This window comes from uncultured Algibacter sp., assembly GCF_947495675.1.
In the GTDB taxonomy this organism is placed as follows: Bacteria; Bacteroidota; Bacteroidia; order Flavobacteriales; family Flavobacteriaceae; genus Algibacter_B.
Map to the genome: position 1 here is coordinate 57,672 of NZ_CANLZX010000012.1, position 57,671 is coordinate 115,342.

The window sequence follows — 57,671 nt, forward strand, 5'->3', positions numbered from 1 at the left end:
ATCAAGATATAGGGAATTGGGACGTGAGTAGTGTTACTGATATGACTAATATGTTTAAAGAAGCAACTGCATTATCAACTGAAAACTATGATAAATTATTAATAGGGTGGGCAACTCAAACGCTTCAACCAAATGTGAATTTTCATGCAGGTAAATCAAAATATTGTGAAGGAGCAACAGCAAGACAAAGCATTATAGATACTTATGGCTGGACTATTAATGATGATGGTGTATCATCAGGTTCGTGTGTTCCTACAGGACCGCTTACAAATGCAAATATTCATGAAGCAGTTAATTCTTGGGTTAATCCAGCTACTAGAGCAGATGCAGAAGCGACATATGGTGGTCATATTAGTGATTGGGATGTGAGTAGAATAACAAATATGAATTCTTTATTTGCAGGCGAGTTATCAGAAGAAAAATCACCTTTCAATGAAGATATTGGTAGTTGGGATGTGAGTAATGTCACTAATATGGAAAAGATGTTTTTCTATTCAAAGTTTAATCAAAATATTGGAAGTTGGGATGTGAGTAATGTCACTAATATGAAAAGCATGTTTGAATTCACAAATTTCAATCGAGATATAGGAAATTGGGATGTGGCTAGTGTTACTGATATGAGTAATATGTTTTATGGGTCATTTTTTAACCAAATTATTGGAAGTTGGAATGTGAGTAATGTGAGTAATATGCAAGGTATGTTTGCAAGGTCAATTTACAATCGAGGAGGTATAGGGAATTGGGATGTGAGTAATGTGACTAATATGCAATATATGTTTTGGACAAGCTCCTTTAATCAAAATATTGGAAGTTGGGATGTGAGTAATGTGACTAATATGGAAGGTATGTTTTCAAAGTCATCTTTCAATCAAGATATAGGGAATTGGGATGTGAGTAATGTGACTAATATGCAAGTTATGTTTGGGAATACAATTTGTTGTGGAGACAATCCATTCAACCAAGATATAAGTAGTTGGGATGTGAGTAGTGTGACTACTATGCAAAGTATGTTTAAAAGGTCATCTTTCAATCAAGATATAGGGAATTGGGATGTGAGTAGTGTGACTACTATGCAAAGTATGTTTGAAAGGTCATCTTTCAATCAAGATATAGGGAATTGGGACGTGAGTAGTGTTACTACTATGCAATATATGTTTTTACTTCATGATACTGGATTATCAACTGAAAACTATGATAAATTATTAATTGGGTGGGCAACTCAAACGCTTCAACCAAATGTGAATTTTCAGGCTGGTAAATCAGAATATTGTGAAGGACAAACAGCAAGACAAAGCATTATAGATACTTATGGCTGGAGTATTTTTGATTACGGTAAATCAGGGTTATGTGAGACAGCTAGTAATGAAGATTTTTTATCAGATAGTTTTACATTATACCCAAACCCCACAACATCAAACATCCAATTAAATAGCCTTTTTGATGCTAGTTATACTATATATTCTATACTGGGGCAAACGATGTCTAAAGGCAATTTAATAATTGGAGATAATAGTATAGACTTAAGCAATTATAGTAATGATGTTTACATACTCAAAATTAATACTGATAGCGGTACAACTACTAAACTAATTATAAAAGAGTAGACTATAAGTTTATTGTTAACTCTGCTCTAAAGCGAGGGAAACGAATGTATGTGTAGCATATTTATCTTTTTAAATATGTTATTCATGCAGGTAGGAAAGAATAGCTCTTTATATATTTTATTTGAGAAAAATGTAATGAGCTATTTAAAGCGTTGGAGAGCGTCTATTTTATCATAACATTTAATGACTTTTATAAATAACTCTATTTTTTGTTAATGCGTCTTAAGAATAGATTTAAAACCTTTTTTCAGATATTAATCTAATTTAAAATTTATAAAGAAAAAAACTGATATAAGTAAAAATATAAAGATTTTATTGGCAAAACTCTCTGAAACCCTTTAAATTAATCTGTTATAAATATAATCTACAAAAAAACCCGATACTTTCGTATCGGGTTTTATTTTGCTCCTTCTCTAGGGCTCGAACCTAGGACCCTCTGATTAACAGTCAGATGCTCTAACCAACTGAGCTAAGAAGGAGTGTGCTTTTTTACTTAGCGAGTGCAAATATATATTGTTTTTTAATTTCTACAAATATTTTTCGAATAAATTTTACCCAAAAATAGCTTTATAAATATCATTACCGTTTGCAAACAAAACTAAGGCTATTAAAATAAAGAAACCAACCATTTGCGCATACTCCATAAATTTGTCTCCAGGCTTTCTACCAGAAATCATTTCATATAGTAAAAACATTACGTGTCCACCATCTAAAGCAGGTATTGGAAGTAAGTTTAAAACCCCTAACATAATAGATAAAAAGGCTGTTATACTCCAAAAAACTTGCCAGCTCCAAAAACTTGGAAAGATATCATATATGGCTTTAAAACCTCCTACTCCTTTATACGCTCCTGTACTTGGTGTAAATATAGCACCTAATTGATCCCAATAAGAAACAATTTTATCTTTTGCTTTACCTAATCCTACAGGAAAAGATTCGAAAAAACCGTAATCTCTAACATCATACTCATAATATCCTAAAGCTTCTAATGTTTTTGGTGATGACTGAGAAGCAACAACTAACCCCAATAAAGCATCGTCGCTTATTTTAAGTGGTAATTTAATTTCTTCTGTTTTTCTTTTAACGGTTGCAGAAACTGTTTGACCTTTAAATTTTTCTAAAGCTGTTTTAACCTCATCAACATATTTAGTAGGATAATCATTTAGACCAACAATTATATCCCCTTTTTTTAAACCACTTGCCTTATTATAAGATGTATCTGGAACTTGAACTACAACAAATGGTTGCCTTAAGCTTATAAATCCTTTTTCTTTAGAATCTAATAACTGCGCCAAAAAATCTTCTGGCATAGTTACTGTAGATTGATTACCATTACGATCTATTAGAATTTCTTTTCCAAATAATACTTTTTCTGAAATTTCAGAAAATGTTTCGATTTTATCGCCATCAACTGCTAATATTTTATCTCCTGTTAAAAGGCCCGCTTTATTTGCAGCCGTACTTTCAATAACTAACCCATCCTTAATATTTTCATTTGGCAAAAATGTATCACCATAAAAATAACTCATCCCTATGTAAATGAAAATAGCCAATAAAAAATTAACTGTAACACCACCTAACATAATAATTAAACGTTGCCATGCAGGTTTCGATCTAAATTCCCATGGCTGTGGTTCTTGTGCCATTTGTTCGGTATCCATGCTTTCATCAATCATTCCGGCAATTTTAACATATCCACCAAGCGGTAACCACCCAATACCATAAACGGTTTCACCTATTTTCTTTTTAAATAATGAAAACTTAACATCAAAAAACAAGTAAAACTTTTCTACTCTAGTTTTAAAAGCCTTTGCAGGAATAAAATGCCCTAATTCGTGCAAAATAATTAGCAACGACAGACTTAGTAAAAACTGAGATATCTTTATTATAAACTCCATATATAGCGTAACAATTTTTTATAATCGCACAAAAGTAAGCTTTTAAACCAAGTTTAAAAAGTCATTCGTCTAATGGCACTTGATTTAACAATAATTTATGTTTAGTTTAAATGAATTGAAACTGAAAATCATTGTATTTTTGTTTAAGTTTTAATGAAAAGCGCTTTAAATGTTATCATTTTTTAAGGATTATAAATTATTTGCCATAGTATTTGGTATTATATCCATCATTATCATTGCCATTATATATAATACGTTAAACGTTTATAAACCTTTACCTATTTACCAACCTACAATGGTAAGTACAGAGCTTGTTGATAGTACAATACAACATCAAAAAAAATATCATAAAATAGCAGATTTTTCTCTTATTAATCAAAATGGAAAAACGATTACACAAAACGATTATAAAGATAAAATATATGTTGCCGATTTCTTTTTTACAACATGTAGAACCATATGCCCGATAATGACAACCAATATGGTTGAAATTCAAAAAAAAATAATTAATGATAATGATGTTATGTTATTATCTCACTCTGTAACTCCTGATATTGATAGCGTTGCTCAATTAAAACGTTATGCTATAAAAAAAGGTGTTAATGATAAAAAATGGAACCTTGTTACAGGTAATAAAAAGGAAATTTACAAACTAGCACGTAAAAGTTATTTGGCTGTAAAAGACAATGGTGATGGAGGCCCTTTTGATATGGTTCATACCGAAAACTTTATGTTAATTGATAAAAAACGTCAAATTCGTGGATTCTACGACGGCACTAACTCAGAGGATATTAGTCGTCTAATCAAAGATATCTATATTTTAAAAGAAGAATATAGAGATTAATTTTAATCAAAAAAAAAGCCCTTTAAAAAAAGAGCTTTTTATAATTTGTAGGTTTAATTTATTTGTAACGTCTTTTTGAATTCCAAACTAATGAGCTTGCATTGCTAAAGGTTTTTGTTACTGTTCCAACTTTACTTTCTACTGCTACTTTTCGATTACTTGTAATTGTTTTCATAATATATTTATTTTCGGGTGCAAAACTATGTTGCTTATAATCAATGAAAAACAACAGATTTGGCATGTTTATATGCTAAATTAACCCTGTAATTGTAAAATGTATCATTATTCTGTTAATTAAAATGCTTTGTTTATAGATTAGGTGCGTTAGGGATTGCAGAGTAAAGCCCACAGCGAGGTACGAGCGAGGACTTGTAACGAAAAGCCCGACCCTTGTGGTAACGTCAAAAAATATTTAATATTAAAACTGTTAAACTTTTTCGGTATTAAACTTTTACACTATTTTTGCTTCTTTAAAATCAATCTAAATAAGCTTGCAAGACACTTTAGCACAATTAAAACGCGGGGAACGAGGCATTATCACAGATGTTTCGTCTATTCACATACCATTAAAACTATTAGAAATGGGATGTTTACCTGGGAATTTTGTAGAATTAGTTCAGGTTGCACCGTTTCAAGACCCTATGTATTTAAATATAAATGGGTCGCATTTGGCAATTAGAAAAGAAACGGCTTCTTATATTTTAATTGAAAAAATGGCGAATGAGTAAACAGATAAATGTAGCGCTAATTGGAAATCCTAATACCGGTAAAACTTCTGTTTTTAATGCCTTAACTGGCCTAAACCAGAAGGTTGGAAATTACCCTGGGATTACCGTTGAAAAAAAACAAGGTATTTGCAAACTGCCTCGTGGTGTAAAAGCCCATATTATTGATTTGCCAGGAACATACAGTTTAAATGCATCTTCGCTTGATGAAAACGTTGTTATTGAGCTTTTACTTAACAAAAACGATAAAGATTTTCCGGACATTGCTGTAGTTGTTACAGATGTTGAAAATTTAAAACGTAACCTTTTACTTTTTACTCAAATTAAAGACTTAGAGATACCTACTATTTTGGTTATAAATATGGCCGACCGTATGAGCTATAAAGGTATTACTCTAGATATTGAATATTTAGAAGAAAAACTAAATACTAAAATTGCACTTATTAGTACTCGAAAGAAAGAAGGTATTGATAAATTAAAACTTCTAATTTCTAATTACAAAGACGTTTCTATTGAACCTTGTATAGACACCACTCAAATTGATGTTGATTATTTTGGGAATTTGAAAAAGGCGTTTCCAAATCAGTTATTATACAAACTTTGGTTAGTTATTACTCAAGATGTAAATTTTGGTAAAACCGATAGAAATGAAATTGATGCTGTTGCCAATTTTAAAACTAAAAGTAAAGCAGATTTAAAACGTTTACAACAAAAAGAAACTATAAAACGCTACCAATTTATAAATAACGCTCTTGATAAAGGGCAAACCATAGATCTTAGTCAGGCTAAAGATTTACGTATAAAATTTGATAGGATTTTAACGCATAAAGTATGGGGCTATGTTATTTTTGGATTTATATTACTTACCATATTTCAAGCTATTTATGATTGGTCAAGTATTCCAATGGATTTTATTGATAGTGCATTTGCCTCTCTTAGTGAGTGGACTAAAACACAGTTGCCTCAAGGTGCTTTTACAAGTTTATTGGCAGAAGGCATAATACCAGGACTTGGAGGTATTGTTATATTTATACCTCAAATTGCTTTTCTATTTCTATTTATAGCGGTGCTTGAAGAAAGTGGCTATATGAGTCGCGTAGTTTTTTTAATGGATCGCATAATGCGACGATTTGGATTAAGCGGAAAAAGTGTTGTACCGCTTATTTCTGGTACTGCTTGTGCTATTCCTGCAATTATGGCAACCAGAAATATTGAAAGTTGGAAAGAACGACTAATTACTATTTTAGTTACCCCTTTTACAACATGCTCTGCACGATTACCTGTATACCTAATTATTATTGCTTTAGTTATTCCAGAAGGTAGAATTTTAGGCTTAAGCTACCAAGCTCTTACATTAATGTTACTATATCTTATTGGGTTTGGTACCGCAATTATATCTGCTTACATTTTAAACAAGATTTTAAAAATAAAAAGCAAAACGTATTTTGTAATTGAAATGCCAAATTATAAATTACCTCTTTTAAAAAATGTCGTTTTAACTGTTATTGAAAAAACAAAAGCATTTATTTTTGGTGCTGGTAAAATTATTTTAGCCATCTCTATTGTACTTTGGTTTTTGGCTTCATACGGCCCAGGAGAAGCATTTAATGACGCCGAGAATATTGTGAAAAAAGAATTTGCTTCTGAAAATTTGTCTTCTGAAGATTTACAACAAAAAATTGCTTCACATAAGCTAGAACATTCCTTTATTGGAATTGCTGGCCATGCCATTGAACCTGCTATTAGACCATTAGGCTACGATTGGAAAATTGGTATTGCCATTGTAAGCTCATTTGCCGCCAGAGAAGTATTTGTTGGCACACTAGCAACCATTTATAGCGTAGGTAGCGATGAAGAAGAAACTATAAAAAATAGAATGGCAGGAGAAGTAAATCCCGTTCTAGGAGGTCCTCTATTTACATTTGCTTCTGGTATTTCTCTTTTACTATTTTACGCTTTTGCTATGCAATGTATGAGTACTTTAGCTATTGTTAAAAAGGAAACCAATAGCTGGAAATGGCCAATCTTACAGCTTGTTATAATGAGTGCCTTTGCGTATATTGTAGCATTAATTGCTTTTCAATTTTTGAAATGATTTTAAATTAATTTCGACATATTAATCATGAACGATATCATTCAAAACATATTAGTTTTTACCTCCATGGTTTTAGCCATGTCGTTTTTAATTAAAAAATTCTTCTGGAAAAAATCAAAACCTAAAAAGGCTTGTGGTGGTAATGATGGATGCGGATGCTCTTAAGATTCTGTAGCCAATAATAGATAATAATTGTTTGTTTCTGTTTTAAAATTTGCATCCGGATACGGTAAAACATTTAATACAGATACTGTAAATTTTCCTGAAGCATACAAGTTCCTTTTTTGAAATATTGACTTAGAGTTTACAGTAATTTGTTTGCTTTTAATTTTTTCACCATCCTCATATAAATCTACCAAAACAACAACTTCTCCTTCCCTAATACATGTAACTCCATTAGGACAACGAGACTCTTGCAAAACTTCAATAAATTCAATTTTAAAAGTCCCAATTAATAAAGCTTCTCCCAAGTAAACTTTATGGGTTATTGTAGGTTTTTCAACCTTTCTAGATTTTATTGAATCTAGAGAAAAAGAAAAACTAGATATTAAAATAGTTATAATTAATACATATGTTTTCATATTAGTGTTTCAATGTATAATACTTAAATCATGCCAAAATGGTTAATTTTTTCATTTAACAATAAAATAATTAAAGTATACTAAACATATTTACTTTATTAATTTTTTTAGTTACATTTGAAAAATATTTAAGCTTACTTAAATTTATTTTAAAGCACAACAAATGTCAATAGCAATTGAGAATTTTGTAAAAGCCATTTACAAAAACGGAAAACGCGATAATAACGACACCAAACCTGGTAATATCGCCAAAGAATTAGGCATATCTAACGCTGCGGCTACAGATATGGCTAAAAAACTAGCCATTAAAGACCTTATTAATTACGAAAAATACCAAGAGCTAAAACTAACAGTCAAGGGTAATAAAATGGCATTAAATGTTATTCGTAAACATCGTTTATGGGAAGCATTACTCTTTAAGTTATTTGATATGTCTTTACACGATATTCACAGAGAAGCCGAATTATTAGAGCATCAAACCTCAGATTTACTAGCCAATAAAATAAGTGAGTATTTAGGGAACCCTAAGTTCGACCCTCATGGCGATCCTATTCCTAACGCAGATGGAGAAATCACAACTACAGATACTTCTATTTCATTATCAAATAGTGAAGAAGGAAAAAACTATATCATTTCTAGATTAATGAGTGACGATAAAGAGTTTTTTGATTTCTGTGCACAACATGGTTTAAAATACGGCAATACTGTTTTGGTGTCAAAACAGTTTAGTAAAAATAAAATGACTCAGATTTTAATAAACAACAATACCATACTTCTTAATGAAGATTTCACCTCAATCATATATGTTAACGAACAAGACTAAAATCATACTTACCATTTTATGTGCAACTAATTTATTATTGTTTTCGCAAGAAAACGATAAAAAAACAGAAGCATTAATAACCGATAGACCAGATGCTACCGAAGCATCATCAACAGTAGGCAAAGGTGTTTTACAATTTGAAACAGGAGGTTTGTACGAATCCTTTGAAGACAAAAACATAAAATCTGAAAACTACACTTACAACACCACGCTAGTACGATATGGTATATTAGATAATGTAGAGTTACGATTGGGCTGGGATTTTGTTGAAGGGACAACGAAAGTAAATAGTAAAAAAGTTAACAATGTTACTAGTGGGTTATCGCCATTATTGTTAGGGCTTAAAATTGACATTGCTAAAGAAGATGGAGCGATGCCAGAAATTGCATTAATAGGGCATGTATTTCCTGTTTTTAGTGCTGCAAAAGATTACAGACCGGAATATACAGGCGTAGATTTTAGACTGGCCATGTCACATACTTTAAGCGAAAAATCTAGTTTAGGGTATAATATTGGCGCCCAATGGGGAAATGACACAGCCGAAGCTGCTGCCATTTACACCATAGCGTACGGCTATAGCATAAGCGATAAACTTGGAGCTTACGCCGAGTTGTATGGCGATTTACCAGAAGACAGTACGGCAAATCACTATTGGGACGCAGGCTTAACTTATTTAGTCTCTAATGATTTACAATTAGATGCATACTTTGGAACTAGTATTACAGAAGGCCAAGACCTTTTATTAGCATTAGGATTAAGCTATAGAATAAAAAATATTTAAAAGATGAAAAAAATACTTATACTTCTTGTAACCATAGTAATATTTGGTTGTAAAAATGAAAAACAAAAAAACGGTAAATTAAATGTTGTAACCACAACTTCTATGATAACCGATTTAGTGAAAAATATTGGAGGCCAACATATCAATCTACAGGGCTTAATGGGCAGCGGTGTCGATCCGCATTTATATAAAGCCAGCGAGGGTGATGTCACCAAATTATCAAGTGCAGATATCATTTTTTATAACGGCTTACACCTAGAAGGTAAATTGGTAGAAGTGTTTGAGAAAATGAAAAACAAGAAAACCATTGCCATTGGCGATGCCTTAGATAAAAACACACTTATAGGTTCAGAATATTTTGCATCAAATTACGATCCACATATTTGGTTTAATATTAACTACTGGATACAAGCTACACAATTTGTAACTAAAAAACTTTCAGAAGCAATTCCAGAACAAGCAGCTGCCTTTAAATCCAATGAAACTGTTTATATAAAACAATTAGAAGATTTAAAAACAAAAATAAAAGCAACTATAGAAACTCTTCCAAAAGAACAACGTATTTTAGTAACAGCACACGATGCTTTTAATTATTTCGGAAAAGCTTTCGATTTTGAGGTTGTTGGCCTGCAGGGGTTATCAACAGCTACTGAGGCTGGTGTTCAAGATGTTCAAAAACTATCAGCCTTTATAATAGAAAAGAAAGTAAAAGCTGTTTTTATAGAAAGCTCGGTGCCAAGACGCACTATAGAAGCATTACAAGCAGCTGTAAAGTCAAAAGGTCACGATGTTATTATTGGTGGTTCTTTATTTTCAGATGCGTTAGGAAATGCTGGAACTATAGAAGGAACATACATTGGTATGTTTGAGTATAACGTGAATACAATTGTTAATGCTTTAAAGTAAAATTTTATGAAGCTATTTCCTGCTATCCACTATATCTTTTTTGTAGAAAAAAACAAAAAAGGATGCCGTTTCTATCAGGGCTAAAAAAACAATGTTATGAGTAAAAAAATAGCCGTAAAAGTAGACGATTTAACTGTAGCCTATAACTACAAACCCGTACTTTGGGATATCGATTTAGAAATACCCGAAGGCGTACTTATGGCCATTGTAGGACCTAATGGCGCAGGTAAATCTACTCTTATAAAATCCATTTTAGGCATTTTAAACCCTATTGCAGGGAGTGTTGAAATTTTTGGCAAGACTTATAAAAAACAACGTCATTTAGTAGCCTACGTGCCACAAAAAGGAAGTGTAGATTGGGACTTCCCTACTACCGCATTAGACGTTGTATTAATGGGTACTTACGGAAATTTAGGCTGGATAAAACGACCTGGTCAAAAAGAAAAAAAAGCCGCTCTTGAAGCTCTTGAAAAAGTAGGCATGTTACCGTTTAAAAACCGACAAATAAGTCAACTTTCTGGCGGGCAACAACAACGTATATTTTTAGCCAGAGCCTTAGTGCAAAATGCCTCTATTTATTTTATGGACGAACCTTTCCAAGGAGTAGATGCTACTACAGAAATAGCCATTATTAATATTTTAAAAGAACTAAGAAAAGCAGGAAAAACAGTTATTGTAGTACATCATGATTTACAAACAGTTCCAGAATATTTTGATTGGGTAACTTTTTTAAATGTGAAAAAAATAGCAACAGGCCCTGTTAAAGATATTTTTAATGATGATAATTTAACCAAAACCTATGGTATTAACTATAAAGTAAGTATTCAAGAGTAAGAAAATGAAAAACAAAGCACTCTTAATAATTGATATGCAAAAAGGTTCTTTCACACCTAAAACACCGCGATTTGACACAACAGGTGTTATTAATAGAATAAATACTTTAGCTAAGTTATTTAGAAAGCATAATTATCCTGTAATTTACATTCAACATGATGGAACAGGTTCTGGCGAATTTGAAAAAGGTTCTATTGAATGGCAAAATCTAGATGAACTCTCAATTAAACCTAATGATATCTTTATTGATAAATACGCCAATGATGTTTTTTATAAATCAAAATTACAATCAAGATTATCAGAATTTAATATCAATGAGTTAATTATTACAGGTTGCGCAACCGATTTTTGTGTCGAATCTACAATTCAATCAGCTTTAACCAAAGATTACAATATAACTGTAGCTGAAAACGGACATACAACTGGAGATCGTCCAAATTTAAAAGCTCAAGAAGTAATAAACCATTATAACTGGGTTTGGCAAAATATGATACCTACTCAAGGTAAAATAGAAGTAAAGAAAACTGAACACATAACACAAAACTTATAATATCGTCGATATAACAGAATACATAAAGCTTGTCTTTTCAGACTATACTCTAAGAACCATAACCTTAGGAACAGCTATACTTGGTGCTGTTACAGGTATGCTTGGTAGTTTTGCTGTGTTACGTAAACAAAGTCTTTTAGGCGACGCTATTTCGCATGCAGCCTTACCAGGAATTGCAATTGCTTTTTTAATTACTGGAACAAAAGACAGCAATATATTATTATTAGGCGCATTAATTAGCGGGCTTATAGGAACTTTTTGGATTCGAGGCATTATTACAAAAACACATTTAAAATCTGATACCGCTTTAGGTTTAATATTATCATTGTTTTTTGGATTTGGAATGCTATTACTCACTTTCATCCAAAAACAACCCAATGCAAATCAAGCAGGATTAGATAAATATTTATTTGGTCAAGCCGCAACATTAGTAGAAAGTGATGTTTGGATGATGGCCATTGTTACCGGAGCCTGTCTTTTTGTATTATTACTTTTCTGGAAAGAATTCAAAATTCTACTTTTTGATGCCGATTATACCAAAACTCTAGGTTTCAACACTAAGTTTATTGATGTTTTAATTACAACTTTCATTGTACTTGCTATTGTTTTGGGTTTACAAACTGTTGGTGTAGTATTAATGAGCGCCATGTTACTAGCTCCTGCTGCTGCTGCACGGCAATGGACAAACAGCTTAAGTGTTATGGTGCTTTTAGCAGCCTTATTTGGTGCTTTTTCAGGCGTATTCGGAACAGCTATTAGTGCTAGTCAAAATAACCTGTCAACAGGCCCTGTTATTGTTATTATTGCTGGTGTATTTGTTTTAATATCATTTATATTTTCTCCAAGTCGTGGCTTATTATTTAAACAAATTCGTTTTATAAAAAACCGTCGTGATTTAGAGCTTAAAAAAACATTAGCATTTATGTTTCACATTGCAGAAACCCACGAAAATATATCACACCCACATACTATTAAAATTTTAAATAATTTTCAAGGATTTACAAAAGGCACCCTTCAAAAATTAGTTAAAAAAAACTATGTGAGATTAGATGGCACCATGTGGAGTTTAACCGAAGAAGGTTTTAAAACAGCTTCAAATTTGTTTAACCAACAAACAGACAACAATGAGTAATGCACAAATAGAAATACAGCTTATAGCTAGCTTAGTAGCTGTAGCTTGTGCTATTCCAGGAACCTTTCTAGTGCTAAGAAAAATGGCCATGATTAGTGATGCAATTAGTCACTCTATTTTGCCGGGCATTGTAATTGGTTTCTTTATCACTCAAGATTTAAACTCACCACTATTAATTTTACTTGCTGCCTTAACAGGAATTATAACAGTTGTTTTAGTTGAGTATATACAAAAAACAGGCTTAGTTAAAGAGGATACAGCTATAGGCTTAGTTTTTCCAATTTTGTTTAGCATAGGTGTTATCATGATAGCTAAAAATGCCAATGATGTGCATTTAGATGTAGATGCCGTATTATTAGGAGAACTTGCATTTGCCCCTTTTGATAGGTTGATAATTGGTGGTGCAGATGTGGGTCCAAAATCACTTTGGATTATTGGTTGCATTTTAATAATAACCGTTGGCTTATTAATGGCATTTTTTAAAGAATTAAAAATAAGCACATTTGATGCCGGTTTGGCTGCATCTTTAGGATTTTCACCAAGTATAATTCATTATGGTTTAATGACGGTTTCATCTGTAACCACAGTTGGTGCTTTTGATGCCGTTGGCGCTATTTTAGTTGTTGCTTTAATGATTTCACCTGCAGCTACGGCGTATTTATTAACCAATAACTTAAAACGCATGCTTATATACTCCATTGGTTTTGGGGTATTTAGTGCTATTGCTGGCTATTGGCTTGCGCATTGGCTTGATGCATCTATTGCTGGATCAATTACGACAATGCTTGGGTTATTATTTCTGGCCGTTTATCTATTTGCTCCTAGCAGAGGCGTAATTGCTGTTATGTATCGTGAAAAACAACAACGTACAGAAGTATCATTATTAACCTTTTTATTACATTTAAAAAATCACACAGAAGAAAGTGAACGCCATGTAAATCATCTTAATGAGCATATAAATTGGCAAAAAGTACGTTCTAAAACAGTTTTAGATTTAGCTTTAAAAAACAATATGATTAAGTTTGATAAAAACATAGTATCCTTAACTGAAAAAGGTGAAGAGTTTACCTCACAAGCTATCGATTATATTATCACAAATCAAGATAGTAAAATTGAACATATGAAAGATGACTTCTTTTTGTTTAGGGGGTAACATTAGTTAAAACGAAAATGATAAAAATTACACAAAAAATTATTTATTCTGTTTTAAGTATAATGCTTCTTTTTTTAAGCTGTAAATATGACGATAATAACAAGGCTTTTAAAATACAAGAAGGTGATTTGCTTTTTCAAGATACAGGAACTGATGATATTGATAATGCTATAAAATCAGTAACAGCAACATCCTTGTCAAAAAACTACTCTCATGTAGGAATGGCAATGCAAACAAAAGGAATGTGGTTTGTTATCGAGGCAATTCCTCTTAAAGGAATTACTAAAACTCCTCTACAAGATTTTCTAGATCGAAATAAAAACGATGAACAAAAATCTCAAACTACAGTAGCAAGGTTGAATGAAAATTATCAAAAATACATTCCAAAAGCTATAGAATATGGTATAAGCCGCTTAAAAACTCCTTATGATGATGTTTTTTTATGGGATGACAACACTTATTATTGTTCTGAATTAATTTACAAAATGTTCTCTTTTCAAAATTTAGAAAAAAATTCAATTCCTTTTGTCACTCACCCAATGACTTTTAAAGATAGTACAGGTAAAACGTCTCCCAGTTGGATAAAGTATTACAAAGAACTTAAACAACCTATCCCTGAAGGAGACATAGGTACAAACCCAAATCTTATGGCTGGCAGTCAGCATATTCGTTTTATTTATGACTATGCGAAATAGATAAATATGGCACAACACAACGAACTTGGTAAAAAAGGCGAACAATTAGCAGTAGATTTTCTTCTGAAAAACAACTATGAAATCATTGAACGTAATTACCGTTTTGATAAGGCAGAAGTTGATATAATTGCTAAGAAAAAAGACATTCTAGCTATTATTGAAGTAAAAACACGTTCTACTTCAGAATTTGGAGACCCTCAAGACTTCGTTAAGCCAAAACAAATACAACGCTTAGTAAAAGCTGTTGATGAATATATAACTGTAAATAATTTAGATGTAGAAGTACGCTTTGATATTATAGCTATTGTAAAAGCAGTCAAAGGTTTTGATATAGAACATTTAGAAAATGCTTTTTATCATTTCTAAATATTTTATTGTTCTTTAACTTCCTCTTTAGGTTCAAAAAATTCTTTTAAAACTTCAAAATCTAATGGTTTAGCAACTATTTTCTTGTCTTTATCTAATATAAAGTAAGTTGGAGTTGAAGATACACCGTAGGCATCACCTATTTTATTATCCCATTTACCCTCGCCGTAAACGTGAATAAACTCCGGATAATCATAGGTTAAATTTTTCCAGCCATAAGGCTCATCTTCTAAACCTATCGCAACAACTTTAACCTTGTTTTTTTCGAAAGTATTTACAAACTTTTGCAACTGTGGTACTTCATCTAAACAATGTGAACATGTGCTACTCCAGAAAACAATAATGTAATTTTCTGCACCTTTTAAATCGGTTAACTTCTTAGTTATTAATTTATCTTTTTCTTTTATCTCAATATCAAAATTAGGTGCAACAGTTCCTTTTGATAGGTTTTTGTATAAAATTAAAGATTGTAAAAGTTGTTGATCATTAAGTGCAACTGCAATATCCATTAAATAGTTTTCACTAATATAATTTGATACAGACTCTTGTCTTAAATCTGCCATTTGCTGCCATAAATCGAATAATAAAATACGTTGCACCTCCTTTGGAGCTGTTTTCATATGGCCATAAACAACATCAATATTTTCTTTGTAATTTTCTACCTCATCTTTAGTTTCAGACGACATTCCAAAAACATAATTTAATATGCGCTCTTCTAAAAAATTAGAACTTTGAAGTATTGGGTTGTTAAAATCTACATAATCAAAGTAATGGTCTTTCAGGTTATTTATGTACGTTTCTACATCTTCTATATTTTCTGGAACATACGGTTTGTTAGCTTTAATAAAAGATAATACTCTAGTGCCCTTGGCTGCTTTTTCAAAATTCTCTTGAGTTTCTCGTTGTGTTTTAAAAATAGCCTTTAATGCTTTGGTATCTTTACTTTCTTGACTAAAATAATTACCAATACTTTGAGTAACCATAGACATACTATTGGTGTAAGATGTTAGTAATTTATTTTCAATAGATTTTGTAAACTCTACACCAGTTTCAGAATTAAATGTGAGCTCAATATCTTCTTTCCCGTTGTAAATAATATCAAAATTATAATCTTCTTGAGGTACTGCGTAAACCAAACGATAAGTTCCTTTAGTATTTGTAGAGTCTAGTTTAAATTCAAAACTACCATCTTCGCCTATGGCAGCATTTGTAACATAGTCTGATATAGTAGGATTAACTTTATATAGTAATGCAAAATTATAGTCTTTTGCTGGAGAGAAAGTACCTTTTATAGAATACTGAGCTAAAAGTAAACTTGGTAGTAAAAGTGTTATAAGAAATAAACGTTTCATGTATATAATATATTCTTTAATTTAAAATCAATAATCAAGCCATAATAGGTTTTAAGGCTTGTAAAGCTTGATTAACCGTTTTTATGTTATCAAAAGTTAACATTAAACGCAATCCTGTTCTGGTTTGTTTTTCTTTCATTTTGCAAGCTTGGGGGTGTGTTTGTACAAACTTTAAAACTTTAGTAAAACTGCTACTTTGATAGAAATTACTTTGTTGATTATTTATAAAATAACCAACTAATTTTCCTTTTTTCATAATAATTTTTTCAAAGCCAATTTTAGTTGCTAACCACTTTATTTGGACACTATTTAATAAATCGGTCACTTGTTTTGGTAATTCTCCAAAACGGTCTATCAATTCCTTTTCAAAGGTATGTAATTCCTCTTCTGTTTTAAGGTTATTTAACTGTGTATATAAACTTAATCGTTCAGCTATATTATTAACATAGTTATCTGGAAATAAAAGCTCAAAATCAGTATCAATTGTTACATCTTTTACATAAACTTTGTTTGCTTCATCTTCATTATATAAGTCCTTAAACTCATTTTCTTTAAGTTCTTCAATAGCTTCATTTAAGATTTTTTGATAGGTATCAAAACCTATTTCATTTATAAAGCCACTTTGCTCGCCACCTAATAAGTCTCCTGCACCTCGAATTTCTAAATCCTTCATGGCTATATTAAAACCACTTCCTAATTCTGTAAATTGCTCTAAAGCAGTAATACGTTTTCTGGCATCATCTGTCATGGCTGAATATTCTGGTGTAATAAAATAACAGAATGCTTTCTTGTTACTACGCCCTACTCTACCACGCATTTGGTGCAAATCACTTAACCCAAAATTATTAGCATTATTAATAAAAATAGTGTTAGCGTTTGGCACATCAAGTCCGCTTTCTATAATGGTTGTACTTACTAAAACATCAAAAGCACCATCCATAAAAGACAACATAAGTTGTTCTAGTTTTTTCCCATCCATTTGTCCATGGCCAATCCCTATTTTGGCATCGGGGACTAAACGCTGAAGCATTCCTGCTACTTCTTTAATATTTTCTATTCTATTATGAATAAAGAAAATTTGACCACCGCGTTGTATTTCATAACTAACGGCATCACGAATGGTATCTTCACTAAAACGAATAACATGACTTTCTATTGGATAACGATTTGGTGGTGGTGTAGTAATAACAGACATGTCTCGAGCTGCCATTAAACTAAATTGCAATGTTCTAGGAATTGGTGTGGCGGTTAAGGTTAACACATCTACATTATCTTTAATGGTCTTAAGTTTTTCTTTTACTGCTACGCCAAACTTTTGTTCTTCATCAACAATTAACAAACCTAAATCTTTAAACTTTACATTTTTATTAACTAGTTGGTGTGTACCTATAATAATATCTACTTTTCCTTGTTCCAAACGCTCTAAAGTTTCACGTTTTTCTTTAGCGGTTCTAAATCGGTTAATATAATCTACAGTTACTGGAAAATCTTTTAAACGTTTAGCAAATGTTCTAGAATGTTGATATGCTAAAATGGTTGTAGGAACTAAAACTGCAACTTGTTTGCCATTATCTACAGCTTTAAACGCTGCACGAATGGCGACTTCGGTTTTACCAAAACCTACATCGCCACAAATTAAACGATCCATAGGACGTTCACTTTCCATGTCGGCTTTAATATCTGCAGTTGCTGTACTTTGGTCTGGTGTGTCTTCGTAAATAAAAGACGCTTCTAACTCGTGCTGCATATAGCTATCCGGATTGTACTGATAGCCTTTTTCTGTTTTTCGTTTAGCGTAAAGTTTTATTAAGTTAAAAGCCACGTGTTTTACACGTGCTTTAGTTTTTTGTTTTAAGGTTTTCCAAGCATTACTACCCAGTTTGTAAATTTTGGGTGGTTTACCATCTTTACCATTAAATTTAGTGATTTTATGTAGCGAATGTATACTTAAGTACAATACATCTCGCTCGCCATATACTAATTTTATGGCCTCTTGTTTTTTGCCTTCTACATCTATTTTTTGAAGTCCTCCAAAACGCCCAATTCCATGATCTATATGCGTTACATAATCACCAATATCTAGATTGGTGAGCTCTTTTAAAGTTATGGCTTGCTTTTTAGCATAACCATTTTTAAGGTGGAACTTATGATAACGCTCAAATATTTGATGATCGGTATAACAAACTAATTTTCTGTCGTGATCTATAAAACCTTGATGTAAGGATAAAATAATAGTTTGATATTCTTTAACATCTAGATGAGAATCATCAAAAATATCGTGAAAACGCTTGGCTTGTTGTTCGCTTACACATGCAATATAATTAGTGTATCCTTTTTCGTGGTTGGCATTTAAATCTTCTATTAATAAATTAAATTGCTTATTAAATGCTGGTTGTGGTGTGGTATTATATTCTATGTGAATAGATGTGTCACTTTTGCCAGATAAAAAACCTGAAGTTCCAAATTCTATAATTGAAAAATCGAGTAGTTGTTTTTTTAGTAATGTAGAATTACAAAACAACTCGTGAGGTTTGGCATGTTTTATATCTTTAGATAAAGCCTTAAATGCTTCTTCGGCTTTTTCATAAAAATCGTCTATTCTAGAAAATAATAAATCGGCATTTTTAAGACAAACTACTGTTTTTTGAGCAATATACTTTAAGAAACTTTGTCTGCTTTCTTCTAATAATTTGTTGGCAACATTTGGAATAATATTAATTTTCTTTATCTGCTCTATGGATAACTGTGTCTCTACATCAAAAGTTCTAATACTATCTACCTCATCGCCAAAAAACTCTATTCTATAGGGTTCGTCGTGCGAAAATGAGAATACATCAACAATACCACCACGAACCGAAAACTCTCCAGGTTCGGTAACAAAATCTACTCGTTTAAATTGGTATTCAAACAAAACTTCGTTTACAAAATCAATAGATACTTTATCGTTTACGCCAACTTTAAGTGTATGACGTTCTAACTCTTTTCTGGTAACTACTTGCTCAAATAATGCGTCTGGATAGGTTACAATTACTGCCGGTTTTTTTTGAGAATTTATACGATTTAAAACCTCGGCACGCAAAAGTACATTTGCGTTATCAGTCTCTTCTATTTCGTAAGGCCTGCGATAACTCCCTGGGTAAAACAACACATCTTTATTACTTAACAATTGTTCCAAATCGTTTAGATAGTGGGCTGCTTCTTCTTTATCGTTAAAAACGAGTAAAAAAGGCTTTTCTGCAGCTTTAAATATGCTAGATATCACAAATGAAAAAGAGGAACCTACGAGTCCTTTTACATGTGTTTTTACTCCAGTTTGGGCAATAGTATTTTGCAGATTTTGCGTTTGCAAAGCCTGTAAATAGGTTTGAGAGATACTTGTTTTACTCACCTAATTTTGTTTTGAATTGCAAATATACGGTTTCGAAATATTTTCTAGTTATTTTAATACATTACTATTTTTTTAAATTTTACCATAGTAAGTACTGTGCCCGCGTTAGGGATTATAGTGAAAAGCCCACAGCGTAGGAACGGAGCGAGGACTTGCAACGGAAAGCCCGACCCTTGTGGTAACGCCAAAAAATTAACGTTTCGGTTTAAAATCTTAAAAAAAATATGTAGGTTTGCAACACTTTAAAAAAAGAATATATGTCGTTTTCAGATTTATTTGATAGTGGGTTTAAAAAGCGTAATGAGAGTCATTTTGCTTCGATAGTTAGAGTGGCTATGGATGATGGGGTTATTACACCAGAAGAACAAGCATTTTTAGACCGTTTAGCACAAAGATTAGAGATTGGCGAGGGAGATTATAAAACTATTTTAAAGAATTATGCTTCACACCCAATAAACCCACCAGTTTCTTACGATTTGCGTTTGGAACGTTTATACGATTTAGCTCGTATGGTACATGTAGATAACATTAAAGGAGATTCTGAGCTTTCACTTTTGAAAAAGATTGCAGTAGGTCTTGGTTTTCATGCTGTAAACGTAAAATACATAATTGATAAGGCTATGACATTGGTACATAATGGTGCTGACTTAGATGATTTTGTTGACCAGATTAAGAATATGAACAGATAATTATTATTTAATATATACACAAAAAAAGCGCTCTAATTGAGCGCTTTTTTTGTGGGTTAAAATATTTATTAAAAGAAAATTTCTTGTGCTAAACGAAACGTATTTGCATGTGCTTCAATAATAATTTTAATATCTGGTGAATAGCCTCCACCCATTGAACACATTACAGGAATTTTATGGTTTTTACATGTTTGTAATACAAAACGATCGCGTTCTTTACACCCCTTTAAAGTCATTGCTAGTTTGCCTAATTTATCTGAAGCCAATACATCTACACCACATAAATAATAAATAAAACTGGGCTTTTGTTGTTCTATTAACTTGGGTAAGTTTTGTTTTAAAAGGCTTAAATACGTTTTATCATTAGTATTATTTTCAAGAGCAATATCTAAATCGCTTTGTTCTTTTTTAAATGGATAATTTCCTTTACCATGCATAGAAAATGTAAATACCGAATCATCATTTTGAAAAATTTCTGCAGTACCATTGCCTTGATGTACATCTAAATCTACAATTAATACTTTTTTTACATGTTTTTTATTTAACAAATAACGTGCTCCAATAGCTTGATCGTTAAATATACAAAAGGCTTCGCCCCTATCTGAATATGCATGGTGGGTGCCTCCAGCAATGTTCATGGCAATACCATGTTTTAAAGCATACTCGCTAGCTTTTATGGTTCCGTCTGCAATAATAACTTCGCGCTCAACGAGTTTTGCACTTAATGGAAATCCTATTTTTCTGGCGGCTCTAGCATTTAAAGTTAGATTTTTTAAATCTTCATAATACGCTTTATTATGTACTCTTAAAATATGTTTATCATCAGGAATAATAGGTTTAAAAAAATTATTAGGCAAACAAGTGCCTTCATAAATTAATTGCTCTGGCAATAACTCATATTTAATCATTGGGAAGCGATGTCCTTTGGGCAAAGGATGCTTATAAATATCATGGTAAGCTATTTTTAGCATTTTATTACTTATGCAATTTTAATTGTATACGCTTTCGCGGAACATCAACCTCTAGAACTTTTACAATAATTTGCTGATGAAGGCTTACGTGCTCATTAACATCTTTAACAAAACTATCGGATAGGTTTGAAACATGAATAAGACCACTTTCTTTAATTCCAACATCTACAAAACAACCAAAATTGGTGATATTATTTACAATTCCAGGAAGTAGTTGCCCTTGTTTTAAATCGTTAATAGTTTTTATATTTTGATTAAATGAGAATACTTTTGCCTGTTCCCTTATATCTAAACCAGGTTTTTCTAGTTCTTTAATAATATCTTCAAGTGTAGGTAATCCAACTGATGCTGTACAATATTGTTTTAGGTTTACCTTTTTAAGTAAGGCTGCATTCCCTATTAAATCCTCTACCGATTTTGATAAATCTTTTGCCATTTTTTTCACAATTGCATAACTTTCAGGATGAACTGCAGAATCATCTAAAGGGTTTTTTGCGTCTTTAATTCTTAAAAAAGCTGCACCTTGCTCAAAGGCTTTGCCTCCTAATCGTGGTACATTTTTTATATCGTTTCTGGAGGTAAATACCCCATTTTCATTTCGATAATTAAAAATATTTTCAGCTAGTTTTGGGCCAATACCAGATACCGAACTTAATAATGGTTTACTTGCTGTATTAATATTTACTCCAACGGCATTTACACAATTTTCCACAACAACATCTAATTGTTTTTGAAGCTTAGTTTGATCTACATCATGCTGGTATTGCCCAACGCCTATTGATTTTGCATCAATCTTTACTAATTCTGCTAAAGGGTCTTGCAGTCGCCTTCCAATAGAAACCGAGCCACGTACGGTTACATCGTAATCCGGAAACTCTTCTCGTGCAATTTTAGAGGCTGAATAAATACTGGCTCCTGCTTCACTAACCACAAAAACTTGAATATTGTTTTTAAAATGGACTTTTCTAATAAGTGCTTCGGTTTCTCTTGAAGCTGTTCCGTTTCCTATAGCAATAGCTTCAATTTTATAAGCTTCGGCGAGCGAGCTTATTTTTTTCATTGCGCCAATATTATCGTTTTTTGGCGGATGCGGGTATATAGTTTCATTATGTTTTAATTTTCCTTGTGCATCTAAACATACCACTTTACAACCTGTTCTAAATCCAGGATCTATTGCCAAAACGCGTTTTTCACCTAATGGCGATCCTAATAATAATTGTTTTAGGTTTTTAGCAAATACATTTATGGCAGATTCATCGGCTTTATCTTTTGCTATTTGTAATGCTTCATTACTTAGAGAAGGCAATAATAAACGTTTATAAGCATCTTTAATAGCTATCTCTATTTGTTCTGCGCAAGCGTTATTGCTTTTAATAATGCGATTTTCAATATTATCAAAAGCACGATCATCATCAATTTGAATTTTAACACGTATAAAACCTTCTTTTTCGGCTCTTAAAATAGCTAATAAACGGTGTGATGGTATTCTGCTCAAGCTTTCCTCCCAATCAAAATAATCTCTAAATTTTTGAGCCTTTTCATCTTCTGCTTTTGTTTTTATCACTTTCGTAGAAATCATAGCAAAACGTTCTAATTGACGACGGATATTATTTCGAATATCGGCTCGCTCATTTATCCATTCTGCAATAATATGTCTGGCGCCTTCTAAAGCCTTATCAATAGAAATTATTTCGCCTTTTACATATTTAAATGCTATGGACTCAATATCATTAGCATTTTGAGACATGATAATTTTTGCTAAAGTTTCTAATCCGTTTTGTCTTGCCTTTTCTGCTTTGGTTTTTCTACTTTTCTTAAAGGGCAAGTACAAATCTTCAAGCGTTATCAAATCTTGAGTGATTTTAATTTTTTGCTTTAATTCTGTATTTAAAACACCTTGTTCTTCTAAGGCTTTTAAAATCGCTTTTTTTCGTTTTTCTAAAGCTTCAAATTGCTCTTTAAATTTTACTATTTCACCTATTTGAACCTCGTCCAAATTACCCGTAAGCTCCTTTCTATAGCGCGATATAAATGGTATGGTACAATCTTCATTAAGTAATTCAATCGTATTTTTTACAGATTGCTCTGAAAGTTTTGTTTGGGCTATTATGTATTTTAACATGCTATTATTTTGAACTAAATTATCACGAAACTAAAGAATTTTTAATTGAGATCAACAAAAAGTCCTGTATGGTTTTAAAACCATACAGGACTAGTTAGTAATTTTTATAAAATTTTAAGCTACTTTCTTTAATAAATCAAAACAAGGGCATTTTTTACAACGCTTATTCTCTCCTTTTTTAAACTTTTTACAGCAACTACTTTTTACTTTCTCAGGAAAGCTAACTCCTAATTTACGTAATTTTTTTATTGCCTTTTTCTGTTTCTTCTTTTTGCCCACAGTAAAATATGATATTGAAATCTGCGGCAAAAATAAGTTATTTTTATTAAATCTAAATAAGCTTAAATGTTAAAATTATTCAGGTGTATTTGTTGCTGCTGTCGTTACTGTTAAATTCTCTATATCTCTATCGAATAAATATAAACCACCTTTATCGTCACCAATCATATTAATTTTATCAAGAATGGTTCGTGCTACTGCTTCTTCTTCAATTTGTTCTGCAACATACCATTGTAAAAAGTTATGTGACGCATAGTCTTTTTCTTGAAGACTTATATGTACCAATTCATTAATACTTTGCGATACAAATACTTCGTGTTCAAATAGTTTTTCAAACATTTCTTTAATCGATTTGAAAGAAACATTAGGCTCAGCTAACTGTGAAACTTTTGCATGGCCACCACGTTCGTTTACAAACTTTACTAACTTTAACATATGTTCGCGTTCTTCATCAGACTGTGCATACATAAAGTTTGCAACACCTTCCAGCCCTTTTACCTCTGCCCAACATGCCATAGCCAAATAAATTTGAGAAGATTCTGCTTCAATTTTTATTTGATTATTTAATGCGCTTTCTATAGTTTTTGATAACATAATATTTCGTTTTATGTAAAGTTACATATTTACTTTGTGGCTATCAATAGCACTTGACAAAAAAAAGGTTATTCTTTTTAAGAATAACCTTAGTTGCTATTAATAAATCAAACTAATACTTCTGAACAGTCAATATATATTGTGGTGTTGGGTTTAATGGGCAGAAATACACATATTCTCCTGCCTCCAACGTTGTTGGGTTCGATTTTTCGGTTTTACCTTTGGTTACTGCTGCTGTAACATACGCCGTTTTAATATGATTTTCTGGCTTGCTAGCATCGGCTCCTTTTTTAACTAATACTAAACCTACTTTTTCGGCTGCATTATTATTTGAAATTTCGAAAACATAGGTTCCTGGACTAACCGTTAACCCTTTTTCGGTAAATTCACCTTTTGTTTGTTCTAAAGCAATTGTTTTAACTACTACTTTATCCATCATTTTATCTTGTGCATTTGAATTTAATGTGAATGCTAATACGATTACTAAAATTGATACTACTTTTTTCATTTTTAAAATTTTTGTGAGCTTGACGCTCAGGTTTATTAATTTGATTATTACTTGTTATTGATTATACTGTTGCTGCTTCCAAAGGTTCTGCTACTGGAAAATCTACTGGGACTTGAGTTGTACTATGTATGTAATTAGAAATAGTTTTATCACCTACTAATGATATAGTGTCTATTAAATTCCCTTTTGTATAACCTGCACTAAAAAAGTTCTCTAATACATCTACATCTGTTCTCCCTCTGTTTTCTGTAACGTTTTTAGCTAATTTTGCTAAAGCGTTTAATTTATTATCGAAAGATGCTTGACCAGCCCTTAACTCTAGAATTTGAGCTTCTGAAAAACCATTCATTTTTCCAATTGCAGTATGCGCAGACAAACAATAAATACATTGGTTTACTTCGCTTACCGCTAAATTCACAACTTCTTTTTCTTTAGCAGATAATGATGTTTTTGCATTAGCAAAGTTTAAATAATTCTCTAAAGCTGTATCGCTATTAGCATAAGTTGCGTATAAATTAGGTACGAATCCTAATGCTTTTTGTAAATTATCGAAAATTGCTTGGTTGTTTTCGCTTACTTCTTCTCTTGTTGGTACATTAAATGTGCTCATAATTTTTTTATTTTTAATTTGAATTTTGTTGTTAATAATTGTTGGTACAAAGGTGCAACCGTTATAAAGGTTACACCATGTTGTTTATTCCTTTTAACTTGTCAATTTTTCCTTTAATAATTTTAACCTATTGTATTAGATGCGATATACGGCCTTTCTGTATCACAATAAAAATCTGCAATATGGTTTTGCTCACAATGTGTTTTTGGTGAAATCGTATTTATATTTTCTTTTCTTTTTCCTCTAAATATTTCAATTAAATTGAATATTGATATGTGTTTTAAATTCATGTCTTTGTTGTTTTATTTGTTCGGTACAAAGATGAATGAAAAGAAAAGGGTAAAACAGGGTTAGATTGCCTTAGGGCTTGTCAATTTTTCCCTAACGCGCTTTTTTAAGCTGTTTTTTAAAGTCTGAAGGCGATAACTGGGTGTGTTTTTTGAATAATCTACTTAGATGAGACGCATCTTCAAAACCAACTTCGTATGCAATCTCTTTAGCTGTTTTATCGGTGTAGATTAAAAGTCGCTTTGATTCCAATATTATACGTTCGTGTATAATTTGTAGCGGACTCGTATTTAATTTGGCAAAGGTGTTTGATAATGTTTTTGGAGATTTAAACAACTTGTCTGCATAAAAAGAAACACTATGTTCCTTTTTAAAATGAGACTCCACCAACATATTAAACTCGCGTAGCAAATCTATTTTGGCGTTTTTAGTGGTTTCTACAAAGCCTTCTTTCGATTTTAATAAACGCGTACTTATAATAATAAAACGCGCCATAAGCATGCGTAGCATTTCAGCTTGAATGGTGTCTTTAGTTTCAAACTCATCCAAAAACACCTCATGTAAAACTTTAAACTTTCGACTTTCGTCGGAATTTAATTCCATTATAGGGATATGCACGTTACCAAAAAACAACAACCCAGCACAACTTACTTCTTGGTCATGATCTTTTATGCAATAAAACTCTCTGTTGAATTTATACACTACCAAATCTTTACCAGAAACAAATTGAAAATATTGAACAACTGTTAATGCAAGAATACTATTAGGCTCAATGGTATATGGAATACTATCAACAATAATCTCTACTTTATAATTATTGGTTCTAATAAACGTATATAACTCTAGTTGTTTCGCTGTTTTATAAGGTACCAAAAGCTCTTCATCTCCTATTTTTAAAATAGCATTTGTAGAAAACTCTGTAAATGTTTTTTGCATTTTGTGTTAGTCATTACTAAATAAAAAACATTACAAACCTTAAAAATATTTTCTTAAAAACATACTCTAACTTACTTGCAAGCCATTACCAATTTTAGCATCATCAGGATTAACAAACACCAATTTACCATCTGGAGTTTCGGTCATTAAAATCATGCCTTGGCTTTCAACACCACGTAACGCTCTTGGAGCTAAATTTACTAATACGGTTACACGTTTACCAACTACTTCTTCTGCTGTAAAACTTTCGGCAATACCAGAAACAATAGTTCTTGTATCAATACCTGTATCTACTTTAAGTTTTAATAGCTTTATAGTTTTTGGCATTTTTTCTGCTTCTAAAATAGTCCCTACTCGAATATCTAATTTTGTGAAATCTTCGAATGTAATGGTTTCTTTTTGTGGCTCAACTTTTGCGTTGGCTATTTCGTTAGCTTTTTTACTGGCTGCTAATTTATCAAGTTGTTTTTGGATAGTTTCGTCTTCAATTTTAGAGAATAACAATTCTGCTTCTCCTATTTTGTGCCCAGCAGGAAGTAAAGTTTCTTTGGTTGAAACTTCATTCCAAGTTGTTTCTACTGTACTTGAATTAATATTTAAAATACCTTTTAATTTTGTAGAGGTAAACGGCAAAAATGGCTCACTTAAAGTAGCCAATGCAGAGGCAATTTGAAGGGCTACATACATGATTGTTTTGGTACGGTCTTCATCAACTTTAATTACTTTCCAAGGTTCGGCATCTGCTAAATATTTGTTACCTAGTCTTGCTAAGTTCATTAATTCTTGTCCTGCTTCTCTAAAACGGTATCGCTCAATAGAGCTTGCTATTACATCTGGGTAGGCTTTTATAGCAGCTAATGTTTCATCATCTACCTCATCAAAATTAGAAGGTTCTGGAACAACTCCACCATAATATTTATTAGTTAAAACAACTACTCGGTTTATAAAATTACCAAAAATGGCAACTAACTCATTGTTATTTCTTGCTTGAAAGTCTTTCCAAGTAAAATCTGTGTCTTTAGTCTCTGGTGCATTTGCATTTAATGCATAACGTAATACATCTTGTTGTCCAGGAAAATCTTCTAAATATTCTGGCAACCAAACGGCCCAATTTTTAGATGTAGATAGTTTGTTACCTTCTAAATTTAAAAACTCATTTGCTGGAACATTATCTGGTAAAATATAACTGCCTTCGGCTTTCAACATAGCTGGAAAAATAATACAATGGAAAACAATATTGTCTTTACCAATAAAATGCACCAATTTAGTGTCTTTATCTTTCCAATACGGTTCCCAATCTTTTCCTTCTCGTGCTGCCCATTCTTTTGTTGATGAGATATAACCAATAGGAGCATCAAACCAAACGTAAAGTACTTTACCTTCACCACCTTTAGCTGGTACTGGAATTCCCCAATCTAAATCTCTGGTTACTGCACGTGGTCGTAACCCGTCATCTATCCAAGATTTTACTTGTCCGTAAACATTAGGTTTCCAATCTTTTTTATGACCTTCTAAGATCCATTCTCGTAAAAAAGCTTCGTGTTTATTTAAAGGTAAAAACCAATGTTTTGTTTCTTTTAAGGTTGGCACATTTCCTGTAATGGCAGACTTAGGGTTAATTAAATCTGTTGCATTATGGCTAGTTCCGCAATTTTCACATTGGTCGCCATAACTTTCTTCATTACCACATTTTGGGCATGTACCTATTACAAACCTATCTGCTAGAAATTGATTTGCTTCTGCATCATACAACTGCTCTGAAGTTTCCTCTATAAACTCACCTTTATCATTTAAAGTCTTAAAAAACTCTGAAGCTGTTTCATGATGAATTGGTGCCGATGTACGCGAATAATTATCATAAGTAATTCCAAAATCTTCAAAAGATTTTTTAATAATAGCATGGTATTTATCAACCACATCTTGAGGTGAAACCCCTTCGTTTTTTGCTTTAATAGTAATTGGCACACCGTGTTCATCACTACCACCAATAAAGGCCACATCGTTTCCTGTTAAACGTAAATAACGAGCATAAATATCGGCTGGCACGTAAACTCCAGCTAAATGTCCAATATGAATAGGACCGTTAGTATAAGGAAGTGCAGTTGTAATCGTATATCTTTTAGGCATTATAATGTCTTTTTGAAGCCGTAAAAGTACACATTTTGAAGCCTATTTAGAAAAAAAATGTACATTTACATTATGCTAAGAAACATCTTAATTTTAAACATGTTTTGTTTTGCTTTTCTTCTTGGAGTACAAACTAGCAATAGTCAAAACATTGAATCAAAAAAACAAAACACAACTTTGAAAAAACCTCCTTACTTAAAAGCTGGTGATACTGTTGCTATTGTAGCGCCATCTGGTATTTTAAAAAATAGAACCGATGAAATTGCTCAAGCCCAAGCACTTTTAAAAAGTTGGGGCTTACACTCTTTAATTGGAAAACATGTTTTTAGTAAAGCCGATCATTTTGCTGGAACCGATGATGAGCGATGCGAAGATTTACAAAACGCTTTAGACGACCCGAAAATTAGTGCTATTTGGTGTGCTAGAGGTGGTTATGGCACCGTTAGAGTTTTAGACAAATTAGATTTCTCTAAATTTAAACAAAATCCTAAATGGGTTATTGGATATTCTGATATTACAGCACTACACAATCAAATTCATAATGAAGGTGTGGAGAGTTTACATGCTATTATGTGCGTGAGTTTACCCAAGGACGAAACTGAAATTGAAGCTAGTATTTCTAGTTTTAAAAGCACGCTTTTTGGAAAGCCTTTAAGTTATTCTTTAGAAGGTTCTACATACAATAAAACAGGAATAACAACCGGACAATTAGTAGGTGGTAATTTAACGATGCTCCATACCATGTTGGGTTCTAAAACAAGTATTGATACATCAGGGAAGATTTTATTTATTGAAGAAATTGGCGAATACAAATATCATATTGACCGTATGCTACAAAGCTTAAAACGTGCTGGTTATTTTAAAAATTGCAAAGGTATTATTGTTGGAGACATGAGTAAAATGCGAACAAACACCACACTTTGGGGAACTTCTATAGAGCAATTAATTCTTGATGCTTTGACCGAATTTAACTTCCCTATAACCTTTAATATGCCTGCAGGACACGAGCCAGATAACAGAGCGTTAATTTTAGGGAGAGTAATTGATTTAACAGTAAAAAAAGAAAAAACTACTATTGTCTTTAAAAATTAATACCGTTTTGATTTGAGTTAAAATCAAAATGATTCCAATCAATTTAATGCTTATTTGTTATATACTTTTAAAGTATAATTAAAAACAAATAACATGAAAAAAGAAAAAGGAAATTTTGAATTTATTAAAGAAAGCAATGACAATAAGAGAAATTATATTTTTCAAAAAGATAAAACTACAAAAACCGTTACAATATTTGTTGGTGTGTTTTTAATAGTACTTATAATTGCTGTTATATTATCTGGCGTTTTAGTTGATTTTAAATAATTCTAAAAATACTTAATTAAAATTTACGCTCTTTCTGAATTTGCTCGTAAGCAGCTTGTACTTGTCTAAATTTTTCTTCAGCTCCTTTTTGGTGTTCTTTACCTAAATGGATTACTTTATCTGGGTGGTATTTTTTAGCCATTTTTCGGTACGCTTTTTTAATCTCATCAACCGTAGCGCTTTTAGTTATTTCTAAAACTTTATAAGCATTTTCACTACTGTTATAAAACATGGCTTTAATACTTTCGTAATCTTTAGAACTAATACCTAAATAACCCGCTATGGTATAAATTTGTTTAACTTCATCTTGGGTTACTGAACCATCTGCTTTAGCAATACCGAATAAAAAATGCATAAGCTGTAACCGTGATGGATGATCCATCATTTGGCGAATTTGCAAACATACCGGTCTTACCGAAATATTTTGTTTACTTATATTTTTAAACAATTTAAAAGCATGGTTAGCACGTTCTTTTCCATACATTTTTAAAAATTGTTTGCGAACAAAATCTAATTCACTTTGGTCTTGCCTACCATCTGCTTTAATAACTACCGAAGCCAGAATAAGTAAACTCACTTCAAAATCACCAGACTGTGTTTGTGGGCGTTGTCTTGGTTGTGTTCTATACGTTGTTCTTTGGCTACCTCTAGTTTGTCTTTCTCCTAACAGCGGATTATCTTTACCATTTGCCATAGCATCAATAACACTTCCTAAGGCCAAACCTATTATTGCCCCTATGGGACCACCAAACGACCAACCTAAAGAGGCGCCTATCCATTTTGAAAAACTCATGTAAGTTATAAATTTTAATTATGACCAAACCTACACATAAAATCATTCTTTTAAAAGAAGAAATTATATAAAGGTTCACGCTAACTGACTTAATGAAATATTAACTTTCAGCGTAAATATAATATTTGTTAGTTGATTGATTCACAATTTTGTTACACAATTGGTATCTTTGCAAATCTAAAATGTTAATAATTAAAAATATAAAAATATGTATCCAGCAGAATTAGTAAAACCAATGCGAGAGGATTTAACCAAAGTTGGTTTTGAAGAATTACATACTGCCGAGGCTGTTGATGCAGCTTTAGCAAAGGAAGGTACTACACTTGTTGTAGTAAATTCGGTTTGTGGTTGTGCAGCAGCAAATGCGCGCCCAGGTGCTAGAATGAGTTTACAAAACTCTAAAAAACCAGATAATATTGTAACCGTTTTTGCAGGTGTTGATAGAGAAGCTGTTGATGCAGCTCGTGGCCATATGGTTCCGTTTCCTCCAAGTTCGCCAAGTATGGCATTATTTAAAAATGGAGAATTAGTACACATGCTAGAGCGTCATCATATTGAAGGCCGACCTGCAGAATTAATTGCAGAAAACCTTGTTGATGCTTACAACGAGCATTGTTAATATTCAAAATAAAAATTTTACTAAACCACGATTAATTCGTGGTTTTTTTATGCATTTACGCAACCTTCTTAAGTTTAAATCATCTAATAAATAAAATAAACTTAATGAAAAACAAATCTGTAACAACATTCTTATTTCTAATTTGTTTAAGCTTAGTAGTTTTTCAATGTGAAGATGAAATAACTCAAGAAGATGACAAAGCTGAGTTGGACACATTAAAGTTTGAAATTGAAGATTTAGCAAATACTTCTATTTGTAATGAAGAAACCGAGTGTAAGTACATAGGTTTTGGTAGTAAACCTTGTGGTGGTCCATCTAGTTATTTAATATATTCAACATCTATAGATACAGATAAATTAGAAAAATTAGTGCTAAACTATAACCAAAAACATACAGATTTTAATACAAAATGGGGTATTATATCAGATTGTAGCGTTGTAAATCCACCAACTAGTATAAATTGCGTAAATAACTCCTGCATTGCGGTGTATTAAAACCAAATAGTTTATTTATTTTTGGGACATGATAAAACTCTTGTCCTATCCAATATCGGTTATTTTCAATTTATTCTTTGGATTATCACTAGTTGTGTTTCATCCAATCCAATGGATATGCTTTAATTTCTTGGGGCCTAAAGCACACGAAAAAAGTGTATATGCATTACAATTTAGTTTAATGCGATGTGCAAATATTTTAGGCACACGTTTCTCTTTAATAAACCCACATAAAATAGACCCAGAGCGCCCTTTAATAATTGTTGCTAATCACCAAAGTTTACATGATATATATCCACTAACTTGGTATATGCGAAAACATCATCCAAAATTTATAAGTAAAATAGAATTAGGGAAAGGGATACCAAGTGTATCTTATAATTTACGTCATGGTGGTGCTGCTTTAATTGACAGAAAAAACCCAAGACAATCCTTACCAACACTAATGAAATTTGGCGAGTTTATTGAAAAAAACAACTATGCTGCTGTTATTTTTCCAGAAGGTACAAGAAGTAAAAATGGCACACCAAAACCGTTTCAAACAAAAGGACTAGAAATTTTATTTAAAAAAGTACCTTCTGCATTGGTTATTCCGGTAACAATAAACAACTCATGGAAAATGTTACGTTATGGTAAATTCCCAATGGGATTAGGTAATCATCTAAAATTTATTGTACATAAACCCATAGAATTAGCTACATTTGTTAATAAGCAAGAGCTTATCGATAAAATAGAATCGACTATTACTAACCATATAGAATATTAAAAAAGTAAAAGATGTCTTTAAAAAATAAGAGATTAGAGGTAATGAAATTTTTAGAAAAAGACGTTGATGCGTTAATGGAAAAATACTTAATTCCTATTGATAGCATTTGGCAACCTACAGATTTTTTACCAAATTCTGAAACTACAGATGAGTCATTTTTTGAAGAAATAAAAGAGATTAGAGAGCTTGCTAAAGATTTACCTTATGATTTTTGGGTCGTTTTAGTTGGTGATATGATAACTGAAGAAGCCTTACCTACTTACGAATCTTGGTTAATGGATGTTGAAGGTGTAGATCAAGTAAATGGTGAAAACGGCTGGGGAAAATGGGTGCGCCAATGGACAGCAGAAGAAAACAGACATGGAGATGTTTTAAACAAATACTTATACCTTTCTGGTCGTGTTAATATGAAAGAAATTGAAAAAACTACGCAGCATCTTATTACTGATGGTTTTGATATTGGAACAGACCGAGATCCTTATAAAAACTTTGTATACACTAGTTTTCAAGAACTCGCTACTTATATTTCACATAATCGCGTCGCAAAACTAGCAAAAGACAAAGGTAATAAGCGTTTATCTAAAATGTGTAAAATCATTTCTGGAGATGAAATGAGACACCATCATGCCTATTCTGAATTTGTAGAGCGTATTTTTAATGTAGATCCTAGTCAAATGATGATGGCTTTTCATTACATGATGAAGCAAAAAATTACCATGCCAGCACATTTTTTAAGAGAGTCTGGAGGTAAAATTGGTTCTGCTTTTGAAGAATTCTCTAATACTGCTCAACGTATTGGGGTTTATACATCAACAGATTATGTTGATATTTTACAAAAACTAATTGACCGTTGGGACATTGGAAGCATAACAGGTTTGAATGACGAAGCTGAAAAAGCTAGAGACTACTTAATGAAACTTCCTGCTAGAATGTACCGTTTATCTGAACGTATAAAAATTCCTGAAAATTCATTTCAATTTAAATGGGTAGAGCCCGCTATTATAAAGTAATACAAACATCTTTAACCATTGATTAATTACAATAACAAAAGGTTTATACCAGTTTCAAGCTCAGAAAATAGCGAAACAAATTCTAAAACTACTTTTGTTTATAATCAAAAAGAAAATATTGTCACCGCAACTTATAAAGGCGGTAATGTTATAAAAGGTCATTTAATTGGTTTAGTTAATATTGATGGAACTATTAATATGCGTTATCATCAAATTAATAAAAATGGTGAATTAATGACAGGTATTTGTACCTCTAAACCAGAAATTGACTTAAACGGGAAGATTGTACTTCATGAAAGTTGGCAATGGACCTCTGGCGATAAATCAAAAGGCACATCAACTCTACATGAAATTTAATGTTTATACATTCTGAAAATATCATAAATAAAACAGTAGATTTTGTAAAAGAAACTCTAGCTGATGCTGAAGGCGGACACGATTGGTTTCACATAGAACGTGTGTATAAAAATAGCCTTTTAATTAGTAAAACAGAATCTGTAGACACGTTTGTGGTAGCTTTAGGGGCATTATTACATGATATAGCAGATAGTAAGTTCCATGATGGTGACGAAACAATAGGTCCAAGATTAGCTAGGGAATTTCTATTTAAACAAAATGTAGATTCAAAAACGATAGAACATGTCGTTAATATTATAGAAAACATATCTTTTAAATCTAGTTTATCGGGTAATAATACTTTTAAATCAGCAGAGTTAGATGTAGTACAAGACGCAGACAGGCTCGATGCCATTGGCGCTATTGGTATTGCTCGTTGCTTTAATTATGGAGGTTATAAAAACAGAGCGCTTTACAATCCTGATATTATGCCAAATCTTAATATGACAAAAGAAGAATATAAAGCCTCAAATGCACCAACAATAAATCATTTTTACGAAAAGTTGTTACTTTTAAAAGATAAAATGAACACAAAAACTGGCAAACTAATAGCAGAAGAAAGACATACTTATATGTTAGGTTTCTTAGATCAGTTTTATAGTGAATGGCAAGGTGAAAAGTAATTATTAAATCCTAAGTCCTCTCTTTAAGTAGCCAATATATATTTCTCAAACTATTATTGAATAATCAGCTTTATTTCTTTTCTATAGTTGGAAGCACTTTTTCCTGTAATGTCATTAAACACTTTGTTAAAATGGGAAAAATTGTTAAATCCACATTCATAACAAACATCGGCAATACTCATTTCACTTTCTTCAGATAGTAATTTAGTTGCATGAACCACACGGTATTCATTAACTACTTGAGTAAACGTCTTACTTGTAGCCTTTTTAAAAAATCTACAAAAAGCAGGTACAGTCATACTTACTTTATCTGCAATTTCATCTAAAGCTATATGGTGTTGAAAATTTTCGCGTATGTACTTAAAAACCGAACCTATTTTTGCACTATCCTGCGCTTCTGGCTCAAAAGCAATACCATCGGCATTTAATAATGTATAATCATCTGTTTTTGCCAAGTGATTTAAAATTTCTAAAAATTTTAATACACGTTTTAAACCATCACATTCTAAAAGCTTTTCGATTTTACGTCCAATTTTCTTTTTGGTATCAATTTGAAAACGAATACCTTTTTTAGCACGTTCAAATAAGGCTACAATACTTGCCATTTCTGGTACATTAAGAAAATCTTCACCTAAAAAATCAGATTTAAACTGTATTATGGTTTCTGTTCCATTAGCTGTAAGCCTATCTGAAAATCCATTATGAGGCAAATTTGCACCTATTAATATCAATTGGCTATTATTAAAATACGATAAGTGGTTACCAATATGTGTTTTACCTTGACCCTTGTTAACGTAAACAAGTTCTAACTCCGGATGAAAATGCCAAAAGGCATTATTTTTATCGGCACTCTCACCATGCTGTTTTACAAGTATTGAACTTCCAAAACTCGGGGTAAGTTTCTCTAAAGTAGGTTTCTTTTTAATCATGAACAGATCGTTTTAATAGCAAATTTAATACATATTATGCATACATTATATATTTAATTACCCTAAATATATACTATATTAACTTAACACTTAATTAACATAGACTTAACAGATAATTTAGCATACAAATTGGCTAAAATTGATGTTTTCTTACATCTACTCTCTATATACCTTTGTACCGTTGAACGTTATAAAAAACCCAGATTATGAAAAATATATTAAAACACACAAAAAAAGGAATTTTAATGGTAGCTCTACTAGCTACGGTTACAGGATTTGCTAATGATGCTAAGGGCATTATTAAAAAAGATGCTAGAAAAACATCTTTAATAATAGAAAATGTAAAAGTTGGTAACCTACTATCTATTAAAGATACTAACGGCGTTGTACTTTATAAAGAATCAATTGATACTAATGGAGTATATACCAAAGGATTTGATTTAACTGCATTACCTGATGGTAAATATAATTTTGAACTTGAAAAAGATTTAGAAATTAATACAATTCCTTTTTCTGTAGAATCTAACATAGTTAGTATTAACAGAACAGAAGAGACTACTTACTATAAGCCTTTTATAAAACAAGAAGACGATTTAGTTTACATAACAAAACTTGATTTAAATCAAGAAGTTGCTTCAATAAATATTTACAGTTATGCTAATGGAGACTATAATTTATCTCATTCAGAAAAAATTGAAGGTGGAAAGGTTATAGAAAAAGTTTTCAAATTAGAAGAAGGAAATTATAAAATTGAAATTAACTCTGCAAATAAAGAGTATACAGCATTCATTAATAATTAGTTTAATGTCTTATTTAGTTTAGTTTAGTTGGATAAGTGGGCTGTGGTGGCCCACTTTCACTTTTTATAAACTTACCAGATCTACTTCAAAATTCAAAATGCTTTTTTTAAGCATTTTTTTTTACAATAGTTATTTATTGTAAAATTACTCAATACAACTACTGTAAATTAACTTAAATAATTAACCTCTGTTTATATATTTAATTATCCACATTATATGCTATTTTAACTTAACATATAGTTAACACTAAATTAACAGATAATATAGTATACAAATTGGCTAAAATTGATGTTTTCTTAAGTCTACTTCCTATATACCTTTGTACCGTTGAACGTTATAAAAAACCCAGATTATGAAAAACGCAATTAAAAACACAAAAAAAGGAATTTTAATGGTAGCTCTATTGGCTACGGTTACAGGATTCGCTAATGATGCAAATTCACTTATAAAAAAAGGAGCTAAAAAAACAGCTTTAGTATTAGAGAACGTAAAAGAAGGAAACTTACTATCTATAAAAGATAGCTACGGTATAATACTTTATAAAGAATTAATTGATACTAATGGTGTATATACAAAAGGATTTGATTTAACCGAATTACCAGATGGTGATTATGTTTTTGAACTTGAAAAAGACTTAGAGGTTAAGACTATACCTTTTACTGTTAAAGCTAGTACTGTTAGTTACAAGAAATCAGAAGAAGCTACTTACTTTAAACCTTATGTTAAACAAGAAAACAATATGGTTTATTTAACAAAACTTAATTTAAATCAAGTTCCAACTTCTGTAAAAGTATTTGCTAATATTGATGGTGAATATAAATTATGCCACTCAGAAATAGTTGAAAACGAAAAAGTGATTGAAAAAGTTTTCAGATTAGGTGAAGGAAAATATAAAATTGAAATTAACTCTAATAACAAAGAGTACAAAACATACATTAATAATTAGTTTATAATGTCTTATTTAGTTTAGTTGGTAAAGTGGGCTGTGGTGGCCCACTTTTATTTTTTAATACTAATGCTTTTTTTTTAAAAGCATTTTTTTTTGCTTTAAAATATTCAGCAATTTTTCACAAAAAACACACTATTAAATCACAATTAATTTACCCAAAAATGATGTAAAATTAACAGATAATTTAGCACATAAATACATCAATATCAATGTTTTACAATTTTTAATTTGGTTTTATATTTGAAGTGTTGAACGTTAAAACCCAGATTATGAAAAATGTAATTAAACACTCGAAAAAAGGAATTTTAATGGTAACTATGTTTGCTACCTTATTAAGTTTCGCAAATGATGTAGCTTTATTTAAAATTAAAAATGATGCTAAAAAAACCTTTCTTACACTAGATAACGTAAAGCAAGGAAATCTACTATCTGTAAAAGATCTTAATGGCATGATCTTGTTCAAAGAATTTATACAAGAAACAGGAACTTACACTAAAGGTTTTGATTTAACTGAATTACCTGATGGAGCATATATTTTTGAGCTTGAAAAAGATTTAGAAATTAACTCAATCCCTTTTACCGTAACTTCAAATGTTGTTCTTTTTGATAAAGAAAATGAAAAAACAATTTTTAAGCCTGTAACTAGAATTAAAGATGATTTAGTGTATGTATCAAAACTTTCTTTAAACAAAGAACCTCTAAAAATTGAAGTGTACTTTAATGCCTATAATGGTTATGAACTTGTATTTAACGAGACCATTGAAGACATAAAGACTATTGAAAGAATTTATAAATTAGATGGTTTAGGTAAAGGAGCTTATAAGCTTGTATTTCATTCAGAAGGCAGGCAATTTACAAAGTATATTAATTAATTCTAACACATTATTTAAGAATTAGTTGTTAAAAGTGGACCTTTAGGCCCACTTTTTTTATGCTCTTATAAGTTAAAATAATTTTAGTTGTCCATTTTTAAAAGGTTCATGCAAATCACAATTAAGTGAAATCATGGATTTATTTTTAAAATATTTTTGTCTAGCCAATTTTACTAAATCATGTATTTGTTCAGCTATTTTTCCTTCCCCTTTCATTCTGGTACCAAATCTAGAATCGTTTAAAGATCCGCCATGGCAGCTTTCAATTTGATGTAAAACCTTCTCTGCCCGATCTGGCATTGTTTTTTTAATCCAATCTGAAAAAATTTCACCAATAGCACCATTAAGCCTTACAATAGTATGCCCTATTGATAATGCGCCATAATCTGAAGCTGCTTTTGCTAATAGCAAAACTTCATGGCTATTTATTGATGGAATAATTGGCGCTAGCATCACATTAACAGGAATACCGTTATCACTTAATATTTTAACGGTTTCTAATCGCTTTTTAATAGTTGTTGTTCTAGGTTCTAAAATACGTCTGGTATCTTCAGACAATGATGTAATTGAAATATTAACAGCAACCAAATCATCTTTTGCTAAAGCTTTTAAAAGCTTTAAATCCCTTAATATTAAAGCATTTTTAGTTATAATACCAACAGGGTGTTTGTACTTTAAAAAAACCTCTAAACATTGTCTTGTAATATTATATGTTTTTTCGGCAGGTTGGTAACAATCGGTATTTCCAGACATAACAATGGTTTGTGCTTTCCAATTTTTCTTTTTTAATTGAGTTTCTAATAATTTTGACGCCTCTTTTTTTACTAAAATGCGTCTTTCAAAATCTAAGCCAGCACTATAACCCCAAAACTCATGAGAATTTCTAGCGTAGCAATAAATACATCCATGCTCGCAACCTTGGTAAGCATTCATAGAATATGCCATACCAACATCTGGACTTGGTACTTTATTAACTATAGTTTTAGGAAACACCTCTAAGTATCGTGTTTTGTTTTTATCGGCTATTTCTCCATCTTTTTCACAGAATTCCAAGAAATCATCACGCAATTCATGACTAAATTCGAAGAAACGATTTGAGACGTTTAGCTGAGCGCCACGTCCTTTTATGGTAGATTTTGGGTTCATGCAAATAAAATTAAAAGATTAATATGCTTAAAGCAGGTCCTTAAAATTAGTCATTATTTAAACCAAAAACTATTAAAATAAATTTGGGTTATCAACAAACTTAAACGCTAAAGTTTTAGATTACAACTTCTTATTTAGTAGTGCTTTTTCGTTTGGGTTAGACAGAAAAATTGTCTAATTTCGTATAACACTTTAATGGAAATTAAACAGATGTTTATTTGTGAAATATTAGCTTTAATTATAAAAACGCAATCAATTAAAAATGGAAAATTATAAAAGTCTGAATTTATTTTATTTATCATTTTCAATCATTTTATTTTTAGTTTCATGTAATTCTTCTGAAGAAGTTATAGAAGAAGAATCTCCAATGGATGAAAATCTAATAACAATTATGTCTGTATCCACATCATCACTTGACTATGGATATACTAACGAAAATCTGTCTTTAATCATTATGAATGATGGTGACACAGATTTTAATTGGACTTGGGACAATAATTCTAATTCATTTCTTGAATTAAACCCTAGTTCAGGTAAATTAAATGCTGGAAATTCAATAGAAGTGAATTTGACATTAGACAGAAAAGACCTTGAAACAAAAAACTATAATTTAGATACTTTTATAACTAATGACGCCGATCAATCACAAACGCTAAACATACAATTTAATCATTTTGTAGATAACAAATGGTTGATAGATGGTAATGTTATTGATGCAGAATATGATAGAAATAATAATGTAATAATTGTTGTTTCAGAAAACCCTAATGAATTAAGAATATTTAACCCTTCAGATAATTCAATTGCATCTGTACCTTTAAATCTTCCCCCATCATGTGTATCTGTTGGTTTAGATGGAGAGTATGCGGTAGTTGGGCATAACGGTTGGTTTTCTTATGTTAATTTATCTACCAAAGAATTGGAAAATAATTTCCCGGTAACAGCCAATGTCTATGATGTAATACTTGCTCCAAATAAATGGGTATATGTTTTTCCAAAAGAAGATCAATGGGAAAGAATAAGATGTATCAATTTATTAAACGGTACTGAAATACTACATAGTGGGAATTATATATTTGATAAAACAAATGTTAAACTTCATCCATCAGGCAATTATATTTATGGTGCAAATAATGGTTTAACGCCTTCAGATATCGAAAAATATGAAATTAGAAATGGAGCCGCGCAATATCTTTATGACTCTCCGTATCATGGCGATTTTGAATTTAACGGAAATATCTGGATTTCAGAAGATGGTAGTAGATTGTTCGCAAAGAGTAGACGTGTCTTTAATTCAACAACTAGTCAATCTAATGATATGACTTATAATGGCGAATTAGAGGGAGATGGAAATATAATGACTTTAGATTATAGTGTTAATGCTAAGAGAGTATATGCCATATTTACAAATAATGATAGTTGGGAAGAAAAACCAAGTAATGTAATTAGAAAATATGAAACTGACTTTTTAGCCTTTAAAGGCACTATTGAACTTCCTGGTTTTCTAATTCCTGACGGATATGGTGGAGGTGAAATATATAAATCTTATGGGCATTTTGGTTTTTTTAATTCAGATGGAACAAAATACTACGTTTTAGTTAAGGTTGAAGAAGGCACAGGAGCTTTAAACGAATGGGCTATTGCTACCATTGATGTTGATTAAAAACAATTCTAACAATAGTTAAAATTCCATTTACACCCCAGGAAAATCAGCCTTGCGCTTTTCTAAAAAAGCGGTAGTACCTACGTGAAAATCGTCTGTTCCAAAGCAATTTCCAAATTCATTTACCTCAACATCATAACCATCTACGCCATCTTTATAATTAGCATTTATAGCTCTTATAGCAGCACTAATGGCAACAGTTGAGTTTCTAGAAATTTTTGCCGCTATTTTCTCGCAAAGCGGTAGCAGCTCTTCTTGGGAGGTAACATGGTTAACTAAGCCATAATTTAAAGCTTGGTCGGCATCAATCATACCTGCTGTCATAATCATTTCCATGGCACGTCCTTTACCAACTAACTGTGGTAAACGTTGTGTGCCACCATAACCAGGGATAACTCCAAGAGATACTTCTGGAAGTCCTAATTTAGCATTATCACTAGCTACTCTAAAATGTGCAGACATAGCCAACTCTAATCCACCACCAAGTGCAAATCCATTTACAGCTGCAATAACCGGAGTAGATAGGTTTTCAACAAAATTAAATAACAAGTCTTGCCCTTTAGCAGCTAAACTAGTTCCTTCGTTTACATTAAAATCTGCAAACTCGCTAATATCTGCTCCAGCAACAAAGGCTTTTTCGCCGCTTCCTGTTACAATAATAACTTTTGTGTTTTTATCTTTATTAGCTGCGTCAAACGCTTGATTTAACTCTTGTATGGTTTCGCGGTTTAATGCATTTAATTTTTTAGGCCGATTAATAGTTATGGTTGTTATACCATTATTTTCTTTTGATATAATATTATTATAATTCATAATTATTAGTTTTTTATTCCTTTGGAAAAGTTACTTTAAAAGTTGTGCCTTTATTTTTTTCTGAAACAAATGATATGCTCCCTTTGTAGGTTTCTACTATGTTTTTAACCATAGCAAGCCCAAGACCCATACCGCTAGTTTTAGTTGTAAATTTTGGCTCAAACACCTTTTCTTTATTCTCTTCTGATACACCTGTGCCATTATCTGCAACAGTAATAACAACATTACCATTATCCTTACCTACATTAATAACAACTTTTGGTGTTTGATTCTCTGGTATAGCTTGAATAGCATTTTTAACTAAGTTAGTTACTACACGAATAAGTTGTGTTCTATCAAATTTAGCTATAATTTCTTCTGCATCTGAAGTGAATACAATATAATTTTCATTAAAAATATCTAAAGCTAGTTTTACAATTTTAACCACGTTAAGTGTTTCGTTTTGTTGCGCTGGCATTTTTGCAAAGTTTGAAAATGCCGAGGCGATAGAACTCATGGTATCAATTTGCTGAATTAGGGTTTTACTGTATTCATCTACTTTTAAATGAATATTTTCGTCTTCTGGATTGAACTTTCGCTGAAAATTTTGAACCGTTAAACGCATAGGTGTTAACGGGTTTTTAATTTCGTGCGCTACTTGTTTTGCCATTTCTCTCCAAGCCTGTTCACGCTCACTTTTTGCTAATTGTACAGCACTATCTTCAAGCTCATCAATCATGCTGTTATACGATTTTACTAAGGCTGAAATCTCTTCACTAGTATCATCTACTTCTATTTTTTCATTTCGTCTTTCTAGCCTCGTAGTATTCATTTTATCGCTAATGGTTTTTAACGACTTGGTGATGTATTTAGACAACCAAAAGGCAATAGCAATGGCTGTTAATAATACCAACATAAAAGCAAACCCAATACGTTTTAAAAACTCCTGTAATTCTTTAACTAAAAAATCGTCTTTTTCTAAATATGGAATATTTAATATAGCAATTGCTTTAGATTTGTTGTTTGTAATGTATGTAAAAGAAGACTGAAAGGTTTCTCCATTTTCTTTATGAATATCAACATGTCTATGATGTGCAATTTCTAAAGCACTATTAAACTCGATGTTTTGTGTTAATGCGTTCATGATTTCGGCATCAATACATTTTTCTGCTATGTCACTTTGCAAACCTGCTTTTGATGAAATTAGAAGTCCACCATCTAAATCGTAAAGATTGATTTGAAGTTTATGAATGTCTGCAATATTGTATATCTCTTCCTTAAAAATTAATGGTATATTTTCGGTTTTTACTTCCCATGTATTTTGCCTGCCATTTAAAACACGCTTTAAATGTGTTTGTATACTAGCTTCTTTACGCTCTAAACGCCCCTCGTGGTAATCTTTACTTTGCTCTTTATATTGATATATTGCTACAGCCGATATAAGCACCGATGCTACTAATACTAGCAATATCATGGCTAAAAAAATACGGGTGCGTAAAGACAGTTTCTTAAGTTTCATTTAAGGAATTATGATTCAATAAATATAGCAATAATCAAACCAAACAGCATAAAGCTTGTTTAAAAAACTAGTGTGGGTTATTAGTTGCGTTAGGGATAGTAGTGGAAAGCCCACAGGGAGTTCCGATAGTTTGCTATCGGATAACCTAGGACTTGTAGCGTATAGCCCGACCTTAGGGTAACGCCCAAATTAATTTAAGCTTCGGGATTTTTGTCTCTTATGTTCTTGTAGACTTTAAAACCTAACATAATTAGCACGCCAAGAATAAATATACCTACAACTCCCCAAATCCAGTTTATGGCACTTTTTAAAATAACTAAAAAGATAACTGCAAATAAAATGAACGTAGCACCCTCGTTCCAGATGCGCATAAAACTAGATGTTTTGTTTACCACACCGTTTTGTAATTGCTTGAAATAGTGATGCGTTTTTAGATGGTAAATAAACAATAACACTATAAAGCCCAATTTTACTTGCATCCATGGTTGATAGGCTAAATATGGATTAATTGCAAATAAACCTAAACCAAAAACCAAGGCTAAAATTGCCGATGGCCATGTAATGATAAACCACAGGCGTTTTGCCATGAGTTTTAGTTGTTTTCCTAAAATTTCTTTTTCGGGTGATGGCTTATGAAAGGCTTCTATTTGGTAAACAAACAAACGCGGAATATAAAATAAACCGGCAAACCAAGTGATTACAAAAATAAGATGAAAGGCCTTTATGTATTGGTAGTATTCCATAATATACGTGGTTTAAGATATTGGTTCGCTTTCTGGATTTAAATTCTTGATAATTTCTCTATTTAAAAAGTAGGCTGTTACTATTGTAGCTAATACATCGGAAATTGGAAAAGCTATCCACACACCTAATTCGCCATAAAACATAGGTAAGATAAAAATTAGTGGAATAAAGAAGAAACCTTGTCTTAATAAAGTTAGCAATAAGGCTTGTTTTGCTTTACCAATAGCCTGAAAATAAGCTGCACCAATAAGTTGTAGTGCAATTATTGGTGTAGCCGCAAATACCCATCGCATGGCTGGAGGTGTTTGTAACATGACCTCGGCATTATCTGTAAAAAGCCGAGTTATAGCTTCGGGAAACACCATTAATAAAATAAAAACTAAAGTGGCTAAACCCGCTGCGTATTTAATGGCGGTATAAATACTTTCTTTAACTCTTGCATATTTAAACGCACCATAATTAAACCCTGCAATGGGTAAAAACCCTTGTGTAATGCCATAAACCGGAAACAAGGCAAACATTAACATACGCCCTACAATGGCATACGCGGTAACCGATGTTTCGCCACCAAGGTTGAACAAAATATTGTTCATAAACAAGTACGTAATACTCACTACGGCTTGTCTTGCTAAGGTTACAAAACCTAATGATGCGATTTCTAAAACGATTGGTTTTTGGAGTCCGAAATGGTGTTTTTTAATTTTTAACTCGGAGTTTTTAGATAAGAAAAACCAAAAAATAAAAGCAAAACAAAATACATAAGCTAAGGTAGTTGCCCAAGCAGCTCCTGCCATTCCTAAATCTAAAAGGTTTATAAATATATAATCTAAAAGCAGGTTACCTACCGATGGAATCATCATGGCATACATGGCAAATTTTGGTTTTCCTTCTGCTCGAATTACCGTATTTCCCATCATGGATAGTGCTAAAAAGGGCACGCCATAGAGCACAATAGTATAATATATTTTGGCGGGCTCTAAAATATTGCCTTTTCCGCCAAAAGCAGGTAAAATACCATCTATAAACCACAACCCTGCAATAACCATAGAAATGGTTAACACTAGGGTTAATGTAATTTGATTACCAAAAGTTTTTAACGCTTTATCTGGATTGTTAGCACCTAAAGCTCTAGAGATTATTGAAGAACCACCGACACCGATAGACATACCTAAGGCTGCAATAAAAAAAGAAACTGGCAACACCACGTTAATAGCCGCAATAGCTGTTGAGCCTATCCATTGCCCAACAAAAATAGTGTCTACTAAAATGTTTAGAGACATGACTAAAATACCAATAGATGCAGGAATGGCTTGCTTAACTAAAAGTTTGCTTATGGGTAAAGTTCCTAAATCTTGTGATGCTGTTTTAGCCATTAAACGGTTAGCGATTTTTTAACAGGCGTCCATTCTTCAGCGATATTAGCAATAACCTGAGCAAAATCTTCACGATCGTTTAAGCACGGAATTACAGTAAAATCTTTTCCGCCAACCTCATGGAATAACTCTTCGCCTTCCATGGCAATCTCCTCTAAAGTTTCTAAACAATCGCTAACAAATGCTGGAGTTACAATTGCCATTTTTTTAATACCTGCTTTCCCTAATCGCTCTATAGTACGATCGGTATAAGGTTGCAACCAAGGATCGAAACCTAGTCTAGATTGAAAGGATGTTGAATATGTGCCATTTTTCATGCCTAATGCTTTAGCAACATTAACCGTGGTAATTTCACATTGGTGTCGGTAACAAAACTCGTGTTGCTTACTTCCTTTTTTAAAGCAGCATTTACCATCCATTTTACAATTACCATTAGTAATATCACTTTTTCGAATATGGCGTTCTGGAACCCCATGATAACTAAAAAGGATATGTTCGTAATCTAAACCTTCTAGTTTTTCTGCTATACTTTTTGAAAGTACTTTTATATAATCTTCACGATGATAAAAAGCTGGCGTCCGTGTTATTTTTACTCCCGGAAAATGCTCTGAAACCAACTCATCGACCTTAACATCGATAGTTTCGGTGGTAGCCATGGCAAATTGCGGATATAACGGAATGGTTTTTATTTCTGTACAGCCTTTATCAACTAATTCTTGAAGGCCTTTTTTTATGGTCATGCTACCATAGCGCATGGCTAATGCAACAGGCATTTCTAGTTTTTCTTGAACTTTATCTTGAAGTTTTTCGGATAATACAATTAGTGGAGAACCCTCGTCCCACCATATTTTTTTGTAAGCTGCCGCCGATTGTTTTGGTCGTGTATTTAAAATAATACCTTTTACTAAAAGGGTTCTTGCCCATAACGGTACATCAATTACGCGCTTGTCCATTAAAAACTCACCTAAATACTTTTTTACATCTTTAGGACTTGGACTATCAGGCGATCCAAGATTTACTAATAAGATTCCTTTTTTCATATTGCAAAAATACGATAGAAATAGCAATGAAAATGTATAGTATAAAATATTTTAACTGTTATACTATAAGTAAAAATTATAAATCCTAACTTTAGTATTATAAAATCTTATTTATCGTTCTGATGATATAACTTTGGGCGTTCCTCGTTATAATCTAAATCTTGAAAAATACCGCAAGACACATTTGTTCTTGCTAAAGATTTAGTAATTTCCATGTGCTTGGATAGCGCTTCAATTTCTGGACTTAGGTATTTCATAGTATTAAGGGCATTTGTTTTTATCTTAGTCTAAGATAAGAGAAAAAGCTTACAATAAAAAATCACCCCAATGACATCACGTATTTTTTAGGTGTTGTTCCATACTTCTTTTTAAATGCAGCAATAAAATGGCTCGAAGTACTGTAGCCAACCTTGTGCCCGACTTCATTTACATTATCGTTTCCTGCTTCTAACAATTTTCGCGCTACTTCCATTTTATAATCCAATAAAAAACTAAAAACCGAGTCGCCATAAATTTGCTTAAAACCTTCTTTTAGCTTTTTAAGACTTAAACCAATTTCGTCTGCTAATTCCTGTAACCCTGGTGGTTCTGCCATGCGTGAAATAACAATTTCTTTGGCTTTTCTAATTTTTATAACATTGGTTTCATCCACCAAAAACGGACATTGCTCTACATCGGCATCTTCACTTCTATTAAAATATAAACTTAACAGCTCGTATGCCTTTCCTTTAAAATACAACGATTTTATAGATTGGTTAAGGTTGTAGTTTATGAGCTGATTTAACACAATAGCCATAGAGGGCGAAATTACACCATCTTTATAGTACTTTTTATCCTTATTATCATCACTTAAAAAGGTAATATAATCGGCTTCTTGAGAAAATAAGCCATGAAATTTTTTAATAGAAATCAATACAGAAACCATCCATGAATGGGGATTTAACTCTAAATGAATAGGAAGATCGCGTTGCGGATTGTAAAGTAGCAAAGAGTTTTCTTCAAGAATACTTAAACGATAGCGTCCTTCGTTAAATACAAACTGACTTGAACCTTTTACGCAAAAGTGAAATTGAATATACTCGCTATCTATTTCTTTAGCAAGAGATTGCATTTGGCTATTATCATTTTTATATGTTAATACCAAAACACCATCATCAACAGTTGTTTCGTTAAAAGTACTTTTAGCGATACTTTTATCGTTATTTATTTCTTGATTCATATTCATTTTATTTAGATTCATTCTAAATTAAACAGTAAAAACACGCCCAATTCACTACAAAAATATGACATTTATCATATTTTACTAAAAAACAACGTTAAAAAACCACAATCGATACAAAAAGTTCCTTGAGCGTTACTTTTTAACAAACCATCATTATATTTTTGCTTCACATTTTCAGGTATAGCAATGCAGAAGTACAACATTAGTAAAAGTAGTTCCTTTTATGCTATTGGTTTAAGTTACAAAAAAGCCGATGCAGACATAAGAGGTCATTTTAGTTTAGACGAAGAATCTAAATTAGCATTGTTAAATCAAGCAAAAGAAAACGATATTGAAAGTTTAGTAGTAACTTCTACTTGCAACAGAACTGAAATTTACGGTTTTGCTCAACACCCTTTTCAACTTATTCAATTGCTTTGCGATAATACTCGTGGTACCGTTGAAGAATTTCAAGATGTGGCTTATGTTTACAAAAACAAAGACGCAATTTCTCATATGTTTCGTGTTGGTTCTGGATTAGATAGTCAAATTCTTGGTGACTTCGAAATTATTAGTCAACTAAAAATTAGCGCAAAACTATCTAGAAAGCACGGCTTATTAAATCATTTTACAGAGCGTTTAGTTAATGCTGTAATTCAAGCTAGCAAACGTATTAAAACAGAAACTGATATTTCTTCAGGAGCTACTTCTGTATCTTTTGCTTCTGTTCAATATATCTTTAAAAATGTTGAAAATGTTTCTGATAAAAATATTTTATTATTCGGAACAGGTAAAATTGGAAGAAATACTTGCGAAAACTTGGTGAAACATACCAAAAACGAACATATTACTTTAATTAATAGAACTAAGAATAAAGCTGAGCAAATTGCCGGAAAATTTAATTTATTAGTTAAAGATTATGCGAATTTACAAGAAGAAGTAAGTACATCTGATATTTTAATTGTGGCTACTGGCGCACAACGCCCAACTATTGATAAACACATTATTCAGTCTAAAAAACCGTTATTAATTTTAGATTTATCTATTCCTAAAAATGTTAACGAAAACGTTCAAGAATTAGATAATGTATCCTTGGTGCATTTAGATCATTTATCTCAAATTACCGATGAAACTTTAGAAGCTAGAAAGGCACATATTCCTTCCGCGGAAGCGATTATAGAAGACGTTAAAGCAGAATTTAACAGCTGGTTAGAAACTAGAAAATTTGCTCCTACCATTAAAGCTTTAAAACATAAATTATCAGATTTCGCTAGTGCAGAATTAAATACACAACGCAAAAAAAATGCTGACTTTAATGAAGCACAAGCCGAATTAATTAGCAATAACATCATTCAAAAAATCACCAATCATTTTGCACATCATTTAAAAGATGATGATGTCTCTACTGATGAAAGCCTGGAACTTATTAAAAAAGTATTCCAATTAGAACCGTCTACAAAAAATGTCTAAAACCATAAGAATTGGTACTCGCGATAGTGAATTAGCACTATGGCAAGCCAACATTGTTAAAAAATTACTTGAAGAAGCTGGCCATAAAACCGAACTCGTACCTGTAAAATCTACAGGCGATTTAGTTTTAGACAAACCCCTTTACGAGCTTGGAATTACTGGTATTTTTACAAGAACACTAGATATCGCCATGTTAAATAACGACATCGATATTGCTGTGCATTCTTTAAAAGATGTGCCAACAATTTTACCAAAAGGCATTATACAAGCTGCTGTTTTAAAACGTGGCAATGTTAACGACACCTTAGTTTTTAAAGACAATGAGGAGTTTTTAGGCGCAAAAGAAGCCGTTATTGCTACCGGTAGTTTACGCCGCCGTGCGCAATGGCTAAACCGTTTTCCAACGCACACAATTACCGATTTACGTGGTAATGTAAATTCGCGTTTACAAAAACTGGAAGATAACGACTGGAATGGAGCTATTTTTGCCGCTGCAGGTATTGGCAGAATTGGAATACGACCAGAAGAAGCTATTAATTTAGATTGGATGATTCCTGCTCCTGCACAAGGCGCAATTATGATTACGGCTTTAGATGAGGACGATTTTGTAAAAGAAGCCTGTGCCGCATTAAACCACGAAGAGACAGAAATTTGCACCACTATAGAGCGCGAATTTCTAAATAAACTAGAAGGTGGCTGTACAGCTCCTATTGGTGCATTAGCATACATTAAAGATGAAGAAATTAACTTTAAAGGTGTATTGTTAAGTCCAGATGGAACCAAAAGAATAGACGTTACCCGAGTTAAAAAACTAGGCGAACATCATGATATGGCTCAATACTGTGCCGATTTTGTAATTGAGCGTGGCGGTAAACGCTTAATGGATAACATTAAAAATTCAGACAGAAAAACAAACGTATATTCTACAAAGAGTTTTACCGAAGACCAACGTTTACTGTTTCATGAAAAAGTAGTTGCAGAAAGTTCAGATTTTATCAAAATAAGCCTAAATCGTATTGCGCCACGTTTATTAAAAAATGAAATCGAAAACGTAGTGATTACCAGTAAAAACGCGGTAGAATCTTTAACTACAAACTATTCGGCCATAGAGTTACAATTTAAAAATATTTACTGTGTAGGCCGCAGAACAAAACGTTTGGTCGAAAATAAAATAGGCAAGGTTAAGCATACCGAAAAGAATGCAAAAAAACTTGCCGAATATTTAGTAGATTATATTGAAGGTAACGAGGTAACTTACTTCTGTAGCGATTTAAGGTTAGACGATTTACCTAACATTCTTGAAGAAAACAATATTAAAGTTAACGAAATAGAAGCGTATCAAACCAAATACGATGGTGTAAAAGTTAACGACTCGGTAGAATCTGCTATGTTTTACAGTCCATCAACCGTTGAAAGTTTTGTTAAAGCTAATAATATAGAGGTTATTGCATTTTGTATTGGCGAAACCACAGCCAAAGAGGCCAAAAAACATTTTAAGGATGTAAGGGTGGCAAAGGTACCAACTGTAGAAAGTGTAATTGAATTAGTAAACGAACATTATATATAATTGTTACTAGTTGTTGGTTGTTGGTTAGTAGTCTTACCACAAACCTAAAACAACTAATAACCATTAACCAACAACTAGTAACGAACAACTAGCAACCATGTTAAAAAACGATTTATTTTTACGAGCATTAAAAGGAGAAACAGTTAATCGTCCACCCGTATGGATGATGCGTCAAGCAGGTCGTTACCTTCCAGAATTTATGGAAATAAAGGCTAAATACGATTTCTTTACACGTTGCCAAACGCCAGAGTTAGCAAGCGAAATTACCGTACAACCTATCCGTCGTTACGGCATGGATGCAGCCATTTTATTCAGCGATATTTTGGTAATACCTCAAGCCATGAATATTGAGGTACAAATGAAACCAAATTTTGGTCCGTATTTACCAAACCCTATTCGCTCTCAAAAAGATGTCGATAATGTTATTGTTCCAGATGTAACCGTAGCTCTAGATTACGTTTACCAAGCCATAAAAACAACCAAAGAAAAACTTAACGACGAAATTCCGTTAATAGGTTTTGCAGGCTCACCATGGACCATTTTATGCTATTGCGTGCAAGGTCAAGGCAGCAAAAATTTCGATAAAGCCAAAGAGTTTTGCTTTACAAACCCAATTGCAGCACACCAATTATTACAAAAAATTACAGATACAACTATAGCTTACCTTAAAGAAAAAGTAAAAGCAGGATGTAACGCTGTGCAGGTATTCGATTCTTGGGGCGGTATGCTGTCACCAGTCGATTATCAAGAATTCTCATGGCAATATATCCAACAAATTATAGATGCATTAAAAGACGATGCTCCGGTAATCGCCTTTGGTAAAGGGTGTTGGTTTGCGCTCGACGAAATGGCTAAATCTGGTGCTTCTGCACTTGGTATAGACTGGACCTGTTCTGCGCGTAACGCACGTTATTTAACTGGCGGCAACATTACACTACAAGGTAATTTCGACCCAACACGTTTATTTTCTCCACCGGCACAAATCAAAAAAATGGTGCACCAAATGATTAACGATTTTGGTAAGGATAAATACATTGTAAACCTTGGTCACGGTATTTTACCAAACATTCCATTGGATAATGCCAAAGCGTTTATCGATGCCGTAAAAGAATACAAAAGCCCCTCTTAATCTCCCCAGAAGGGGAGAAACTCTTACTTAATTTAATATTTAAAAAAAATTAAATTGAGAACGAAAGTTAAATAATAAACACGAATCTAATTCCCTCTCCTTATGGAGAGGGCTAGGGAGAGGCTTCTATGATAAAGAACATCATTTCAGGAATTAAAGCATACTTCGGTGCTTTCAGTCTAATTTCAAAATTAAAACTCTGGAAATATTTTGCTATTCCTATGCTAATTAGCCTAGTAACCGCAATCGTTGTTTTTGGTTCAGCTTACGGTTTATCAGATAATATTGGTGCATTCATATCAAAAATCTGGATATGGCATTGGGGTAGAGAAACATTCGCGTCCATAAGTAATTTTATTGGCGGAATAATCATCGTGGTTATTGGGCTCATCCTTTTTAAACACATCATTATGGCATTATCAGCGCCATTTATGAGTCCCGTTTCCGAAAAAATTGAAGCTCATTTTACAGGTAATCCACCACATTCACACCGAAATACAAGCTTTTCAGAACAATTATGGCGAGGTATTCGAATAAACATAAGGAACCTATTTAAAGAACTATTGTTTACCATTCCTATTCTGCTTTTAAAATTTATTCCCGTAGTAAATATATTTTCAACCATTTTACTGTTTATACTACAAGCTTATTATGCCGGTTTTGGTAATATGGATTACACACTAGAGCGTCATTATAACTATAAAGATAGCTTACAATTTGTTAGCAAACACAAAGGTTTAGCAATAGGTAACGGTATTGTTTTTATTCTGTTTTTATTAATTCCGGTAATTGGTGTAATTTTAGTGCTACCCTTATCGGTAACAGCAGCTTCAACAAAAACGGTAGAAGCGATTCAAATTAAAAACAAACCCATACATGCAGCTTAACTTTGCATCTTATCGCATTACACCTATTCACCCAAAAGATGGATGGTCTTTATGCAGCTTTGCTGTAACCAACGAAGACCGATTAAAACGCTATTTCCCAAAAACTTTAGAACAGAATTTAACACCCAATTTATCAAATATTTTTGTTGCTAAAAAAGCAAAACAGTTTGAATTCGAAGAAGAATTTTTATTCACTATTAAGGAAATTGAAACCCACAAATTAATTGGTTTAGTGTATATTAAAGAAGTTAATTGGACTACCAAACAAGGCGAATTCGCGTATTGCATCGACTACAATTTTGAAGGTAAAGGCATAATCACCGAAGCCGTAAAACAGCTATCAGACCACGCCTTTGAGAACTTAGGTTTACAAACGCTTCAAATTATAGCGCATAAAAGTAATATAGGTAGTTTAAAAGTTGCTAAAAACAACAATTTTACGCATATTAAAACATTAAAAAACGAACACACACCTCCAGGAGAACAACCTTTAGATATGGAGTTGTTTGAGCTATATAAAGAGATTGAATAAATGAAAGTAAGACCTGCGAGGTTTTTAAACCTTGAAAGTCTCTTATCTAAAAAGTAAAAATGATTTGGTAACGAAAACCTGCGGAGTTTATTCGACCTGCGAGGTTTCCAAAACCTTGTAGGTCTCATATCTAAAAACACATTTACCAAGCATACTAAAACGCTATAGATCAAAAGTTAAAATGAAACTCGAAATATTAGAAAAAGGTAATTATTATCACATCTTTAATCGAGGTGTAAATGGCGAAACCATTTTTAAAAGTGATGATAATAAAATTTATTTTTTAAATCTCGTTCAAAAACACTTAGACCATAAAGCAGCTATTTTAGCCTATTGCTTAATGGATAATCATTTTCATTTCTTATTAGAAATTATATCCGAAACTAAGGAAGCAAATCAATCTATTTCAAACCTGTTCAACGCCTACGCAAAAGCTTTTAATAAACAACAAAATAGAACAGGAAGTTTGTTCGAAAAACATTTCCGAAGAAAAAGAATAGATACAGAAGCTTATTTAAAAAATGTTATTCTATACATTCATACAAATCCTCAGCTTCATAAAATTAGCAATAATTACAAAAACCACGAGTTTTCATCATTTCGCATTTACAATAATAACAGCTTAAAAAACATAGTGTCTATTGATAAATCTTATGTCATTCAACAGTTTAATGACTTAAATAATTTTATTTTTGCTCATAATGAATATTTATCGTTGCCTGATAATAATTTAGGTACAGACCTACAAGGTTTTAAAAACCTCGCAGGTCAAGAAACTTTTACCAAAAACGAGAAGCAAAACCAGCGAGATCTTAAAGACCTTGAAGGATTGAAAGACAAACAATCAATGAAAGATAAATTCTACCAATACATACAAAATTTACAAGACAGCATAACCTCAAAGCTCGAAGCTGTTGATGGTAAAGCTAAATTTCAAGAAGACATTTGGAAACGACCAGAAGGTGGTGGTGGCCGCACGCGTGTTATTGAAAACGGTAATGTTTTTGAAAAAGGAGGCGTTAACATTTCTGGCGTTCATGGTAAATTACCAGACAGCATGCAAAAGTATTTTGGCGTAGAAGATGCCGATTTTTTTGCCTGCGGATTAAGTTTGGTTCTGCATCCTAAAAACCCAATGGTACCAACCGTACATGCCAATTGGCGTTATTTTGAAATGTATGATAAAGCAGGAAACATTGTAGACCAATGGTTTGGCGGCGGACAAGATTTAACGCCATATTACCTGTTTGAAGACGATGCTAAACACTTTCACCAAACTTGTAAAACAGCTTGCGATAAGCATAATCCAGAATTCTACCCAAAATACAAAGCACGTTGCGACGAGTATTTTTATAATGCTCACCGAAACGAAGGCCGAGGTTTAGGCGGTTTATTTTTCGATTATTGCAAAACTACCGATGATATGAGTATGCAAAACTGGTACAACTTTGTAACCGAAGTTGGTAATAGTTTTCTAGAAGCTTATGTTCCTATTGTTGAAAAACGTAAAGATTTACCATATACAGAAGCCCAACGCAATTGGCAAGAAATTCGTCGCGGACGCTATGTAGAGTTTAATTTAGTACACGATAAAGGCACACTTTTTGGCTTAAAAACTAACGGACGTATAGAAAGTATTTTAATGAGTTTACCACCGCATGTACAATGGGTTTACGACAACCATCCGGAAGCTGGAAGCGAAGAAGAAAAACTTATTAAAGTATTACAAAACCCCATAAACTGGGTTTAAAAACATTATTATGGACTGTTACTGCGGAAGTTTAAAAACCTACTCGAATTGCTGCCAAAAGGCTCATATAAACATAACTGAAGCTAAAACCGCGGAGCAACTTATGCGATCTAGATATGCGGCTTTTGTTAAAGCCGATGGCGATTATTTAATGGCAAGTCATCATGCTTCTACCCGACCAATAAAAGAAAAAGCGTCGATTGTAAAATGGGCAAAACATGTAGAATGGATAAAGTTAGAAGTTCTAGAAACAACAAAAGGCACCGAAACCGATATCGAAGGTACTGTTACGTTTCAGGCGTATTTTTATGAGAAAGGAAAAGTGGATATCATTTATGAAAAATCGGCTTTTGTAAAAGAAAACAATACGTGGTTTTATTTAGGGTTGAGTAAATAACTACTTCCAAACAATCACCTCTTTGGACACCTCTTTAAAGGCATTATAAGCATGAAATAATCGTGCCTTTAAAAGAAGTTTTCGGCCATCAACTTGTCGTGTAAACACCAATTTATTTCTACCCAAAAATTTTGTCCAATGCTTCTTAAAAACGAGTGCATTTTCCTTCTTGTTGCCAAAAATTTCAGGAACAGGATAAAAATTTTCAACGTTAAGTCGTTTTCTAAAAAAACTGGTCTTTATAATTAAATATCGAGGCGAATCTACAGGATCTAACATTTCGGTTAATGCTCTAGAAAATAAAGCACTCTCATAATTATTAGCTCCAACTAGCATACATACCACATCACCTTTATCTAAACGCGCTGCAACCACTTCAATATTTTGAATATTAGTATTTAAAAGCTTCAACTCATGCATGGTATTAAGTATGGCTAAACCTATTTTTTTAATCTTTTTATGCAAGTATCCATAACGTAAATACAACGACACCGCTTTGTATAATTTTAAACCAAAACGAAACACAAAAGCACCCATAAACGCATAAATAAAATACGTTAACCCGCGACTAATTATAAGTTGCAGACCTTCTAGAATAAACTCAAAATAAAACCACAACATGGTTACCGATAATTCGGCAACAAAAAACCGAACAACATCAAAAAAATAAATTTGCTTTTGGGCTTTGTAAGGTTTCTCATCTAGATAAAGCCATTTAACTTGTTTAGTTAATTTTGTACCGCTTCCAATGGAACTTGCCCATTGCTTTGTTATTACTGGTCTTTGTCGAGATTTCTGTAAAGTTTCAGCATTTAGACTATCAATAGCTTCTACCGATAGGTTTTCAGGAAAATTAAGACGATCAAAACCATTAGATATAAAAGGAATTGAGGTGTTTGTAATACCAACAAAGGCCTCAAAACGTCGTTTTAATATATCAACTTCTCGTCCGCCATCTGTTGCCGTTGGGTCTACACAAGCTAAATGCCAAATGTTTCCAGTTTTATTAGGTTTGCTTGCATCCTTTCTAATCGCTCTACCTCGCATTTGGTTTGATGACACAAAAGACCCCACAAAAGAAGCCAAAATTAAACTGTTAATTGAAGGTGCATCCCAACCTTCGCCTAACAACGATTTTGTTCCTATTAAAACCTTTATAGTACCATTCTCGAAAAGCTGCGTAAGTATTTCGACTATCGATTTTTCGGGTTTACCTTTAGTCGTTACTTCCAAAAATTCGTGATCACTAACTAGAGGAGAAAACGAAAAATTATCCATATTCCCAATCGCTTCAAAAGCCTTTAAAATAGAAGTGTGGATTATAACCAAACTACCTGTTAAAACAGCTAATTCCTTGTTAGGAGAACAATATGTTTTCACATATTTAAAAATAGGCAAAACACCAATTTTATTAATGGTTTCAATAGCTTGTTTAGAGGTGTTTAAAAACTCTTTCCGGATATAATCGGTTAAAATGACACAGCTTAAATTTTGTCCTAAAGCTTCCCTTTCGGAGGCCACAATCTTTACAATACTTTTAAGCTTGCTCGGGCTATACGCCAAAGATTTATAAAGCAATTGCTCGCCAACAAAATTCACTTGGTTGCGCTCTAATACATTAAGTCGTCTTAGTTTTTTTTCCAGCGTTACAAGATAATCTTCGTGAGTTAGCAGAGTTTCTCTATCTGTAACTAAAAGGTTTTGAAGTAGAATTTCCAACCATTCTAAATTGAGTTTTGGAAACTGAATGGTTTCATTTTTATTAAAACCCAAAATTTCTAAAGTTTCTGCTTCAATGGAAATTCCATAGGCATTCAAAAAAATTAAAATGGATGAGAAGTAGGATGTATTCGTGTAAATTTCATCCAAATGAACCTTTGGATTCTTATAAAACCTATGATTTTTAAGAAGCGCTATAAACGATTCATCATGCAATACATCATCTTGAAATTTTGAGATTTTTTGTCGGTATTCAACTATGAAATTAATTTCTAAATCGT

General features: G+C 32.2%; 57 protein-coding genes, 1 tRNA gene and 1 pseudogene (2 of these 59 cut by a window edge). 35 read left to right on the plus strand and 24 right to left on the minus strand.

Going from position 1 to position 57,671, the window contains the following annotated elements; translation table 11 throughout:
• A protein-coding gene (locus Q0842_RS09715) for a BspA family leucine-rich repeat surface protein (protein WP_298497476.1) crosses the window boundary here: on the plus strand, nt 1-1,604 show its 3' portion. Its footprint begins 592 nt before the window's first position; the window shows 1,604 of its 2,196 coding nt (coding positions 593-2,196); its start codon lies beyond the left edge, outside the window; it ends in the stop codon at nt 1,602-1,604.
• A gap of 405 nt (nt 1,605-2,009) precedes the next feature.
• Here Q0842_RS09715 and Q0842_RS09720 read toward each other — a convergent pair.
• Both Q0842_RS09720 and rseP read right to left on the minus strand, forming a co-directional pair.
• Nucleotides 2,010-2,083 (minus strand) — tRNA-Asn (locus Q0842_RS09720).
• Nucleotides 2,084-2,155: 72 nt separating this feature from the next.
• Complete coding sequence (gene rseP / locus Q0842_RS09725) at nt 2,156-3,502, minus strand: RIP metalloprotease RseP (RefSeq protein WP_298497478.1); 1,347 nt, start codon at nt 3,500-3,502, stop codon at nt 2,156-2,158.
• A 169-nt stretch (nt 3,503-3,671) separates the two neighbouring features.
• Between rseP and Q0842_RS09730 the strand changes: the two genes are divergently transcribed.
• From Q0842_RS09730 to Q0842_RS09745, 4 genes are all read left to right on the plus strand, one after another.
• Nucleotides 3,672-4,346: an SCO family protein gene (locus Q0842_RS09730; protein ID WP_298497480.1), complete on the plus strand. Its 675-nt coding sequence runs from the start codon at nt 3,672-3,674 to the stop codon at nt 4,344-4,346.
• Nucleotides 4,347-4,837: 491 nt separating this feature from the next.
• Nucleotides 4,838-5,074, plus strand: a complete 237-nt coding sequence (locus Q0842_RS09735) for a FeoA family protein (RefSeq protein WP_298497482.1) — start codon at nt 4,838-4,840, stop codon at nt 5,072-5,074.
• Nucleotides 5,067-7,166 (plus strand): ferrous iron transport protein B, encoded by a 2,100-nt coding sequence (gene feoB / locus Q0842_RS09740; protein WP_298497484.1) that lies wholly within the window; start codon nt 5,067-5,069, stop codon nt 7,164-7,166. Before Q0842_RS09735 ends, feoB begins: the two co-directional genes overlap by 8 nt.
• A 27-nt stretch (nt 7,167-7,193) precedes the next feature.
• Nucleotides 7,194-7,331: a FeoB-associated Cys-rich membrane protein gene (locus Q0842_RS09745; RefSeq protein WP_298497486.1), complete on the plus strand. Its 138-nt coding sequence runs from the start codon at nt 7,194-7,196 to the stop codon at nt 7,329-7,331.
• Here the strand turns inward: Q0842_RS09745 and Q0842_RS09750 are convergent.
• Nucleotides 7,328-7,747, minus strand: a complete 420-nt coding sequence (locus tag Q0842_RS09750) for a hypothetical protein (protein WP_298497488.1) — start codon at nt 7,745-7,747, stop codon at nt 7,328-7,330. The two genes, Q0842_RS09745 and Q0842_RS09750, sit on opposite strands and share 4 nt — an antisense overlap.
• A gap of 163 nt (nt 7,748-7,910) precedes the next feature.
• Here Q0842_RS09750 and Q0842_RS09755 point away from each other — a divergent pair, with 163 nt between their 5' ends.
• The 9 genes from Q0842_RS09755 to Q0842_RS09795 all read left to right on the plus strand — a co-directional run bounded on the left by Q0842_RS09755 (nt 7,911) and on the right by Q0842_RS09795 (nt 14,987).
• Nucleotides 7,911-8,570 (plus strand): metal-dependent transcriptional regulator, encoded by a 660-nt coding sequence (locus Q0842_RS09755; RefSeq protein WP_298497491.1) that lies wholly within the window; start codon nt 7,911-7,913, stop codon nt 8,568-8,570.
• A complete protein-coding gene (locus Q0842_RS09760; RefSeq protein ID WP_298497493.1) occupies nt 8,551-9,351 on the plus strand; it encodes a transporter in 801 nt (266 codons plus the stop codon). Before Q0842_RS09755 ends, Q0842_RS09760 begins: the two co-directional genes overlap by 20 nt.
• 3 nt (nt 9,352-9,354) lie before the next feature.
• The gene (locus tag Q0842_RS09765) at nt 9,355-10,257 is read left to right on the plus strand and encodes a zinc ABC transporter substrate-binding protein (protein WP_298497495.1); all 903 of its coding nucleotides are present in this window, start codon (nt 9,355-9,357) and stop codon (nt 10,255-10,257) included.
• Between the two features lie 96 nt (nt 10,258-10,353).
• Nucleotides 10,354-11,091, plus strand: a complete 738-nt coding sequence (locus tag Q0842_RS09770) for a metal ABC transporter ATP-binding protein (protein WP_298497497.1) — start codon at nt 10,354-10,356, stop codon at nt 11,089-11,091.
• Nucleotides 11,092-11,095: 4 nt separating this feature from the next.
• Nucleotides 11,096-11,641: a cysteine hydrolase family protein gene (locus Q0842_RS09775; protein WP_298497499.1), complete on the plus strand. Its 546-nt coding sequence runs from the start codon at nt 11,096-11,098 to the stop codon at nt 11,639-11,641.
• A gap of 10 nt (nt 11,642-11,651) precedes the next feature.
• Entirely contained in the window at nt 11,652-12,773 is a 1,122-nt protein-coding gene (locus Q0842_RS09780) for a metal ABC transporter permease (RefSeq protein ID WP_298497591.1), read from the plus strand.
• A complete protein-coding gene (locus Q0842_RS09785) occupies nt 12,766-13,926 on the plus strand; it encodes a metal ABC transporter permease (RefSeq protein ID WP_298497501.1) in 1,161 nt (386 codons plus the stop codon). Before Q0842_RS09780 ends, Q0842_RS09785 begins: the two co-directional genes overlap by 8 nt.
• A 17-nt stretch (nt 13,927-13,943) precedes the next feature.
• Nucleotides 13,944-14,621, plus strand: a complete 678-nt coding sequence (locus Q0842_RS09790; RefSeq protein ID WP_298497503.1) for a YiiX/YebB-like N1pC/P60 family cysteine hydrolase — start codon at nt 13,944-13,946, stop codon at nt 14,619-14,621.
• Between the two features lie 6 nt (nt 14,622-14,627).
• The gene (locus tag Q0842_RS09795) at nt 14,628-14,987 is read left to right on the plus strand and encodes a YraN family protein (protein WP_298497505.1); all 360 of its coding nucleotides are present in this window, start codon (nt 14,628-14,630) and stop codon (nt 14,985-14,987) included.
• A 5-nt stretch (nt 14,988-14,992) separates the two neighbouring features.
• On the opposite strand, the gene Q0842_RS09800 is transcribed toward Q0842_RS09795, so the two are convergent.
• Nucleotides 14,993-16,339 carry a TlpA disulfide reductase family protein gene (locus Q0842_RS09800; RefSeq protein ID WP_298497507.1) on the minus strand — a complete coding sequence of 449 codons (1,347 nt, stop codon included), beginning with the start codon at nt 16,337-16,339 and terminating at the stop codon, nt 14,993-14,995.
• A 34-nt stretch (nt 16,340-16,373) separates the two neighbouring features.
• The gene (gene mfd / locus Q0842_RS09805; RefSeq protein WP_298497509.1) at nt 16,374-19,727 is read right to left on the minus strand and encodes a transcription-repair coupling factor; all 3,354 of its coding nucleotides are present in this window, start codon (nt 19,725-19,727) and stop codon (nt 16,374-16,376) included.
• A gap of 257 nt (nt 19,728-19,984) precedes the next feature.
• On the opposite strand from mfd, the gene Q0842_RS09810 reads away from it, so the two are divergent.
• Nucleotides 19,985-20,416 carry a TerB family tellurite resistance protein gene (locus Q0842_RS09810; protein ID WP_298497511.1) on the plus strand — a complete coding sequence of 144 codons (432 nt, stop codon included), beginning with the start codon at nt 19,985-19,987 and terminating at the stop codon, nt 20,414-20,416.
• A gap of 68 nt (nt 20,417-20,484) precedes the next feature.
• Here the strand turns inward: Q0842_RS09810 and Q0842_RS09815 are convergent, their stop codons facing one another.
• The 8 genes from Q0842_RS09815 to metG form a co-directional block, all read right to left on the minus strand.
• Nucleotides 20,485-21,387 (minus strand): histone deacetylase, encoded by a 903-nt coding sequence (locus Q0842_RS09815; protein WP_298497513.1) that lies wholly within the window; start codon nt 21,385-21,387, stop codon nt 20,485-20,487.
• Between the two features lie 4 nt (nt 21,388-21,391).
• A complete protein-coding gene (locus Q0842_RS09820; protein WP_298497516.1) occupies nt 21,392-23,509 on the minus strand; it encodes a Tex family protein in 2,118 nt (705 codons plus the stop codon).
• A 354-nt stretch (nt 23,510-23,863) separates the two neighbouring features.
• Complete coding sequence (locus tag Q0842_RS09825) at nt 23,864-24,382, minus strand: ferritin (RefSeq protein ID WP_298497518.1); 519 nt, start codon at nt 24,380-24,382, stop codon at nt 23,864-23,866.
• 112 nt (nt 24,383-24,494) lie between these two features.
• Entirely contained in the window at nt 24,495-24,890 is a 396-nt protein-coding gene (locus Q0842_RS09830; protein WP_298497520.1) for a hypothetical protein, read from the minus strand.
• A 61-nt stretch (nt 24,891-24,951) separates the two neighbouring features.
• Entirely contained in the window at nt 24,952-25,500 is a 549-nt protein-coding gene (locus Q0842_RS09835) for a carboxymuconolactone decarboxylase family protein (protein ID WP_298497521.1), read from the minus strand.
• Between the two features lie 122 nt (nt 25,501-25,622).
• Nucleotides 25,623-25,790, minus strand: coding sequence for a hypothetical protein (locus Q0842_RS09840; RefSeq protein ID WP_298497522.1), 168 nt, complete (start codon nt 25,788-25,790; stop codon nt 25,623-25,625).
• A 91-nt stretch (nt 25,791-25,881) separates the two neighbouring features.
• On the minus strand, nt 25,882-26,724 hold the full coding sequence (locus Q0842_RS09845) for a helix-turn-helix domain-containing protein (protein ID WP_298497523.1): 843 nt from the start codon (nt 26,722-26,724) through the stop codon (nt 25,882-25,884).
• Nucleotides 26,725-26,790: 66 nt separating this feature from the next.
• Nucleotides 26,791-28,851, minus strand: a complete 2,061-nt coding sequence (gene metG / locus Q0842_RS09850) for a methionine--tRNA ligase (RefSeq protein ID WP_298497524.1) — start codon at nt 28,849-28,851, stop codon at nt 26,791-26,793.
• Between the two features lie 72 nt (nt 28,852-28,923).
• Here metG and Q0842_RS09855 point away from each other — a divergent pair, with 72 nt between their 5' ends.
• Together Q0842_RS09855 and Q0842_RS09860 are read left to right on the plus strand one after the other, a co-directional pair.
• A complete protein-coding gene (locus tag Q0842_RS09855) occupies nt 28,924-29,943 on the plus strand; it encodes an LD-carboxypeptidase (protein WP_298497525.1) in 1,020 nt (339 codons plus the stop codon).
• A 93-nt stretch (nt 29,944-30,036) separates the two neighbouring features.
• Complete coding sequence (locus Q0842_RS09860) at nt 30,037-30,210, plus strand: hypothetical protein (RefSeq protein WP_298497526.1); 174 nt, start codon at nt 30,037-30,039, stop codon at nt 30,208-30,210.
• A 16-nt stretch (nt 30,211-30,226) separates the two neighbouring features.
• On the opposite strand, the gene Q0842_RS09865 is transcribed toward Q0842_RS09860, so the two are convergent.
• Nucleotides 30,227-31,003, minus strand: coding sequence for a TerB family tellurite resistance protein (locus Q0842_RS09865; protein WP_298497527.1), 777 nt, complete (start codon nt 31,001-31,003; stop codon nt 30,227-30,229).
• A 208-nt stretch (nt 31,004-31,211) separates the two neighbouring features.
• Between Q0842_RS09865 and Q0842_RS09870 the strand changes: the two genes are divergently transcribed.
• The 6 genes from Q0842_RS09870 (at nt 31,212) to Q0842_RS09895 (ending at nt 34,911) form a co-directional block, all read left to right on the plus strand.
• Nucleotides 31,212-31,622: a BrxA/BrxB family bacilliredoxin gene (locus tag Q0842_RS09870; RefSeq protein WP_298497528.1), complete on the plus strand. Its 411-nt coding sequence runs from the start codon at nt 31,212-31,214 to the stop codon at nt 31,620-31,622.
• A gap of 104 nt (nt 31,623-31,726) precedes the next feature.
• On the plus strand, nt 31,727-32,116 hold the full coding sequence (locus Q0842_RS09875; RefSeq protein ID WP_298497529.1) for a hypothetical protein: 390 nt from the start codon (nt 31,727-31,729) through the stop codon (nt 32,114-32,116).
• 28 nt (nt 32,117-32,144) lie between these two features.
• Nucleotides 32,145-32,882, plus strand: coding sequence for a 1-acyl-sn-glycerol-3-phosphate acyltransferase (locus Q0842_RS09880; protein ID WP_298497530.1), 738 nt, complete (start codon nt 32,145-32,147; stop codon nt 32,880-32,882).
• 11 nt (nt 32,883-32,893) lie between these two features.
• Nucleotides 32,894-33,892, plus strand: a complete 999-nt coding sequence (locus Q0842_RS09885; RefSeq protein WP_298497532.1) for an acyl-ACP desaturase — start codon at nt 32,894-32,896, stop codon at nt 33,890-33,892.
• 18 nt (nt 33,893-33,910) lie between these two features.
• On the plus strand, nt 33,911-34,249 hold the full coding sequence (locus Q0842_RS09890) for a n-acetylglutamate synthase (RefSeq protein WP_298497534.1): 339 nt from the start codon (nt 33,911-33,913) through the stop codon (nt 34,247-34,249).
• A 5-nt stretch (nt 34,250-34,254) separates the two neighbouring features.
• A complete protein-coding gene (locus Q0842_RS09895; RefSeq protein ID WP_298497593.1) occupies nt 34,255-34,911 on the plus strand; it encodes an HD domain-containing protein in 657 nt (218 codons plus the stop codon).
• Between the two features lie 53 nt (nt 34,912-34,964).
• On the opposite strand, the gene Q0842_RS09900 is transcribed toward Q0842_RS09895, so the two are convergent.
• Nucleotides 34,965-35,840, minus strand: a complete 876-nt coding sequence (locus tag Q0842_RS09900) for an AraC family transcriptional regulator (RefSeq protein WP_298497536.1) — start codon at nt 35,838-35,840, stop codon at nt 34,965-34,967.
• Between the two features lie 206 nt (nt 35,841-36,046).
• Between Q0842_RS09900 and Q0842_RS09905 the strand changes: the two genes are divergently transcribed.
• From Q0842_RS09905 to Q0842_RS09915, 3 genes are all read left to right on the plus strand, one after another.
• Nucleotides 36,047-36,640, plus strand: coding sequence for a hypothetical protein (locus Q0842_RS09905; protein WP_298497538.1), 594 nt, complete (start codon nt 36,047-36,049; stop codon nt 36,638-36,640).
• Between the two features lie 352 nt (nt 36,641-36,992).
• Entirely contained in the window at nt 36,993-37,586 is a 594-nt protein-coding gene (locus tag Q0842_RS09910; RefSeq protein WP_298497540.1) for a hypothetical protein, read from the plus strand.
• Nucleotides 37,587-37,858: 272 nt separating this feature from the next.
• Complete coding sequence (locus tag Q0842_RS09915) at nt 37,859-38,461, plus strand: hypothetical protein (RefSeq protein ID WP_298497542.1); 603 nt, start codon at nt 37,859-37,861, stop codon at nt 38,459-38,461.
• 72 nt (nt 38,462-38,533) lie between these two features.
• On the opposite strand, the gene Q0842_RS09920 is transcribed toward Q0842_RS09915, so the two are convergent.
• Complete coding sequence (locus Q0842_RS09920; protein ID WP_298497544.1) at nt 38,534-39,607, minus strand: PA0069 family radical SAM protein; 1,074 nt, start codon at nt 39,605-39,607, stop codon at nt 38,534-38,536.
• Nucleotides 39,608-39,869: 262 nt separating this feature from the next.
• On the opposite strand from Q0842_RS09920, the gene Q0842_RS09925 reads away from it, so the two are divergent.
• Nucleotides 39,870-41,270, plus strand: a complete 1,401-nt coding sequence (locus Q0842_RS09925) for a hypothetical protein (protein WP_298497546.1) — start codon at nt 39,870-39,872, stop codon at nt 41,268-41,270.
• A gap of 30 nt (nt 41,271-41,300) precedes the next feature.
• Here Q0842_RS09925 and Q0842_RS09930 read toward each other — a convergent pair whose 3' ends face one another.
• The 7 genes from Q0842_RS09930 to Q0842_RS09960 form a co-directional block, all read right to left on the minus strand.
• On the minus strand, nt 41,301-42,083 hold the full coding sequence (locus Q0842_RS09930) for an enoyl-CoA hydratase-related protein (protein WP_298497548.1): 783 nt from the start codon (nt 42,081-42,083) through the stop codon (nt 41,301-41,303).
• A 13-nt stretch (nt 42,084-42,096) separates the two neighbouring features.
• On the minus strand, nt 42,097-43,581 hold the full coding sequence (locus Q0842_RS09935) for an ATP-binding protein (RefSeq protein ID WP_298497550.1): 1,485 nt from the start codon (nt 43,579-43,581) through the stop codon (nt 42,097-42,099).
• Between the two features lie 194 nt (nt 43,582-43,775).
• Nucleotides 43,776-44,324, minus strand: coding sequence for a CopD family protein (locus tag Q0842_RS09940; RefSeq protein WP_298497552.1), 549 nt, complete (start codon nt 44,322-44,324; stop codon nt 43,776-43,778).
• Nucleotides 44,325-44,336: 12 nt separating this feature from the next.
• Nucleotides 44,337-45,698 carry an MATE family efflux transporter gene (locus tag Q0842_RS09945; protein WP_298497554.1) on the minus strand — a complete coding sequence of 454 codons (1,362 nt, stop codon included), beginning with the start codon at nt 45,696-45,698 and terminating at the stop codon, nt 44,337-44,339.
• Nucleotides 45,698-46,738 (minus strand): ferrochelatase, encoded by a 1,041-nt coding sequence (gene hemH, locus Q0842_RS09950; RefSeq protein WP_298497556.1) that lies wholly within the window; start codon nt 46,736-46,738, stop codon nt 45,698-45,700. Before hemH ends, Q0842_RS09945 begins: the two co-directional genes overlap by 1 nt.
• A gap of 107 nt (nt 46,739-46,845) precedes the next feature.
• Nucleotides 46,846-46,995, minus strand: coding sequence for a hypothetical protein (locus Q0842_RS09955; RefSeq protein WP_175473504.1), 150 nt, complete (start codon nt 46,993-46,995; stop codon nt 46,846-46,848).
• 62 nt (nt 46,996-47,057) lie between these two features.
• Nucleotides 47,058-47,957: an AraC family transcriptional regulator gene (locus Q0842_RS09960; RefSeq protein WP_298497560.1), complete on the minus strand. Its 900-nt coding sequence runs from the start codon at nt 47,955-47,957 to the stop codon at nt 47,058-47,060.
• A 189-nt stretch (nt 47,958-48,146) separates the two neighbouring features.
• Here Q0842_RS09960 and hemA point away from each other — a divergent pair, with 189 nt between their 5' ends.
• The 8 genes and pseudogenes from hemA (at nt 48,147) to Q0842_RS10000 (ending at nt 55,671) form a co-directional block, all read left to right on the plus strand.
• On the plus strand, nt 48,147-49,409 hold the full coding sequence (gene hemA, locus Q0842_RS09965; RefSeq protein ID WP_298497562.1) for a glutamyl-tRNA reductase: 1,263 nt from the start codon (nt 48,147-48,149) through the stop codon (nt 49,407-49,409).
• Complete coding sequence (gene hemC / locus Q0842_RS09970; RefSeq protein ID WP_298497564.1) at nt 49,402-50,976, plus strand: hydroxymethylbilane synthase; 1,575 nt, start codon at nt 49,402-49,404, stop codon at nt 50,974-50,976. Before hemA ends, hemC begins: the two co-directional genes overlap by 8 nt.
• 97 nt (nt 50,977-51,073) lie before the next feature.
• Complete coding sequence (gene hemE, locus Q0842_RS09975; protein WP_298497566.1) at nt 51,074-52,105, plus strand: uroporphyrinogen decarboxylase; 1,032 nt, start codon at nt 51,074-51,076, stop codon at nt 52,103-52,105.
• A gap of 128 nt (nt 52,106-52,233) precedes the next feature.
• A complete protein-coding gene (locus Q0842_RS09980) occupies nt 52,234-52,992 on the plus strand; it encodes an EI24 domain-containing protein (RefSeq protein WP_298497568.1) in 759 nt (252 codons plus the stop codon).
• Nucleotides 52,982-53,524: a GNAT family protein gene (locus Q0842_RS09985; RefSeq protein ID WP_298497570.1), complete on the plus strand. Its 543-nt coding sequence runs from the start codon at nt 52,982-52,984 to the stop codon at nt 53,522-53,524. The genes Q0842_RS09980 and Q0842_RS09985 overlap by 11 nt, the downstream gene beginning before the upstream one ends.
• 181 nt (nt 53,525-53,705) lie before the next feature.
• A pseudogene (locus Q0842_RS09990) lies at nt 53,706-54,056 on the plus strand (transposase); the annotation flags it as partial.
• A 315-nt stretch (nt 54,057-54,371) separates the two neighbouring features.
• Entirely contained in the window at nt 54,372-55,274 is a 903-nt protein-coding gene (gene hemF / locus Q0842_RS09995; RefSeq protein WP_298497595.1) for an oxygen-dependent coproporphyrinogen oxidase, read from the plus strand.
• A 10-nt stretch (nt 55,275-55,284) separates the two neighbouring features.
• Complete coding sequence (locus Q0842_RS10000) at nt 55,285-55,671, plus strand: YchJ family metal-binding protein (RefSeq protein WP_298497572.1); 387 nt, start codon at nt 55,285-55,287, stop codon at nt 55,669-55,671.
• Here the strand turns inward: Q0842_RS10000 and Q0842_RS10005 are convergent, their stop codons facing one another.
• Nucleotides 55,672-57,671, minus strand: partial view of a DEAD/DEAH box helicase family protein gene (locus Q0842_RS10005; protein WP_298497575.1) — the 3' portion only. Its footprint extends 637 nt past the window's final position; 2,000 of the gene's 2,637 nt are visible here — the last part of the coding sequence; its start codon lies beyond the right edge, outside the window; it ends in the stop codon at nt 55,672-55,674.

Excerpts from the sequence above, each read along its gene's own strand:
- Q0842_RS09865 (WP_298497527.1), bottom strand. The coding sequence starts at position 31,003 with ATGAGTTTTTCAAAATGGATAGGCGCCTCTTTAGGTTGGTCGTTTGGT.
- Q0842_RS09860 (WP_298497526.1), top strand. The coding sequence starts at position 30,037 with ATGAAAAAAGAAAAAGGAAATTTTGAATTTATTAAAGAAAGCAATGAC.
- Q0842_RS09905 (WP_298497538.1), top strand. The coding sequence starts at position 36,047 with ATGAAAAATATATTAAAACACACAAAAAAAGGAATTTTAATGGTAGCT.
- Q0842_RS09730 (WP_298497480.1), top strand. The coding sequence starts at position 3,672 with ATGTTATCATTTTTTAAGGATTATAAATTATTTGCCATAGTATTTGGT.
- Q0842_RS09785 (WP_298497501.1), top strand. The coding sequence starts at position 12,766 with ATGAGTAATGCACAAATAGAAATACAGCTTATAGCTAGCTTAGTAGCT.
- Q0842_RS09875 (WP_298497529.1), top strand. The coding sequence starts at position 31,727 with ATGAAAAACAAATCTGTAACAACATTCTTATTTCTAATTTGTTTAAGC.
- Q0842_RS10000 (WP_298497572.1), top strand. The coding sequence starts at position 55,285 with ATGGACTGTTACTGCGGAAGTTTAAAAACCTACTCGAATTGCTGCCAA.
- Q0842_RS09935 (WP_298497550.1), bottom strand. The coding sequence starts at position 43,581 with ATGAAACTTAAGAAACTGTCTTTACGCACCCGTATTTTTTTAGCCATG.
- Q0842_RS09915 (WP_298497542.1), top strand. The coding sequence starts at position 37,859 with ATGAAAAATGTAATTAAACACTCGAAAAAAGGAATTTTAATGGTAACT.
- Q0842_RS09900 (WP_298497536.1), bottom strand. The coding sequence starts at position 35,840 with ATGATTAAAAAGAAACCTACTTTAGAGAAACTTACCCCGAGTTTTGGA.
- Q0842_RS09795 (WP_298497505.1), top strand. The coding sequence starts at position 14,628 with ATGGCACAACACAACGAACTTGGTAAAAAAGGCGAACAATTAGCAGTA.
- Q0842_RS09920 (WP_298497544.1), bottom strand. The coding sequence starts at position 39,607 with ATGAACCCAAAATCTACCATAAAAGGACGTGGCGCTCAGCTAAACGTC.
- Q0842_RS09815 (WP_298497513.1), bottom strand. The coding sequence starts at position 21,387 with ATGCTAAAAATAGCTTACCATGATATTTATAAGCATCCTTTGCCCAAA.
- Q0842_RS09835 (WP_298497521.1), bottom strand. The coding sequence starts at position 25,500 with ATGAGCACATTTAATGTACCAACAAGAGAAGAAGTAAGCGAAAACAAC.
- Q0842_RS09750 (WP_298497488.1), bottom strand. The coding sequence starts at position 7,747 with ATGAAAACATATGTATTAATTATAACTATTTTAATATCTAGTTTTTCT.
- Q0842_RS09775 (WP_298497499.1), top strand. The coding sequence starts at position 11,096 with ATGAAAAACAAAGCACTCTTAATAATTGATATGCAAAAAGGTTCTTTC.
- Q0842_RS09945 (WP_298497554.1), bottom strand. The coding sequence starts at position 45,698 with ATGGCTAAAACAGCATCACAAGATTTAGGAACTTTACCCATAAGCAAA.
- Q0842_RS09985 (WP_298497570.1), top strand. The coding sequence starts at position 52,982 with ATGCAGCTTAACTTTGCATCTTATCGCATTACACCTATTCACCCAAAA.
- Q0842_RS09800 (WP_298497507.1), bottom strand. The coding sequence starts at position 16,339 with ATGAAACGTTTATTTCTTATAACACTTTTACTACCAAGTTTACTTTTA.
- Q0842_RS09955 (WP_175473504.1), bottom strand. The coding sequence starts at position 46,995 with ATGAAATACCTAAGTCCAGAAATTGAAGCGCTATCCAAGCACATGGAA.
- Q0842_RS09765 (WP_298497495.1), top strand. The coding sequence starts at position 9,355 with ATGAAAAAAATACTTATACTTCTTGTAACCATAGTAATATTTGGTTGT.
- Q0842_RS09760 (WP_298497493.1), top strand. The coding sequence starts at position 8,551 with ATGTTAACGAACAAGACTAAAATCATACTTACCATTTTATGTGCAACT.
- hemE (WP_298497566.1), top strand. The coding sequence starts at position 51,074 with ATGTTAAAAAACGATTTATTTTTACGAGCATTAAAAGGAGAAACAGTT.
- feoB (WP_298497484.1), top strand. The coding sequence starts at position 5,067 with ATGAGTAAACAGATAAATGTAGCGCTAATTGGAAATCCTAATACCGGT.
- Q0842_RS09845 (WP_298497523.1), bottom strand. The coding sequence starts at position 26,724 with ATGCAAAAAACATTTACAGAGTTTTCTACAAATGCTATTTTAAAAATA.
- hemF (WP_298497595.1), top strand. The coding sequence starts at position 54,372 with ATGAAAGATAAATTCTACCAATACATACAAAATTTACAAGACAGCATA.
- Q0842_RS09940 (WP_298497552.1), bottom strand. The coding sequence starts at position 44,324 with ATGGAATACTACCAATACATAAAGGCCTTTCATCTTATTTTTGTAATC.
- Q0842_RS09930 (WP_298497548.1), bottom strand. The coding sequence starts at position 42,083 with ATGAATTATAATAATATTATATCAAAAGAAAATAATGGTATAACAACC.
- Q0842_RS09820 (WP_298497516.1), bottom strand. The coding sequence starts at position 23,509 with ATGTTAAAATACATAATAGCCCAAACAAAACTTTCAGAGCAATCTGTA.
- Q0842_RS09880 (WP_298497530.1), top strand. The coding sequence starts at position 32,145 with ATGATAAAACTCTTGTCCTATCCAATATCGGTTATTTTCAATTTATTC.
- Q0842_RS09770 (WP_298497497.1), top strand. The coding sequence starts at position 10,354 with ATGAGTAAAAAAATAGCCGTAAAAGTAGACGATTTAACTGTAGCCTAT.
- hemC (WP_298497564.1), top strand. The coding sequence starts at position 49,402 with ATGTCTAAAACCATAAGAATTGGTACTCGCGATAGTGAATTAGCACTA.
- rseP (WP_298497478.1), bottom strand. The coding sequence starts at position 3,502 with ATGGAGTTTATAATAAAGATATCTCAGTTTTTACTAAGTCTGTCGTTG.
- Q0842_RS09910 (WP_298497540.1), top strand. The coding sequence starts at position 36,993 with ATGAAAAACGCAATTAAAAACACAAAAAAAGGAATTTTAATGGTAGCT.
- Q0842_RS09830 (WP_298497520.1), bottom strand. The coding sequence starts at position 24,890 with ATGAAAAAAGTAGTATCAATTTTAGTAATCGTATTAGCATTCACATTA.
- Q0842_RS09855 (WP_298497525.1), top strand. The coding sequence starts at position 28,924 with ATGCTAAGAAACATCTTAATTTTAAACATGTTTTGTTTTGCTTTTCTT.
- metG (WP_298497524.1), bottom strand. The coding sequence starts at position 28,851 with ATGCCTAAAAGATATACGATTACAACTGCACTTCCTTATACTAACGGT.
- Q0842_RS09790 (WP_298497503.1), top strand. The coding sequence starts at position 13,944 with ATGATAAAAATTACACAAAAAATTATTTATTCTGTTTTAAGTATAATG.
- Q0842_RS09745 (WP_298497486.1), top strand. The coding sequence starts at position 7,194 with ATGAACGATATCATTCAAAACATATTAGTTTTTACCTCCATGGTTTTA.
- Q0842_RS09870 (WP_298497528.1), top strand. The coding sequence starts at position 31,212 with ATGTATCCAGCAGAATTAGTAAAACCAATGCGAGAGGATTTAACCAAA.
- hemA (WP_298497562.1), top strand. The coding sequence starts at position 48,147 with ATGCAGAAGTACAACATTAGTAAAAGTAGTTCCTTTTATGCTATTGGT.
- Q0842_RS09885 (WP_298497532.1), top strand. The coding sequence starts at position 32,894 with ATGTCTTTAAAAAATAAGAGATTAGAGGTAATGAAATTTTTAGAAAAA.
- Q0842_RS09810 (WP_298497511.1), top strand. The coding sequence starts at position 19,985 with ATGTCGTTTTCAGATTTATTTGATAGTGGGTTTAAAAAGCGTAATGAG.
- Q0842_RS09960 (WP_298497560.1), bottom strand. The coding sequence starts at position 47,957 with ATGAATCAAGAAATAAATAACGATAAAAGTATCGCTAAAAGTACTTTT.
- Q0842_RS09980 (WP_298497568.1), top strand. The coding sequence starts at position 52,234 with ATGATAAAGAACATCATTTCAGGAATTAAAGCATACTTCGGTGCTTTC.
- Q0842_RS09755 (WP_298497491.1), top strand. The coding sequence starts at position 7,911 with ATGTCAATAGCAATTGAGAATTTTGTAAAAGCCATTTACAAAAACGGA.
- hemH (WP_298497556.1), bottom strand. The coding sequence starts at position 46,738 with ATGAAAAAAGGAATCTTATTAGTAAATCTTGGATCGCCTGATAGTCCA.
- Q0842_RS09925 (WP_298497546.1), top strand. The coding sequence starts at position 39,870 with ATGGAAAATTATAAAAGTCTGAATTTATTTTATTTATCATTTTCAATC.
- Q0842_RS09840 (WP_298497522.1), bottom strand. The coding sequence starts at position 25,790 with ATGAATTTAAAACACATATCAATATTCAATTTAATTGAAATATTTAGA.
- Q0842_RS09825 (WP_298497518.1), bottom strand. The coding sequence starts at position 24,382 with ATGTTATCAAAAACTATAGAAAGCGCATTAAATAATCAAATAAAAATT.